Origin of the sequence: Microbacterium stercoris, assembly GCF_017592545.1 — a bacterium.
Classification (GTDB): Bacteria; Actinomycetota; Actinomycetes; order Actinomycetales; family Microbacteriaceae; genus Microbacterium; species Microbacterium stercoris.
In genome coordinates this window covers 1-55,849 of record NZ_JAGFOA010000002.1, presented here as the reverse complement: position 1 = coordinate 55,849, position 55,849 = coordinate 1, and the positions used below count along the sequence as shown (strand labels likewise).

Below are 55,849 nucleotides of genomic sequence, written 5' to 3'. Positions count from 1 at the left end.
GACTCGCTGGCGCTCGCTCGACGAACGACGAGGGGTCAGCGCGAGACCGGATCGCCTCCCGCGAGCAGCTCGGAGATGTCGCGACGCGTGGGCATCATCTCCCAGTCGCCGTCGCCGCGGCAGGCGCAGGCGCCTGCGGCGGCCGCCGTGGCCATCCGCTGCGCGAGCCCCGCACCGGCCAGGTGCTCGGCGAGGTAGCCGCCTACAAACGCGTCGCCCGCGCCGACGGTGTCGGCGACTTCGACGCGATACGGCGGCTGCTCGTAGGTGACGCCGTTGACGAGGGCGAGCGCGCCGCGCTCGCCCAGCTTGATCACGACCTCGCGGGCGCCGTACGCGGCGATGCGGTCGGCGAGCTCCTCGGGGGCGCCGTCGCCGACGGCGAGCGCGGCCTCGTCGTCGCCCGCGAAGACGATGTCGGCGAAGTCGAGAACCTCGCGGAAGGCCGCGCCTGCGGCATCCGTGCTCCACAGCTTGGAGCGGTGGTTGAGGTCGAACGACACCGTGACGCCGGCGGCCTTCGCCGCGCGCGCGGCGGCGAGCACGGTAGCCGCCGACTGGTCGCCGAGGGCCAGCGAGATGCCCGTGAAGTGGAAGATGTCGGCGTCCGAGACGACGTCTTGCGGCACGTCGTCCGGCGCGATCCGGCTGCCGGCGTTGCCTGCGCGGTAATAGACGACACGCGTGCGGCCGATTGCCGGGCGATCCTTCACCATCAGCGCCGTGGGCCGCTCGGGGTCGACCGTGGCGTGCACCCGCACCCCCTCGCCGCGGATCGCGCGCGTGATGCGGCGGCCGAAGGCGTCATCGCCGACCCGGCCGATCCACGTCGACTCGGCGCCCAGCCGGGCGGCGGCGATGGCCACATTGCTCTCCGCGCCGCCGAAGCTGACGCTCGCATCCGAAATCGCGTCGAACCCGCCCGCGCGGGATCCGTAGACGAGAGCCAGGCTCTCGCCGACCGTGACGAGGCCGGTCACTTCTGGACCGTCGCCGCCAGCGCCACGGATGCGCGCACGACCTCGGCGACCGCGTCGGCCCCCTTGTCGAGCAGGGCGCCCGAGGTGAGCCAGCTGCCGCTGACCGCGCCCACGGCGGGGTGCGAGAGGTGCTCCACGAGGGTGGCCTGCGTGACGCCCCCGGACGGCATAAAGCGCATGTCGGTGAACGCCGCGCTGAGGGCGTTGATGAGCGAGAGGCCGCCGAGCACGTTGGCCGGGAACAGCTTGACGAACCGCAGGCCCGCCTGGCGCGCGCGCAGCACCTCGGTCGCGGTGGCCGTTCCCGGAACGATCGGGATGCCGCGCCGCTGCGCGACCTCGACGATGTCGTCGGCGTAGCCGGGGGTGACGAGGAACTGCGCACCCGCGTCGATCGCGCTCACGGCCTGCGCGCCGTCGAGCACGGTGCCGGCGCCGACGATGAGCCCGCCCGCCGCGGCGAGTTCGGCGAGAGCGGTGGCGGCGTAGGCGTTGCGCAGGCCGACCTCGACGATGGGGAGACCCCCCGCGATCAGACCCTCGCGGAGAGCCTCGGTCTGCGCCGGGTTCGCGGGCGCCGCCAGCGGAACGAGACGCTGCCCGTCGAGCACGCTCTGCGAGAGTTCAGTCATGCGGACCTCCATGGTGCCGTGTCGCGAGTTCCGTCCAGCGAAACCCAGTTCTATAATCAAGTCTAGTCAGCGACGACGCCGACACCAGGCACGGGAGAGTTGGACATGACGGACGAGAACGGCGCGCTCAGCGCCAGCGAGAAGACGCTCAACGTGCTGGGGGCCGCCCTCGAGCACACCCGGTTCACCGACATCGTCGCCGCATCGGGCCTCGCCAAGGCCACGGTGCATCGCATCCTCGCCACTCTCGTCGCCCGCGACTTCATCGCGGGCGACGGCGAGCGGGGCTACCGCGCCGGCCCCGGGATGCTCTCGCTCGCGGGGCGCGCGCTCGCCTCGGTCGACATCGCCCAGATCGCCCGCCCGATCGTCGACCGCCTTGTCGCCGAGGTCGACTGCACCGTGCACGTGGGCGTCGCCACGGACAGCGAGATCGTCTACCTGATTCGCCGCGACGCCTCGAAGCCGTACCAGATGAAGTCGCGCGTCGGTCACTCCATGCCGATGCACTGCACCGGAATGGGCAAGGTCGTCCTGGCTTCCTGGCCGGCCGCCCGGGTGGCCGACCTCGCCGAGCGCGTGGGTCTCCCCGCCCGCACGAACGCCACCCTCACCACCCTCGATGCCCTGAATGCCGAGCTCGACCGCGTGCGCATGCGCGGCTTCGCGACCGATCTCGGCGAGAACGAGATCGGCACCGTCTGCGTCTCGGCCGGGATCCGAGATCACACGGGCGCCGTCACCCACGGCCTGTCGATCTCATCGATCGCCCTCGAGCACCCCGGCACCTCGATCGAGCAGTTCGCGGATGCCGCGATCGCCGCCGCCGATGAGATCTCCCGCCTGGTCGGGGCGCCGGCCTGATCTGACATATCGAAGGCCGGGATGGCACACTCGGCTCATGCGCTTCATCGTCCGCGTCATCGTGAACGCGTTCGCCATCTGGGTCGTGACGCTGATCCCGGCCCTGCAGGTGACCGTGACGCCCTTCTCGCCCGGCGGCGACCTGCAGCTTGTGCTCACCCTGCTCGCGGTGAGCGCGATCTTCGCGATCATCAACACGATCGTCGGCACGGTCATCAAGATCGTCGCCTTCCCGATCTACATCCTCACGCTGGGTCTCATCTCGCTGGTGGTGAACGGCTTCCTGCTCTGGCTGACGGGCGTGGTCACCCAGTCGTGGAACTGGGGCCTCGACGTCGGCGACTTCTGGTGGGGTGTGGTGGCGGCGCTGCTGATCAGCCTCATCAACTGGGTGTTCGGCATCATCCTGCGTCCCCAGGAGAAGAAGAGCCGCTGACCGGCGCTCCGTCACGGCTCACCCGGGTGACGTTCCCGGTCGCGACCTCGACGCTCTGCGCCTCGGCGAGATGGTCGAAGACGCCATCGATCGCATCGAGGCGCCGGTCGTCGGACGCGTCGGCCTCCGCGGCGAGCGCGACGTAGTGCTCGAGCCGGTGGGGCTCGAGCGGGGCGAACGGATCCGCACCCGGATCGAACGTGTCGGTGATCACGGCGCTGCCCGGTGCGCCCGCAGCTCCGGGCACGCCCTCCCCCACGAGGCCCGCCACGGGGTCGTCCGTGTAGGCGAGGTTCACATGCAGGACGGAGTCGTCGAGGTGCGCCTGCTGCGGTGAGGCGAACGAGACCACGGTCTCGACGTTCAGGTCGCCCTCGGACGCAAGCCGCTCGACGATCATGCCGCCCTGCGAGTGACCGAAGAGGTGGAGAGCGTCCTGCGGGTCCGCATCGACCTGCTCCAGCGCACGCGCGATCACCCGCTCGACACCGCGGTACGCCTCGCTCTTCTGATCGCCGAGGTATGTGTCGGCGTTGGACTCCATGTCGGAGGCATCCTTTCCCGCCTCCGGCAGGGGAAGCACGCCCCAGTCGCCGTCCTGCGTCATCTCGCGCGTGCCCTGCACGTAGACCGCGTGCTCCGCGTGCCCATCGGGGAACCGATACGTCTCCACGCGGACGAGGTCATCCGGGCCCTGCGGGATGCGCCGGGCCGCGCCCGCCATGCCCACCGGGGCGCCCTCGCCCGAGGACCGCGGCTTCTCGACCGTCACCGAGATCCGCTGGCCGTTCGGATCGTCGCCGAGCTCGCGCCCCCGGGGAACGGTGCCGCGCCCCCGCGCGACGAAGGCGCGATACGCGGCGGTCGCCGCCACCGAAGCCGATGGCAGCGCGGCGGCTGCGGTCGTCGCCGGTGGCGATCCGAGCAGCGGGAGCACCCAGCGCACATCCGGCAGCGCCGCGAGGTTCTCGGCGACGCCGTCGACCGCGTGCGCCCGCCGCTCGGCCAGGAGGCGCCGCGCGTCGGCGAGCGGATCGAGATCCGACCCCTCGTAGCGCGCGGACAGGAGATCGAGCGCGCTCTCCGCGGCCGCGCCGAGGGCGCTGCCGCGCCCGTAGGTGTCGAGCGTCCAGCTGGCCTCGGCCGCCTCGTAGACATCCGCGCAATAGCGCAGGCGCCCAGCGGTGCCGAGCACGCCGTCGTGCAGTTCGGTGATGCGCGCGCCCAGCCCGCGCGTCTGCAGGTGCCAGGATGCCTCGGCCGCCGCCGCGAACGCCTCGGCCGCGGCAGCGGCAAGGTCATCGGCCACCAGGTCGGCGCGGCCCGCCGCGAGGCGCAGCGACTCGGGGTCGACCTGGATCACAAAGCCCTCGGTCACCTCCACGTCAGCCGCCTCCCTCCCCCGTCGCGACGGGCCGCAGCTCGAGTGCTCGCAGGCCGTCGCCGGCCGCGTCGCAGTCGAGGATGAGCCCCTCGGCCACGCGCCGCTGAGTGTCGACCTGTGCGCGGTACTCGCCCGCCGCGGGCGACTCCCACGCGACCTCCACGGCGAGCGCCGCGAGAGCGGGCGCCACCCGTTCGAGGTGTCCGCGGGCCCGCGTGAGGCAGCCGCGCGCGGCGGCGTGCGGGGCATCCGAATCGAAGGTCATGTCTTCACGCTCGCCCACCGCCGGGAGCCGCGACGCCGGATCCGGGGATCCGGGAACGCACCGCCCCGAAACGGGCCTGGGGACGACTCCCCCGCCTCACCACGGCGGGCCCGCGAGCGGCAGAATGGGCGCATGACTGTCCCCGACCAGTCCGCCTCGCCTTTCCGCGTGGTCTTCGTGTGCACCGGCAACATCTGCCGCTCGCCGATGGCCGAGGTGGTCTTCCGTCACCTCGCCGAGCGTGCGGGGCTTGGGCACGCCGTCGTGTCGTCGAGCTCGGGCACGGGCGACTGGCACGTGGGCGAGCGGGCCGATCAGCGCACCCTCGCGGCCCTCGAACGCCGCGGCTACGACGGATCGGCGCACCGCGCCCGTCAGTTCACCCCGGACGCGTTCGAGGAGAACGACCTGATCATCGCCCTCGACCGCACCCACGAGCGGATCCTGCGGCACTGGGCCCAGCACGACAACCACCGCGACCGGATCTCGCTGCTGACGTCCTTCGATCCGTCGGCCCTCGGCCCGGATGTCGCCGACCCCTACTACGGGGACGACCGGGCCTTCGATGACGCCCTCGGTATGATCGAGAGCGCCAGCCGAGCCCTGTTCCGGCAGCTCGAGCCGGCCATCCGCCCGCCGCGTCACGGAGGTCTCGTGTGATCACTCTTCCCGTCCAGCCCCTCAGCCCCCTCGACGGCCGATACCAGCCCACGGTCTCGGGCCTCGGCGAGTACCTCTCGGAGGCGGGCCTGAACCGGGCCCGCGTCGAGGTGGAGATCGAGTGGCTCATCACGCTCACGAACCACTCGCTGTTCGGCACGACACCGCTCTCGCAGGACGAGAAGCAGCAGCTGCGCGCCGTGTACCTCACGTTCGGCCAGAACGAGATCGACTGGCTCGCCGAGAAGGAGGCCGTCACGCGCCACGACGTGAAGGCCGTCGAGTACCTGGTGCGCGACCGTCTCTCGGCGCTCGGCCTCGACCGGATCGCCGAGCTCACGCACTTCGGGTGCACCAGCGAGGACGTGAACTCCGCCTCCTACGCCCTCACCGTCAAGCGCGCCGTCACCGAGGTGTGGCTGCCGAAGTTCCGCGGGGTGATCGCCAAGCTCCGTGAGCTCGCCCACGAGCACGCGGACGCCGCGATGCTGTCGCGCACGCACGGCCAGCCCGCCACGCCCACCACCATGGGCAAGGAGCTCGGCGTGTTCGTGTGGCGCCTCGAGCGCGTGCTCGCGCAGATCGAGGGCATCGAGTACCTCGCGAAGTTCTCGGGCGCCACGGGCACCTGGTCGGCCCATCTCGCCGCCGGCCCGCAGGTGGCGTGGCCGACGGTCACGCGCGACTTCATCGAGTCGATGGGCATCACGTTCAACCCGCTGACGACGCAGATCGAGTCGCACGACTGGCAGGTCGAGCTCTACGACCGCGTGCGTCACGCGGGCGGCATCCTGCACAACCTCGCGACCGACATCTGGACGTACATCTCGCTCGGCTACTTCGCGCAGATCCCCGTCGCCGGCGCGACCGGCTCGTCGACGATGCCGCACAAGATCAACCCGATCCGCTTCGAGAACGCCGAGGCCAACCTCGAGCTGTCGGGCGCGCTGCTGAACTCGCTCTCGACGACCCTCGTCACCTCGCGCCTGCAGCGCGACCTCACCGACTCGACCACGCAGCGCAACATCGGCGTCGCGTTCGGCCACTCGCTGCTCGCGCTCGACAACCTCACGCGCGGCCTCGGCGAGATCTCGCTGTCGCGCGACGTGCTGCTGGCCGACCTCGACGGCAACTGGGAGGTGCTCGGCGAGGCCATCCAGACGGTGGTGCGCGCCGAGGTCACCGCGGGTCGCTCGAGCATCGCCGACCCGTACGCCCTGCTCAAGGAGCTCACGCGTGGCCGCCGGGTGGGCGCCGCCGATTTGGCCGAGTTCGTGCAGGGCCTCGAGATCGGCGAAGAGGCCAAGCAGCGCCTCCTCGAGCTGACGCCGGCCACCTACACGGGTCTCGCCGAGCAGCTCACGCGCTCGAAGGTCTGATCCCGGGCATCCGCCCGCCTCGGAAAGCACGTGCTCTCAGCGAGAGCACGTGCTTTCTGGCGTGATCCGGCGGTTTCTCGGGGAGAACACGTGTTTTCAGCACCGGATCGCGCCCGCGGCGTCAGAGGATCGCGTCGAGGGCCGGATGCAGGTGGCGGGTCGCGATCGCCGTGGCGGCCTGTGCGGCGGCGGCCTCGAGCGCGGCGGGCACGGCCGCCCCGTCGAGAGCGGCGGCGAGGAAGCCCGCCATGAACGCGTCACCGGCGCCGTTGGTGTCGACGACGCGCGCGGGAGCGGCCGGCACGCGGTGACGGGTGCCGTCGGCCTCGAGCGCGATGGCGCCCTCGGCGCCGAGGGTGCACACCGCGAGCCGCGGGCCCCGATCGAGGCACGCGCGCATCAGCGCCCACGGATCGTCCGTGCGATCGGCATTCAGGAAGACCACGTCGGCGGCGCGGACGAAGGGCTCATGGAACGCTGACTTCCCGTCGTAGTCGTGCAGATCGATCCACAGCGGCGTCGCGCCGCGGTCCGGATGCGCGATCACCTGGAGCCCGACGGCCGCGAGGTCGACCACCGCCACCTCCGCCCCAGCGATGGCCCGCGCGGTCTGCGCGACGTCCGCGAGATCCGGATCCGTCGGCGTCGCCACATAGAGCGAGACACGCCCTCCGGCCTGCGTCATGAGGTTCACGTGCTGCTCGGTGCGCTCCGAATGCAGCACGTCGACGGCGACCCCCGCCGACGCGAGCGCGGTGCGGATCCGCTCGCCTTCGGCGTCGGCCGCCAGGGGCGCGCGCAGGCGCACGTCGGCGCCCAGGCCCGTCAGGTGCAGCGCCTTGCCGGCGGAGGTGCCGCCGATCGTGTGCCACGCGTCCTGCGCGAACTGCATGTGCGGAACGGGCTCCGGCAGCCGATCGAGCACGATCAGCTGATTCCAGGAGGCGGGTCCGACGACGACGATGCGTGGGGGCATCCCCTCATCCAACCGGATCCGACGCACTCGGCGATCCGTGCACGTGCGTCCGGCGCTCCGCGAAGCCCATGCCCACGCGCGCACCGCGCACGATGTCGGACACGTTCGCCCGGAAGTTCGGGCACGTCGAGATGTCGTGCGCGCGGCATTCGAGCGCGTGGCGCGCCATCGCCCGCGAGCGCTCGAGCGCCGCGATCTGGTCGTCGATGTCGGCGAGATGGGTCTCGAGGATGCGGTGGCGCCCGGCGGATCCGGAATCCACCAGCGCCCGGATCTGCTCGAGGCTCATACCCGCCGCCTTGCTCGCGACGATCACGGCGACGCGGTAGGCATCGGCCTCGCCGTAGCGGCGGCGGCCGCCGGCGTCGCGCTGCGGGGCGATGAGCCCCTCGCTCTCCCAGTGCCGCAGCACATGGGTCGCCAGGTCGAAACGCTCGGCCAGCTCGCCGATGGACCAGGGAGTTGACTTCATGTCGACATGAAGTCACAGACTCGGAGCGAGCGCAACCGGAGAGCGCCGGAGAGGAGTCGTTATGCACGAGATCGCGATCATCGGAGGAGGCCCGGCCGGCCTGCAGGCGGCACTGACCGCGGGCAGGATGCACCGCCGCACCGTGCTGATCGACAGCGGGCGCTACCGCAACGCGCCGGTGCGGCACATGCAGAACCTCGTCGGCTTCGACGGCGCCGACCCCGCCGACCTGCGCGCCGCCGCACGCGCCGAGCTCGCGGCCTACGGGTCGGTCGAGACGCGGAATGCAGAGGTCGCGCGCATCGAGGGCACGCGCGGGGCCTTCACGCTCGTCCTCGCCGACGGCGACCGGATCGCCGCGAGCCGGCTGATCCTCGCCACGGGCGTCACCGACGGGCTGCCGGACATCCCGGGCCTCGCCGCCCTCTTCGGCACGGCCGCCGCGCACTGCCCCTTCTGCCACGGCCACGAGTTCGCCGGCACCCGCGTGGGCCTGATCGGGATGGGCGCGCACGCACCGCGTATGGCCGCGATGCTGCGCCCCATCGCCGCAGAGCTTGTGGTGCTCGCCCACGGCGAGGAGGTCGACGCCGACACCGCGGATCAGCTCGCGCGCCTGGGCGCGACGATCCGGGAGGACCGGATCGCCTCCTTCGCACCCGCAGGAGACGGCGCGCTGGCGACGTTCGCGGATGGCGCGACGCTCGAGCTCGGCGGGGTGCTGACTGCCACCGCCTGGCGTCAGTCGACGCCGTTCGCCGAGCAGCTGGGGCTCGCACTGCACCCCAGCGGCGCCGTCGAGGTGGATGCGCTCGGACGCACGAGCGTGCCGGGCGTCTCCGCCGCGGGCGATGCGGCCGTGGGCCCGGGACTTCCGGGGCCCATGCACGCGGTGGGGCTGTCGATCGCCGCGGGTCTCACCGCGGCAGCGGCGGTCGTGCAGGACCTCGTGGCGGAGGAACTCGCCGGCTGACGGCCGGCGCCGAGGTCAGTCGTCCTCGGACTCGTTCTGGTTCTTGAGCGCCTCGTCGTCCAGCAGGGCGAGGTCGGCGCGGGTGACCAGCTGGGACGTGACCGCATACTCGACCAGGCGCGCGCGACGATTGGTCGCCAGCTTGCCGGGGCCGCCGCGGAGGCCCTGCACGCCCATGCGATCGAGCTTGTCGCAGACGTTGTCGAGCTTGCGGTTGAACTTGCTCATCGTCCACCCGAGGCGCTGGGCCGCGGCGCTCGACGACGGCAGCTCGCTCATGCTCACTCCCTCGCGGCGCAGCATCGGCTCGGCGAGCGCCACGATGAGCAGCTTCTGGAGGGGCGTGAAGCTCACGGGCATCACGGTGGTCTCGCCGCTCATCGAGGCCTCGACCTGGCTCGAGACGGCGTACTGCGCCTCCTCGGTGTAGAGCGTGAGCTCATAGGTCGTGGGACCGGCCGTGAAGACGATGACGCTCTGGGCGAAGACGACCGGCATGCGCGCACCGGGCGACAGCCACGACTGCACCGCGCCTCCCGCGCTGGAGATCGTGGCGGCCAGGCGCGACCCGACATTCGCGAGCCACCACAGGCCGTCGTGGAACTGGAGCTCGAGGAACTGACGGTGCAGGTACTGGTTGTCGTCGATCTCGAGATCGCCCTCGCGTCCGATCACGAACGGGCGCTCCATGGGCACCTCGTGCCATTCGCCCGCGAACTCGACGCGGAGCGGCGCGATGCGCCCGGGCATCGTGTCGACCTCGATCTCGTCGAACGATCCCGTGGTGGTGTTCAGCTCTGCCACGTTCCAACCCCCTCGCGTGCGCCGATCAGCGCATCCGAAACCGGCGGGCCATCGGCGGCGAGGCCCAGGATCCGGCCACCAGAGAGAACCCTACCGCGAGAGGCGCGCGACATTCCGGCCGCCTTCGCGCGTGTCAGGCGAGCACGTCGACGAAGCGATCCCCGAACCGGATGCGGTCACCCGCGGCCACCCGGGCGGGGGCGCCCGGGGCCAGGGGCAGCAGCTGGCCGCTGCGCTCGATGCCCGTGCCGTTGGTCGATCCCCTGTCGACCAGGATCAGGCCGTGCGCGTCGATGGCGAGGGCGAAGTGCGTCTTCGAGATGGAGCGGGTCGCATCGGCGATCGGCAGCAGGTGCATCACGACCTCATCGTCGGCGGCGACGGGCGCGCGACCCACGAGGGCGGGGCCATGCACGGCGACCACGGCGCCGTCGTCGAAGCGCAGCTGCGCCGCCGGCGCCGGGGCGGGTGCGGGCGGGGCGGGCTGCGCGGCGGGTGCCGGAGCGGGCTGCGCGGCGGCGGGTGCCGGCGGTGCGGGCGCCACCTGCTCGACCACCGGCGCAGGCGCCGGCGCCGGGGCGGGAGGCGCGGCCGGCGCAGGCGCCGGCGCGGGAGTCGCGACGGGCGCGGTGAAGAGCGGCTCCGCCGCTGCCGCCGCGGCCGCACGGGCCAGGCCGACGCTGCGCACGCGTGCACGCGCACGGGCCTCTTCGAACGCGACCGGATCCGTCGGATCCACCGCCCGCAGATCCACCATCCACGTCCGCGTCGCGTGATCGTGCCAGCCGCGGCCGCGCTGCTGCGTGTCCCAGAGCGGGGAGGCGAGCATGACCGCCGATCCGACGACGGGCACCAGCGCCGACGCGCCGAGCAGCAGCGCGCGCAGTAGGGCCCGCCCGAAGCCGATCGGCTTCAGGGTGTCGTGGCGCACGCTGCGCAGCCGCATCATCTGCTTGCCGAGCGTCTGGCCGCGCAGGCCATGCGCGATGAGCTGGATGAGGCCGAACACCAGCACGAGCACAACGCAGAGGAGGGTGACGATCAGCGCCCAGACCTCGCCCGCGACCAGGGAGGGCAGCACGATCGGCACGGGCACGGAGAAGATCACGAGGGGGAGCGCGTCGATGAGCGATGCGATGACGCGCCGGCCGATCGGGGCGGGCTCGATCCCGAGCAGCTCCGCACGCTCGGCGCTGATGGGCGTCGGCTCGGGCGCGGCCTCGCGCGCGTTGATGATCGACCAGCCGCTCACTCGAGCTCCCCTCTCCGCTTCCCACCGAGCCTATCCAGGCCGGCCGGTCATGCCGCGCCCGCCGGGTCGTCCTCCCCATCACCGCCCGCGACGGCGCCTCGATAGGCTCGCGATGTGCTTCAGACGCTGCGCCAGGAACTGAACCTCCGATCCATCCCGACCGGAGCCGTGCGCCTTCCGGGCGACACCGCCAAGCCGATGGACGGGGCCCTGCGTCTGCGCCCGCTCGAGAACGGTGAGTGGTCACTCGAGGTCGTCGACTACGGCGAGACCTTCCCGATCTCCACGGCACCCGACGAAGCGAGCGCGGCGAAGGCGCTGCTGGCCTACATCGACCGCCCCATCCCGCCGATCTCGCTGTTCCCCACCGCCGACATCGCGCGCGCGGTCGCCGCACAGGAGGCGATGGTCGCCGAGCTGGCGGAGCGAGCCGCGGCGGGGGCCCCGCTCATCGGCCTGCCCGAGGGCTTTGTGGTCGACCGGTTCGGAGCGATCGACGGCGTGCGGTTCTATCCCCTGGCGACCCCCGACGAGGAGCGGGCGCTCCCTCCCGTCGCCGAGGCGGCGAAGGGCTCTGCCCGCCACGCGTTCATCACGCGCGACATCGTGCTCGTCACACCGCGCATCGTCGCGCCGTGGTTCGGCCAGAAGGGCGGCGGCGTGCAGCTCACGCTCTCCGCGCCCGAGGTCGCGATCCGCGACCTCCTCGTCTCCGGCGCACTGGAGCGCTTCGCCGAAGACCGTCAGCCCGCCGCGGTGAGCTGACCGATCCGGATCCGCGTCACCAGCCGGGCATGCCGGCGCAGCCGATCGTGAGCTTCGACAGACCCAGGGCGGGGTCGCCGAGCTTCTCACGGGCGGCGTGAGCGTCTCCGCGCTCGAGATGCTCGGTCACCTCGGCGAGCAGCGTCGACGCGGTGGCGTGCCAGGCGAGATAGGCCTCGTTGTCGATCCCGTCGGTGCCGGCGGCGAGGATCTTGCGGATGTCGCTCACCGCGCCCAGCGCTCGATCGATCGGCCCGGACGAATACCCCGCCGCCACGGTCGCCGCGGTGAGTTCGAGCACGGGACGGGCGAGATCGGCGCAGCGTTCGCGAAGGTCGGTCATGGATGGATGCTATCCAGCCGGGCCCTGCAAGCGAGCGGGTCGTGCTCCCCATGCCGAGATGCGCAGCGCCGATGGCTCGTCAATAGGATCGGGTTATGTTCGAGTCGCTCCGGCAGTCCCTCGCCCAGCGTTCCGTGGCTCCCACGGCCGTCGCCCTGCCCGGATATCAGGGCCCGCTCGTGGAGGGCGCGCTCACGCTCCGCAAGGACGAGTCGCTCGGGCGCTGGGTGCTGGAGACCCTCGACTACGGGCGCGCCTACCCCCTCGCCACGGCGGAGGATGAGGCAGGCGCCGAGGCGCTGCTTCTCGCGTATCTCGACCGTCCGCTGCCGCCCGCGACCACCGTCTCGGCCGCGTACATCGAGTCGGTGAACGAGAAGAACGCGGGGCACGTGCAGGATCTGATCGCGCGCACGCAGGAGAACTCGCTGCTCATCGAGCTGCCCGCGGGGGTGGCCGTCGACCGCGTCGGCGCGCTCGACGGCACGATCCTCGCGCCGTACGGCACCACGCTCGGGGCGCGCTCGCTGCCCCCGTACGGTGCGCTGCCCGCCGGCACCGAGTACCACGCGTTCATCACGCGCAAGGACATCCTGGTGCGCGCAGAGACGGCGAAGCCGTGGTTCGGCCAGCCCGGCGGCGGCCTGCGATTCACGATCGCCGAGGACTACGTCGGCGTGCGCGATCTGGTGATCAGCGGCCGCCTGGAGCGCGTCGACATCGAGCGCTGACTCCACGCGCGCGCGTCAGCGCGCCAGCGCCCTGCGCGCCCTGCGCGCCGCGCGACTAGCGCGTCAGCGCGTGAGCGCCCGACGGAAGGCCTTCAGCACGGGCGCCAGCCGGGAGTCGCGCAGGATCACCGACCGATTGCCGCGGCTGACGCGGTAGGCGACGTAGCCCTGGGCGTCCTCCGCGAGTTGCCAGCCGTACTCCTGGTTGCCGATGTCGAGCAGCGTGCCGCCGCGAGCGGGCCACAGCGTCAGGCCGTATCGCTCCGCCAGCGAGGGACCGAGGGCGATCGCCTCCTGACGCTCTCGCGCGCGCTCGTCGATGTCGTCGCTCACGGCAGCGCCTCTGCCTCTTCCTCGATCTTGCGCTCGGCCTTGATGCCCCGCTTGATCACCGACTTGATGATCTTCAGCGCCTCGTCGATGTCGGCGTCACGGCCCTTCGAGGTGAGGTGATCCATCGGCACGGGCCGTCCCTGCTGGTCCAGGATCCGGAACTGCGTGCCGCCGCCGTCGCGACCGAACGCGGGGGCGATCTTCGAGACCTCGATCGACCAGCCCTGCGGCAGCGCCTGCACGTCGAGAACGGTGTACGGGTCGTTGAGGTTGCTCGGCGGCAGCGAACGGCTCTCGAACGAGTCGGTCGGCAGGCCGAAGTAGTCGCCGCCGCCCCCGCCGAAGCGGTCGATCTGCGACCCGTAGTCCCGCGTGAACGCGTCCACATCCGTGTAGTGGATGAAGGAGCCCGGCTCGCCACCCGCGTTGCCGGGATAGACCGAGCGGCCGTCCTCGTTGGTGTAGCGCGCCTCGTACTGCTCGCGCGTCAGCGGGGCATCCGAGACGTGCTGGTCGTGACCGTAGGGCTCGACGTGCTGGCTCGGGTCTGCCGGATCGGTGTCGACCAGGTGCTGGATCTTCGGGTCGATCGCGCCGGGGTGGGCGTACTCGTCGGCGAGGTGCCCGCTGTCCAGGCCTCGATCGTTGCCGTAGTTCGGGTCGATCGGGTTGGCCTCGGCGGGCGACTCCACCCGGTGCCAGCCGTCGCCGAACTGCGCGTCGGTCTCGTGCGGCAGCGGGGGACGCTGCGGCGCCGCCGCCTCGGGGCCGGCCGGGTGCCCGTCCGGGTCGCCCGTCTGGCCGTCCCCCGCTCCGTCGCCCGTGTGGGGCGCGCCGATGCCGTCGTCCAGCTGCCCTCCGACCTGATTGATGGCGTGGGCGTCGGGAACGTCGATGTCGGTGAGCGGCACCGCGGGCGCGTCGGATCCGGGGGCGCCCGGAGCACCCGACGGGAGGCCGTCGCCGATCGTTCCGCCCGCGCCGTCGAGCGCGTGGTCGGGGACGATCAGGCCGCCGTCGGTGCGGCCGAGGCCGTCCGGCAGGTTGGGGATGCCCTGGGTGAGCCCACCCTCCGGCACCGCGAGCCCGCCGTCCGAGGTGCCGAATCCCTCCGGCAGCGGAGAGGAGCCGTCGACGATTCCGCCCTCCGGCACGTACAGACCGCTCTCGGTCTGCGTCATGCCGAGGGGAGCCTCCGGCGTCTCGATCGAGTCGCCGGGCGACACGGGGTCGACAGGATCGGAGCCGTCGCCGAGCGAGCCGGGCAGGTCGGGCGTCTCCGCGTCGCCCGGGGCGCTCACGTCGGGGTTCTCGAACTCGGCGGGCTGGTGGCTGTCGACGTCCACGTGGTCGGGCGGCGCCGTGGGTGCGGTGCCGTCTCCGCCCGCGCCCGTGCCGGGGTCGCCCGCGCCGGTCGAGGTGGGACCGTCGTAGTCGGTGCGGCCGGGACCACCCGAGCCGCCCGGTGTCTGGGTGCCCGATCCGCCCGCGTTCGCGGAGGGAGAGTCGGGGATGTTCGTGGTGCCGCCCGGCGACGCCGGCGTCGGCCCGGATCCGGGTGCACCCGACGGCGTGGGGGTGTTGATCGGGTTGAGCGGGGTGGGCCGCACCGTGTTCATGCCCGACTTGATGCCGGCGCCGAGGCCGGCGAAGGCCACGTTCGTCACACCGCCGATGAGCCCGGCAGCCAGTGCATCGCTGTGCACGCCGTTGACGCTCTTGCCGCCGGGCACAGCCGCCTTCGCGTACTCGCCCAGCGCGCCGCCGCCCGCGCCGCCCGCTCCCGCGGCCGCGATCTTGCGGACGGTGTTGGGGTTCGCGCCCTTGGCGAGATCGGTGATGCCCGTGCCCGCGAACCCGCCGACGAACGCCCCGAGCTCGTCCAGGCCGAACACGTCCTGCTGCTTGTAGCTGTCGGAGTGCAGGCCCGTGTTGTTCATCACGAGCTTGGAGCCGCTGCTCGCCATCACGGCGATGGTGCCGTCCTTGAGCGCGTTCAGCGCCATCCGGGTCTTTCGCATGCCGGACAGCACCTTCGCGACGTCCTTCAGGTTGTCGATGATGCGCGCGAGCGTCTTGACCTTGCTGAGGATGCGCAGCACGAAGACGCCGATGCGGGCCATGATCCCCGCGGCGGCGGGCCCGGCGGCCAGGCCCGCGGTGAAGATCGAGACGACCACGCCGACGCCGATCTCGATGCCGATCTCGATGATCATCTGCGTGATGATGTCGGCGATCGCGTCCTTGGTCTGCTGCAGCCCGTCGGCCGTGCCGCTCACGAAGTCGGCGAGCGCGTTGGCGTTCTCGATGAGCGAGGCCACGGCCTTGTCCGCGTCGCTCGTGATCTCGTCGATGCCCGCGGCCTGCGGGATGCCGCTGTGCGCCGAGAAGCTGTAGGCCCCGGAGAGCGCGTTGGCGAAGCTGCGCCAGGCGCTCGCCGCCTTGCGGAGCTTGTCGACGTCTCCCGACGGGAGGTGCACGCCCGCGGCGTCGAGGCCGTCCTGGATCCAGTTGTCGAACTCGCCGAGGTCCCAGAAGGCCGTGCCGCCGTCGCCGTACGCCTCGGGGATGCTGCCGCCGACGGAGCGGTGGCCGACGGCGTAGGTGTCGGGCTGCTTCGGGCTGTCGGTTCCGGCCGTCTGCGCCGCACCGTAGGCCCGCGCGGTGTTGACCAGGTTGCCGTGGATGTCGTAGAAGCTCTCGCCGGTGTCCTGCGCGCCCTCGACGATTGCGCGCGCCGAGTTCATGTAGCCCTCGGGGCCGTTCGCGAAGGCCTCGCCGAGGTCGGAGTCGCCCGCCATGGCCTCGGTGCCGTGGAGGTCGGAGAACAGCTGGCTCAGCGCGTCGTAGATCTTGTCGCCCTGCTCGCGGAAGACCTCCGCCTCCGACTCGAAGCGGGCCGCGTCGAGCTTCACGGTCGTGCCGCTGCCCTTGCCCCAGCGCGTGGTCTCGGCGTCGATCGCCGAGTCGTAGCCCTTGTACGCCGCATCCGCCTGCTTCTGCAGCCCCTCGGCGAAGCCCGTCATGATGGTCGCGCCGGCAGCCCAGCTCTGGAACTGGTGCTGGAAGCGCGTGAAGGCGGGGCCGGACCAATCGCCCGGCAGCGAGTAGGCGAAGCTCGTCGCACCCGACTGCAGGGCGCCGCAGTACTCGGTGAGCGCCCCCAGGGTCTGCACCAGCGAGTTGAGCTGCTGGGTGTCTGCCTTCTGCTCGACCATCAGCGAGCCCCGCCCTTCACGTCCATGGCCACGAACTCGGCCTCACCGCGCCGCCCTCGGTGGCGATCCCCGTCGTTGCTGTCCCCGTTGTCGGCATCGGCCATCAGGACCTCCGGCTCCTTCTGCGTGAGCGGGCCCTTCTCGCCGCCGTCGGCGCCCTCGACGCCGTTCAGCTCGTCGACGCTGGCCTGGGAGAGGAACGGACCCGAGCTGATGCCGTCGTTGTCGCCGTCGCCGTCGGTGTCCTTGTTGCCGCCGCCCGAGTAGCGTCCGCCGGCACCGCGCACCGCGCCGCCGCCGAAGCGCTCCTGCTCGCGGTCGCCGGCGTAGTCGCGGCCGAAGAACTCCGCCATGTCCTCGGCACGGGCCTCGCCGTACCGCACGACCTTGCTGTAGGCCTTGGCGTACTTGCGGATCGCCAGCACGTTGGGGCGTGCCGCGTTCATGCCCTTGCGGATGCCGAGCTCGGTGCTGTCGTAGCCCGACGCGGCCGCCATCAGCCCCATCTGCAGCGCCGTGAGCGCGAAGCGCACCGACGCGGCGAGCCCGGTGAAGGTGCGCCAGTTCTCGTAGAAGGATTCCTCGTCGTCGCCGCGCCAGGACGAGTGCGCGCCGCTGACCTGCGACTCGACGGCGGACATGTTCCCGTCGAACACCGCGATCGCGGAGCCGAGCTGGCCGGCCACCTCGACCAGCGACTCGGTACGTACGAAGAAGTGCACCATGACGACCCCCTGCTAGGCGCGTTCGATGAAAGAGCGAGAACGACGACTGATCTCACCGGGGCGCCGGCGGCAGACCCTGACGGTCGGCCGACGGCACCCCAGGGACGTCAGCCGTTGAACGTCGCGGCGATCGCGGTCTCGCTGTCCTCGTAGGACAGGGCCGCCTGGTTGAGCAGATCGCTGATGCCCTGCAGCGACTCCTTGAGCTGGAGACCCGCCTGGTCCCACTGCGAGTACAGGTCGTTGAACGCGACCGACGCCGACGTGGTGACCCAGTCGCCCGAGACGAGCCCCTCGACGAGCGACTTCAGGTTGGACAGCTGCGACTCGATCGACTGCGAACCGCTCGAGAGCTGACCGGCGACGCTGGCGAGCGACTCCGATGTGACCTTCAGTTCTGCCATTTCCGTACCTCCGTGTTGGACGGAGCCCTGTGCCCCGCGATGCCGGTGAAAGCGTTGAATCAAGCGCCCCGTGCTGCACGGACCCCCCGATCACGCACCACGCTAACGGGTCAGCGCGCTCGCGTCGCTGGGCATCACTCCCCCGGGCAGATCACCCCCGGGCAGAGCTCCCCGGTGTGCAGAAAGGGCAGTCGGGCGATCACCAGTCGAAGACGACCGCGAGCACGAGCACGATCGCCACGGGAACCGCGAGCATCAGACCGCATCCGAGGGCGTCGCGATCGATCCGGCGCTTCTTCAGCGCGGGCGTCGCGGCCGCGGCGACGGGTGCGCCGGGAGCGGCCTGCGGAACGGGGGCAGCGGGATCGCGCCACCGCTCCCACTGCGCGAGCTTCGCGGTGACCGCGTCGGCGATCCCCGCGGCGAAGCGCCACCGATCCGGATCCAGCGTGGCCAGCGGCTGGGCCGTGTAGACGAAGAGCCAGTCGTCGATGATCTCGACGTACTGCCCTTCGGCGCCGTCGATGAAGCGGGCCATCACGTCCGGGGTGAACAGGTACAGCGCGTCGCGCTCGTAGCCCGCCGGACAATACAGGCTGAACCAGCTGTCCCAGTCGCCCTCGAGCCGCAGGTGCTGCTCCGCCGCAAGGCCCGGCACGAAACCCGGCTTGATGCCCCCTCGCCGCGGCTCGAGCACGATGTGCGGCAGGCGGTTCGCGAGGCGCACGGCGAGATAGCCGAACTCCTGGTCGCGGTTCACCCACCGCGTCTCTTCGGTGGCGACCGTGTTGCCGATCTCGATGTGGCGCGGGCTCGTCGCGGTGAACACGTCGTATGCCCGCATCGGGGTGCCGCCGCGGAAGAGAGATCCGGGGAGGGTCGCCCCGCTGCGTCCCGGCGCGTACCGCAGGCCGTTCGCGGCGGCGAAGCGCGCCTGCACCCCGGGATCGTCGGCGCGGAAGCGCGGCACGCCGAAGATCAGCAGCAGCGCGACGATGGCGAGGTAGCCCAGCAGCACCCACAGCATCACGGGCTGCTCGCTGTGCAGCGCGAAGGCCAGGCCGAAGAAGGCGATCGGCAGATACAGCAGCGCCGTGATGAGCGCCGCCTTCGGCAGCTCGCGCAGGCGCTGCGCGAACGGCGCACGCGCGGCCAGCGAGGCGCGCTGCATGCCCGACTCGTCGAGCGCCCCGTTCAGGGGGGTCAGGTCGAGGGCGGAGAACGGCGAGCTCACGAGGGCAGCACCTCGATGCGCACGTCGCCGGCCCAGAGCACGTCGCCGCGCAGCACCTCGAGGCGCTCGCCCGAGGCCGCCAGCGGGATGCGGCGGTCGCCGCGCTCAATGGCCGAGCCGTTGCTGGATCCGGCGTCCCCGGCGCGCAGGGCGCCGTCGGCCAGCTCGAGGTACAGGTGCACGCGCGAGATCGATCGGCCGACGTCGTCGACCTCGATCGCCTGGGCTCCCAGCCCCATCGCCGTCTGGCCGGGCTTGCGGCCGATCACCGCGGTGCCGGCGAGCACGGCGCTCTGGCCGGTCGAGAAGAGCAGCTGCACGCGGGCCGGCCACCCGGACGGCGCGGGCGCCGCCACCGCGGTGGCGGGAGCGGGTGGGGCCGCGCGCGGGGGCCGCGGCGCCTGCTGCCAGCCTGAGAGCAGGTCATCGGCCTTCTCGGTTCCGGGCAGGATCAGCTGACCGCAGGTGAGGCAGTACATCGAGTTCGGCTCGACGGTGTCGGCGCAGTAGGCGCAGCGGGCGGATGCCATCCTCAGTCCTCCTTCTCGGTCTCGGTCGCGCGCGGTGTCACTGGTTCACATCCGGCACGCGCACCTGCACCCATCCGGCCGGCGTCATGAGCACGCCGCCGCCGGCGGGCACGTTGCCGAGCATGAACTTCGGCACCGGGGTGCCCGCCGCCTGGGTGCCGTGCATGGAGGCCTGCGGCTGCAGCACCAGCGCGCGCCGCGACCGCTTGGCCTCGACGTAGGGGCCGCCGAACAGGGTCGAGACCGACTCGATCTCGGCCGCGACGATGAACCGCGCACGGTGCTTGATGCCGGTGAGGGCGTGTTCGACCGGGGCGTTCTTGAACTGCTCGACATCGTCGACCATCACGGTGACGACCTTGTCGCCATACGGCGCGATGAGCTCGTCGAGCTCCATCGGCGTGAGGGTGCCGTTCTCGATGAAGGGCAGTCCCGCCGCGCGCGCCCGCGCGCTGAAGCCGGATGCGCGGGGAGCGGCGATGAGCAGGGGCTCGCCGCGCTCGAGCAGCTGCGCGAGCACCAGCTCCATGGCCGAGGAGCGACCGGAGCGCCGCCCGCCCAGCACGGTGAAGCCGCCGTCCTCGGGCCACTCCAGCGTGTACCGCGCGAGGCTGTCGCCGCCGACGCCGACGACGAGCCCACGAGAGGCGCTGCTGTCGGCGACGGGCAGCTCGAGCGCGGCGCTGAGCGCGACGTACTTCGGCATGGCGTCCACCCGGAAGGGAACGGGACCGGCCGGCGTCTCGCCGCGCGCCATCGTGTTCTCGATGCCGAGATCCCACGCATCGCGCACCGACTCGACCACCCGGCGCAGCGCGGTGGTCTGCGCCTCGCCGCTCGTCTCGCGGCCGATCACCGCGAGCTGCGCCTCGTCGCCGTCCGCGCCGAACAGCACACGTCCCGGGGGGAGGTTGGTGGGCAGGTCGCGCGAGTAGATGCCGGCCGCGCGATAGTCGCCAGGATCCCGCATCGGCAGGATGTACTGCGTGTCGATGAAGGTGGCGATCTTGTCGCCCGAGATGCCGCGGTCGCCCGCGAGCACCACGCGCACGCCGACCGCCGGGCCCTCGCGCAGCAGCCGCAGGAACTGGTCGCGGAACGCGATCGCCGCGTCGGGGTTGAGCACCGACAGCAGACGCTCCCAGCCGTCGACCGCAACCACGGCGTACGGCAGCGCCTTGCCCGCCGGGGCCAGGCGCCGCTGCTCGGCGATGTTGCCGACCCCCGCGTCCGAGAGCACACCCTGCCGGTGGGAGAGGTCCTCGAGCAGGCGGCCCATCAGCCTCGGCAGGCGCTCGGCGTCCAGCGGCGTCACGACGGCGCCGCAGTGCGGAGCATCGGCCAGGGGAAGCAGCGCGCCGTTGCCGAAGTCGGCCGCGTACAGGTGCACATCCCCCGGGCTGAAGCGCTGCACCACCTGGGCCAGCACCGTGCGCAGGGCCGTGGTGCGGCCCGACAGGGCGCCGCCGAAGAACAGCAGGTGCGAGCCGGAGGCGAGATCCCACGTGAGGGTGCGCTGGGCCTGATCCGCGGGCACGTCCTCGAGGCCGAGCACGATCTCGGTCTCGCCGAGATCCTCTCCCTCGAAGCGATCCAGCGGCAGGGTCGCCGGCAGCGGCATGAGCCACGGGCTCGGGTTCTTCGGGATGCCGAGCTGCTCGGTGGCCGCCGTCACGAGGTTCACCAGCGCCCGCAGATCGGTGTCGTCGTGGTCGTGGTTCTCCGCCGCCTTCGCGGCCTGCGGGAAGCGCGGCGGGAAGCCGAGCGACTCCCATTCGAGCGGCGCCTTCGGCGGCAGCACCTTGACGGTGCGCTGCACGCCCGGCCGGATGCCCGCCACCCGGGCCGTCTGGAAGGGCACGGGAGCGGCGGCGGGGCTGAGCCGGGCGAAGCCGCGACCCGGGGTGGACGGCGCGATGAAGGCGGCCTCGCCGGATCCGATGATGTCGCTCGAGTCGGTGCGGTCGACCACACGCAGGGCGACGCGCAGGCTGATGTTCGACTGCATCTCGGGCGTCACCACGCCCGAGGGGCGCTGCGTCGCGAGCACGAGGTTCACGCCCAGCGAGCGGCCCACGCGTGCGATGCGCACAAGCCCGTCGATGAAGTCGGGCAGCTCGGTGCGCAGCTCGGCGAACTCGTCGATCACGAGCATCAGGCGGGCAAGGCCACGGCGGGCGGCCGTCTCGGGGTCGCGTGCCCACGCCGAGTCGAGGTCCTTCGCGCCCATGTCGCGCAGCACCTGCTCGCGGCGCTTCAGCTCGGCATCGAGCGAGGCCAGCGCGCGCTCGGTCTCGCGGGCGTCGAGGTTCGTCACCATGCCGACCGTGTGCGGAAGGCGCTCGCAGTCGGCGAACGCCGATCCGCCCTTGTAGTCGACGAGCACGAAGTTGAGCGCATCCGGCCGGTTCGCCATCGCGAGTCCGATGACGAGGGCCTGCAGGAACTCCGACTTGCCGGATCCGGTCGTTCCCGCGACGAGCGCGTGGGGGCCGTCGCGGGAGATGTCGAGCGCGAACTCGCCGTCGGCGTTCGCCCCGACGACGACGTAGGTGTTGCGCGGCTGGGCCGACCAGCGCCGCACGAGCGGCGACGCGTCCTCGAGGTCGATGCCGAGCAGATCGACCATGCGCACGCTCTGGGGCAGCATCGCCTCGTCGCCGACGCCGGAGACGTGCTGGATCGAGCACAGGCTGCGAGCGATGCGCTCGCACGCGGCCACCGACATGCCGTCGAGCAGCACCGTCGAGTAGTACTCGGAGGGCGTCTGCAGCGTGGCCATCGACGGATCCGACGAGTCGACCACCACGACCGACTTCGCCTCCTCCGGCAGACGCGAGCGGTCGCTGTCGAGCGCGAGCACGTGCATGCCGTGCGCGGGGCCGTACTCGAGCAGCGGCACCATGCCCGGCAGCATGCGGAAGCGACGGGCGCCGTCGACCACGATCAGCACCTCGGTGGGCGCCTCGTACCCGCGCTGGCCCGCCATGCGCATCCGCAGATCGAGCGCGACGACGATCTCGCGCAGGCGCTCGCGGCGGGTGTCGTCGTCGTTGCCGACCATGGCCGAGACGCCGTCGGCGATCGTGGTGTGGGGCAGCCACTGGGTCCAGCCCCAGTCGGCGTCCTGGGCCTCGTCGCACAGGATGATCACCTCGGCGTCGCGCGGCGACCGCAGGGTGGCGAACGACGTGACCATGGATCGCGCCGCCGCCCGCACCGCGTCCGCCGGCCCGGCGATGCCGGCCACGCCCTCGCGCAGATCGACCGCCACGGGCGCGGGCGAGACGCCCACCCGCTCCTCGCCGCGGTCCTTGCCGCCGCCCTCGAAGCGCACGTCGAGCGCGAGCTCCGTCACGCCGACGCGCAGCTGCGCGGCGTCGACGTCGCGCATCCGCCGCTCCCAGAGGCGCGACAGGGGACGCAGGGCGATGTCGCGGATGACCACCGGATCCGGCAGGCGGTACCAGGCCTCCAGGCGCTGGCGCTTGACCATCTCGGCGATGCGGCCCTTGGCCTTGTGGATCTCGTCGATCCACTGCTGCTCGGTCTTCAGGCCCTTCTTCCTGGCCATCCTGTTCTGCGTGAGGAACGAGCCGACGACCATGATGGGGCTGGCCGCGGCCATGATCAGCATCACGGGCCGCTGGAAGATCATCGCCATCGTCACACCCAGGATGACCGGGATCACCGCCGACAGCCACGGCAGCGGCGACCCCTCCTGCTCGTCGGGCTTGTCGCCCGGCAGGAGGAGCGTCGGAGGTGTGCGCTGCGGCTGGATGCGCGAGGGGCGGTTGTACCCGCGCGCGCCGACGGCGTCGGTGAGGTCGGCATCGGACGCCGGCGCCATGCCGATGCGCACGAGCAGGCTGCCGAGCTGCACGAGGTCGGCGGGCACGATGCGCTCCGCGGCCGTGATGTCCGTGCCGTTGACGCGCACGACGGCGCCGGGTGCCGGAGTGACGGTGGCCAGCAGGGGGTCGCCCGGGCCGCCGAACGCCGTCTGGATCGTCAAGTGGGCGGGGGCCAGCGACGGGTCGGCGATGCGAACGTCGTCGGACTCCCCCGTGCCCAGGGTGATCGTCTGCCCGCGCTCGAGCGGGATCGCGGCGCCCGCGAAGGGTCCGCCGATCACCTCGAGGCGCACCGTGCCGGGCGCGGGCTCGTCGGCCGCGAGCGGCGGCACGATCGCGCCCGACAGCAGGCCGGCCGAGGCGAGCGGGATCGTGGGATCGGCCTCGCGGGTGAGCAGGCCCGGGCTCACGCCGAGCGACTCGGCGACCTCGCCGACCGTGGTGGCCTCGTCGACCTTGAGCAGCCACGACCTCCCGCCGGGCTCGGCGGGCGAATCCCGCAGCGTCAGGCGCATGCTCATGAGCGCTCCTTCTCGTGTGCCTCGTGTGCGGATCCGGTCGCGGCGGTCATCGCGCGCCCGCCCGGTTCATGGTCTCGATCAGCGGGGTGAAGATGCCGGCCAGCCCGCCGCCGTCGGCGGGGGGCGTCTTCGGCACCACGGGCGACGGCACACGAAGGAGCACCATCTGCTGCTCTTTCGTGTCGGCCTTCTTCCCCCGCCGGCCCGACGCGTTCTGCGTCTCCTCGGGATCGGGCTCCGGGGGCTGCGGCGCGGGCGTCGGATCGGTGCGCGGCTCGGAGACGGCCTGGCCTTCCACGGGCAGCCCGGTCTCGGCCCCGTCCGCGACGAGCACGACGGATCCGGTCACGAGGTCGCCGTGCTGGGAGACCCGGAACGCGAACTCGTCGACGGCGGCGGGCGCCGTGGGCGTGTAGGTCGCGTGTCCCTCGCCGTCGCAGACGACGGTGCCGTGGAGGGCCGCACCGCACAGGATCTGGGCGCCCTCGGCCCCGGCGGGAAGGTGCACCAGCTCGTTCAGGTCGAACTCGCCGGTCTTCTCGGGCATCGGCCGCATCACGTGCTGGGCGATCGGCGCATCGGCGTCGAGCTTCGACACGGACACCGTGAGCACCGTGGGCGGAGACCATCCGTCCCACATGTCGCCGTACCGGAGGGTGATCTCGAGGGGCCCCTCGAAGTCGTCGTGCGGGCGAACGACCAGGTGGGTCTCGGTGGGCAGCACGGTGGCCGCGCCCTGCGGGGCGAACGAGGTCACCTCCAGCCCGCTGCCGGCCGTGCAGGCCGTGCAGGTCACCCCGAGGTCGCTGATCGGGATCATCAGGGTGCCGCCCGCGGGCGCGGGGTACGGGTAGCGGGTCTCGGGAAGCTCGGGCACCTCCGGAGGCTCCAGGAAGAGCACGTAGTCGATCGTCGTCGCGGTGCGGCCGTTGCTCGTCTTCACCGGCACGATCACCTCGCCGTACTCGGGGTCGTATCCGGGCGACTTCACCGTGAAGCCCTCGTGGGGGTCGCAGGCCGTGACGAGCTCGCCTCCGGCCGAGCGGATGGCGGCGCAGTCGTCGAACGCGTAGCCGTCGGCCGGCTTGACGACCTTCTCCTCCGCGTAGGGCACGGCGATCGCGTTGGGGCCGGTGTAGGCGCGCGCGGACTGAGCCGCGGCGAACCCCGCCATGCACAGCACCGCGACGGCGACGGCGCTCAGCCAGCGCGCGGCGATCGCCCGTGCCCCCATTGCCAGCCTCCCTCGCAGCCCGTACCCCCGGGACCGACCGAGTCCATGCTAGGCGGAGCGCCGACACGCCCCCGGGTGGAGGCCTGCCCGTGGTCGGGAATGCACCCGCGCCGGGATCCGTGCAGAATCGTCTGGAGGCGCCGGCGACGGCCGCGCCGGGACTCAGGGGGATCGGATGTCGGACTCGCGTCGCGCGCGCCGCAGCACGTCGGGCGGCGTCGCCGTCGCCCAGAGCGCCCCGCCGGCATCCGGGTTCGCCACCCCGCCCGCGCCCGCCGCGGCACCGCGCTCGGGCACCGTGCTCGGCACCGACCCGGGGCTGACACGCCTGCGCTCGCCCTCGCCGAAGCCGCCGCTGGGCCGCGGCGGGTCTCCCCTGCCCACCCTCAGCGCGCGGCAGCAGAAGGCACGCGGATGGTGGACGCATCCGGCCTTCATCGTGTCGGGGATCCTCACCTTCCTCTCCATCGCGGGCATGGCGGTCTGGATGATCGTGTCGGCGCTCACCGCCGCCGAGGTGGTCGTCACGGGCCTGACGGTCACGGTCGCCGACGACGTCGCGCACGTGGACTGGGACGGCCCGAAGGCCGTGTACAGCCTGTACGCCATCAGCGGCGACGGCGCGATCGACGACCTCTCCACGTGGGTGCGCGGCGGCACCGACGCGTGGCTGCCGATGTCCGCCGGGCTCTGGGATCCCGAGACGTGCTTCATCGTGCGCGAGGCGGGCAAGGACGCCGAGATCACCCTGGGGGTCGGCGAGCTCGCGGCGCAGGGGGCGCAGAGCACGTGCATCGCCGACGCGTCGCGGCCATGACTACGTCGCCGGGCGGCGCGCGCCGTCTCGCCGCCGCGGCGGGCGCCCTCGCCCTCGCCCTGACGCTCGCCTCGTGCGCGCCGGATGCCGGGCCCGAGCAGGATCCGCCGAACACGCCCCTCGCGGATCCGGATCGATGGGGCCCGGATTCGACCGGAAACGGCCTCTGGCTGCAGACGGGTGACGGCGTGATCGACGAGATCGTCACGGCGATCCGCAAGGCCGGGCCGGTGCAGTACACCGGAGCGTTCACCGAGATGATCACCCCGGAGGACGCCAACATCGACCCGCACCAGGGACGCACCCTCGCGGTCGACTACCGGGGCGAGCGCGGGGCGTTCGCCGCGGCCCTCACCGCCGGCGACGTGCACCTCGACCTCGTGATGGCCGAGGGCCGGGTGTACGCGCGTGGCAATGCCGCATACGCGGAGCGCACCGGCGTGCCCGCCTTCGCGAAGGGCTACGTCTGCACGACCTCCGCCGATGCCGTGCTGTCGGGCTGGGAGCCGCTGCTGGATCCGGCGCTTCTCGTCGAGACCCTGCTGTCGGGCTCCGAGGAGGTCGCGGTGATGGAGCCGCAGGCGGATGCCCCGACCACGAAGGTCGTCATCGGCGGCAGCGAGGCCCCGATCGGCACGCTCACCGTCGCGGCGACGGGTGCGCCGCTGCCGTCCGACTTCCTCGCCGGCGATGTGTCGGGCGACGGGCGGTTCGCGTTCTCGGGCTGGGGCCAGGCGGTCGAGATCACGGCGCCGACAGAGCTGTCTCAGCCCTGCGACTGATCCGGGCCCTGGATCCGGCGCGACGCCGGATGGGGCTCAGTGGCCGGAGGACTTCTTCGCCGCGCGCTCGGCGTCCTTCTTCACGAGCAGGGGCTCATCGACCGTGCCGCCCTGCGTGTTCGGATCGACGACGAGCAGCAGCATCGAGACGATCAGCAGCACCGCGATGAACGAGGCGCCGGCGACGATGCCGCCCACCGACCAGGCGTGCAGCACGTCCTCGAGCGGGATCGCCTGGAAGGCACCCATCGACATGGCGGTGATCAGGCCGCCGAACAGCGCGGCGCCGAAGGCGACGGCCAGCAGCTGAGCGGGGCGCATGAGATCGCGGCGGGTGGGCTTGTCGGTCACGAGCGGTCCTCCTGCGCGGCGGCGACCGCGTCATCCTCGTCGCCGACGGCGACGTTCTTCTGCTCCGGGGTGAAGCCGGCGATCCCGAGATACACGGCGACGATCGCCGCGTATCCGCCGAAGATGCCGACGCCGATGGTGATGCCGGTGAGCGTGAAAGCCATCACCTCGCCGGACTTGTCCTCGATCGCATAGTCGAGCGCGTATCCCGCGGGCACCAGCAGCAGCGCCAGGCCCAGGATGATCGTGAGCGCGCCGATGAAGATCGCGTCGCGGGAGAGTGCGCCGAGGCGGTCGCGCAGGCGGATGCCCTGCAGCAGCTCGATGAGGCCGGCGACGACGGCGAACACCATCACCAGCACGAAGAAGAGGGTGTTCGAGCGCAGCTGCGGCAGGCTCGCCACCATGCCGATGACGACGTACGGCGCAGCGAGCAGGATCCACGACCCGCGGGCGCCCTTCTCCCCCACGAGCCACGCGGCGAGGATCAGCACAAGGCCGGTCGCGATGCCGAAGCCGCCGAACGCAGCCAGCCCCACCTCGGCCGAGTGATCCGGCGAGAACGTGATCATCAGGGCCGCCACGGCCGCGAACACGGCACGCCCGAGCTGCACGTGACGCGGCGTCACGCGCGCGGGCGAAGACGGGACGGTGGGCATGCCACCAGTCTAGGCGGGGCAGTCTGTGCGCCCGCCCCGATCCCGCCCCCACCCCGCGCCCGTCGAGCGAGCGAGGAAAGACCGAGTCGAGACGCCCAAACCCCGACGGAGGCCCGGGGCGCCTAGCCTCACCCACCCCGCTCGTCGAGCGAGGGAGGAACGACCGAGTCGAGACGCCCAAACCCCCGGCGAAGGCTCAGGGGCGCCTCGCCCACCCCCGCTCGCCCCACCCACCGCTCGTCGAGCGAGGGAGGAACGACCGAGTCGAGACGCCCAAACCCCCGCGAAGGCCCGGGGCGTCTCGACTCGCTGCGCTCGCTCGACGAACGAGGGGCGAAGGCTCAGGGCGTCTCGACTCGCTGCGCTCGCTCGACGAACGACGGGCGAAGGCCCAGGGCGTCTCGACTCGCTGCGCTCGCTCGACGAACGACGGGGGTCAGAGGCCCGCGAGGGTCTGATCGAGGTCGGCGAGGAGGTCGTCGATGTGCTCGATGCCGACCGAGAGGCGCACGACGTCCTCGGGCACGGCGAGCTCGGTGCCGCGCACCGACGCGTGCGTCATGGCGTCGGGGTAGTTGACGAGCGACTCGACGCCCCCGAGCGACTCGGCGAGCGTGAACAGGCGCGTCGACTCGGCGAAGCGGCGCGCCGCGGCGGCATCTCCGAGCGCCAGCGAGACGATGCCACCGAAGGCCGACATCTGCGAGGCGGCGATCTCGTGACCCGGATGCGACGCGAGGCCCGGGTAGTACACGCGGGCGACGCGACCGTGGCCGGCGAGGAAGTCGGCGACGGCCTGGCCGTTCTGCGAGTGGCGCTCCATGCGCACGGCGAGCGTCTTGATGCCGCGGGTCGTGAGCCACGCATCGAGGGGGCCCGACACCCCGCCGGCGGCGAACTGCAGGAACTGCGGCTGCTCCGCCAGCGCCGCGTCGGCGAACACGAGCGCCCCGCCGACGACATCCGAGTGCCCGCCGAGGTACTTCGTCGTCGAGTGCACAACGACGTCGGCGCCGAGCGCGATGGGCTGCTGCAGGGCGGGCGAGGCGAACGTGTTGTCGACGACCACGATGGATCCGGCGGCGTGCGCCTTGGCGGCGAGGGCCCGGATGTCGGTGATGCGCAGCAGCGGGTTCGACGGCGTCTCGACCCACACGATCTTGGGTGTGCCCGCGGCGAGCGCGGCATCGACCGCCGCGAGGTCGGAGATGTCGACCACGCGCAGCTTCACGCCCCACGGCCCGAGCACACGCGCGAGCAGACGGTAGGTGCCGCCGTACACGTCGTTGCCGAGCAGCACCTCGTCGCCCGGCTGCAGCAGCGCGCGCAGCAGGGCGTCCTCGGCGGCCAGGCCCGAGGCGAACGACAGCGCGCGTGCCCCGCCCTCGATCGCGGCGAGCTGGGTCTCGAGCGCGGTGCGTGTGGGGTTGCCGGCGCGGCCGTACTCATAGCCGCCGCGGAGGCCGCCGATGCCGTCCTGCGCGTACGTCGTCGAGAAGTGCACCGGCGGGATCACCGCGCCCGTTGCCCCATCCGGCTCCTGCCCGGCGTGCACGGCGGCGGTGGCGAACTTGTGGTCGGTCATGCGTTGCTCTCCTCGGTTGCGTACAGCTCGTCCTGAAGTCCTGCGGGAACCAGGGCGTCCGTGGCCTCCACCTCGAAGCCGCGGGCGCGCATCCACTCGTCATCGAACACCTTGCCGAGGTAGCCGCGCCCGTGGTCGGGCAGCAGCACCACCACCACGGCGGATTCCGGCAGGTCGCGCGCCGCGCGCAGGGCGGCGACCACAGCCATGCCGCTGGAGCCGCCGACGAGCAGGCCCTCCTCGCGGGCGAGGCGGCGGGTCATGGCGAACGACTCGGCGTCGCTGACGCGATGGATCTCGTCGACCACGCTCGGGTCGTAGGCGCCCGGCCAGAAGTCCTCGCCGACGCCCTCGACGAGGTATCCGTGTACCTGGTCGGGCTGGGACGGATCCGCCGAGTAGATGGATCCGACCGGATCGGCCCCGACGATGCGCACCCGCCCGTCGCTCGCCTGCTTGAGGAACCGGCCGGTGCCCGTGATGGTGCCGCCGGTGCCGACGCCCGCGACGAAGTGCGTGACCCGGCGATCGGTGTCACGCCAGATCTCCGGCCCGGTCGAGCCGAAGTGGCTGCGCGGGGCGTTCTGGTTCGAGTACTGATCGGGCTTGTACGCGCCGGGGATCTCGCGCACGAGCCGGTCGGACACCGAGTAGTACGAGCGCGGGTCGTTGGGCTCGACGGCCGTCGGGGTGACGACGACCTCGGCGCCGTACGCGCGCAGCACGGCGATCTTGTCGGCCGAGACCTTGTCGGGCACCACGAACACGCTGCGGTATCCGCGCTGCTGGGCGACGAGCGCAAGGCCCACGCCCGTGTTGCCGCTGGTCGGCTCGACGATCACGCCGCCGGGGCGCAGCTTCCCTTCGCGCTCGGCGGCGTCGATGATGTTCGCCGCGATGCGGTCCTTCGAGGATCCGCCGGGGTTGAAGTACTCGACCTTCGCCAGCACGGTGGCGGCGATGCCCTCGGTGACGTGGTTGAGGCGGACGAGAGGGGTGGAGCCCACGAGGGCGTCGATGGAGGAGGCGTAGCGCACGATGGTGTCCTGGAGTTCGATGCGCGCGGACGGATCCGGAGAGGATCGGAACGGGCCGCGTGCGGTTGTCGGTGGTCGGTCGAGGCGCGCTCGAGGAGCGCTCGCAGCTCAGAGACGACAGCGACAGGTGTGCACCCACACACGCTAGCTCGTCATATGAGGACACGCAAGGGCTTCCCTACCGATTTGGTGGGGATTGATTCCCCTACCTTTAGCACGTGACTGCGCACGAGATCCGCCCTCCCCGCACCGAGTGGGACGGCTTCGGCTTCGAGACCCGCCAGGTGCACGTGGGCGATACCGAGGAGCACGGCTACAGCGCCCGCGTCTCGCCGATCTATCTGACGGCGGGCTACCGCTTCGAGTCGATGCAGAACGGGTGGGACCGCTTCACGGGCGAGAACCCCGGTCAGATCTACTCGCGCAACCTCAACCCGACCCACCTCGTCGCCGAGCAGCGCATCGCCTCGCTCGAGGGCGGCACCGGCGCCATCCTGGTCGGATCGGGCCAGGCCGCGATCGTCACGACCCTCCTGGGCCTCGCGGGTGCCGGCGATCACATCGTCTCCACGGCGACGATCTACGGGGGCACGCAGTCGATCTTCGCCCGCACGTTCCCCCGCCTCGGCGTCGAGACCACCTACGTGTGGGACTGGACCGACGAGGACGAGTGGGAGCGGGCGATCACCCCCGAGACGAAGCTGCTCTTCACCGAGACCATCCCGAATCCGCGTAACGACATCGTCGACATCGCGGCCGTCGCCCGCATCGCCGCGCGCCACGGCCTGCCGCTGATCGTCGACAACACGGTCGCCTCCCCCTACCTCACGCGTCCCTTCGAGGACGGCGCGCACATCGTCCTCCACTCGTCGACGAAGTTCCTCTCGGGCCACGGCGCGGGACTGTCGGGCGCCATCGTGGACGGCGGCAACTTCGACTGGGCGAACAGCTCGCGCTCGTACCCGGGCATCACCGAGCCGGCCGTTCCGGGCGGCACGTCGATCCTCGAGAAGCACGGCCCGCGAGCGCTCGAGGTGTACCTGCGCTCGACGATCGTCAACGACATGGGGCCGGCGCTGTCGCCCCTGAACTCCTTCCTGCTGCAGCAGGGCATCGAGACGCTGTCGCTGCGTATGGATCGCCACGTCGAGACCACCCACCGGCTCGCCCACTGGCTGGCCGAGCAGCCCGAGGTCGCCCGCGTCGACTACGCCGGGCTCGAGGGCCATCCGCAGCACGAGCTCGCCCAGCGTGTGTACAGGGGCCGGCCCGGATCGGTGTTCGCGATCTCGCTCGCGGGCGGTCGCGATGCGGCGGAGGTCTTCTACGACTCGCTGCGCATCTTCAGCCGCATGACCCACATCGGCGACACGCGCTCGATGATCCTGCACCCGGCCACCACCACGCACGTCGGCTTCTCGCAGGAGCACCGCGACCGCCTCGGCGTCGACGACGGCCTCCTGCGTCTCTCCGTCGGCCTCGAGACGGCCGACGACCTCATCGCAGATCTGCGCCAGGCCTTCGACGCCGTCCGCGACGCGGGGCTCTGACCCGCCCCGCTAGCCCCCGCGGAAGCTCAGGGCGTCTCGACTCGCTGCGCTCGCTCGACGAACGAGGAAGAAGTCCCCCCCCGGCCCCTACCCCCGCTCGTCGAGCGAGGGAGGAACGACCGAGCCGAGACGCCCAAGCCCCCGCGGAAGCTCAGGGCGTCTCGACTCGCTGCGCTCGCTCGACGAACGAAAAAAATACCCCCGCTCGTCGAGCGAGGGAGGAACGACCGAGTCGAGACGCCCCGAACCTCCGCGCAGGCGAGCCCGAGCGCAAAGCGAACCGCGCCCGGGTGTTCACCACAAGCACCCGAGCGCGGTTCTGTGTTCTCGCCTCGCCGCCACAAAGGAGTGAATCGAGCAGCGGCCAGGCGAGAAGTCTCAGCCGGTGATCTCGAACGTTACGCGCAGCAGGTCCTGCTCGCGTGACGACGGGCCGATCCGCAGCTCGAACTGCCCCGGCTCCACGATGCGATCACCGCGCGCGTCCACGATCGTGCACGCCGAGGCCGGCAGCTCGAGGTCGACGACGCGCTCCTCGCCCGGGGCGAGGGACACCTGCACCCAGTGCTTGAGCTCCTTGTCGGCCCAGCTCACCGAGGTGACGCTGTCGCTGACGTAGACCTGCACGGTCTCGAGCGCGGGGCGTGATCCGGTGTTGCGGATCGCCACGGATGCGCGGATCACATCGCGCGCGGTCACCACGGGGGTCTCGATGCGTGCGTCGACGTACTCGACGGTCGTGTACGACAGCCCCTCGCCAAAAGCCCAGGCGGGCGCCTGCGTGAGGTCGGCGTAGCGGTCGCCGTGCTGGCCGCGGATCTGGTTGTAATAGGTCGGCTGCTGGCCCACGTGACGCGCGAACGAGATGGGCAGGCGGCCCGTGGGCTCGACCTGCCCGCGCAGCAGCTCGGCGATCGCGCGGCCGCCCTGCATGCCCGGGTTCGCGACCCACAGGATGGCCGAGGCGCCCAGCGCCGACGGCGGCAGCACCAGCGGCTTCGACGCCAGCAGCACCACCACCAGCGGCGTACCGGTCGCGGCGAGCGCGTCGAGCATCGCCTTCTGACCGCCGATGAGCTCGAGCGTGGCCGTGGAGCGCGCCTCGCCGACCAGCTCGATGCGGTCGCCGACCACGGCCACGACCACGTCGGCCGCCTCGGCCGCCGCGACGGCCTCGGCGATCATCGCGGCGTCGGGCTCGCACGGCACGGCCACGAGCGGTCGGGGCTGGCCGTCCGGGAAGAACGCGCCGTGCGGATCCGGCACGAGGGTCAGGATGTCCGCGCCCCGCGCGTGGGCCACGTCGAGATCGGGCTGCGCGCGCAGGCCGTCGAGCACCGTGGTGATCATGTCGCGCGGCTGACCGTCGGGCAGCCATCCGGCCTGGCCGGAGTTGCCGGCCCAGTCGCCGAGCTGGGTCTGGGCGTCATCCGCCAGCGGACCGACGACGGCCACCTTCGCGACCGAGGGGGCGAGCGGCAGCACGCCGTCGTTCTGCAGCAGCACGAGCGAGCGTCGGGCGACCTCGAGGTTGAGCGCGGTGTGCGCGTCGGATCCGAGCACGTCCGCCATCCGCGCGGCGTCGGGGTGGCGGGGCTGCTCGAACAGCCCCAGCTCGAACTTGAGCGTCAGGATGCGCGCGACCGCGTCATCCAGCTCCTCCTCCCTCAGCAGCCCGGCGGCGATGGCCTCGAGCGCGCCCTCGAAGAACGTCGGCGTCTGCATGACCATGTCGTTGCCTGCGCGCACGGCGGCGGCGGCCGCGTGCGCGATGTCGGGCTGCACCTTCTGCTCCCACACCATGCGCCCGACGTTGTCCCAGTCGGTGATGAGGGTGCCGGTGTAGCCCCACTCCCCCCGCAGCACATCGTTGAGCAGCCAGTCATTGAGGGTGATCGGGATGCCGTCGGTGGTCTGGTAGCCCAGCATGAACGTGCGGCAGCCCTCTCGCGCCACCCGCTCGAACGGCGGCAGGAACCACGAGCGCAGCTTGCGGTGCGAGATGTCGGCCTCGCTCGCGTCGCGTCCGCCCTGGGTCTCCGAGTAGCCCGCGAAGTGCTTCGCGGTCGCGAGGATCGCGGTCTGATCCGTCAGTCCGTCGCCCTGGTAGCCGCGCACCATCGCGGAGGCGAGCTCGCCGATCACGTGCGGATCCTCGCCGAACGTCTCATCGACCCGGCCCCAGCGCAGATCGCGCGCGATGCAGAGCACGGGCGAGAACGTCCAGTGCACGCCGGTCGCCGCCACCTCCACTGCGGTGGCGCGCGCCACCTGCTCGACGAGCGCGGCATCCCACGTGGCGGCCATGCCCAGCTGCGTCGGGAAGATCGTCGCGCCCTCGCAGAACGAGTGCCCGTGGATGCAGTCCTCGCCCACCACGAGCGGGATCCGCAGGCGGGTCTGGGCGGTCAGCGCGTGCGCGCGGGCGAGCCGCTCCGGCGAGGTGTGCAGGATGGATCCGACCTGACGGCGCAGGACGTGGTCGTCGAGGTCGTCGCGGGCGTCGAGCTGGAGCATCTGCCCCACCTTCTCCTCCACGGTCATCCGACCGAGCAGGTCCGCGACGCGATCCTGGACGGGGGCCGCCGGATCCAGATACAGAGCGGTGTCCTCCGCGACCGTCACTTCTTCTCCTCTGCCTTCTCGGCGGGCGCCTGCGCGCCGGACGGGGCGCTGCGCACGACCGTCACGGCGTCTGTGACGCTCAGGCCGCGCTTCTTCATGGCGCGGGCGCGCTCGCCCGCCGAGCGCAGGCGCGGGTTGACGTACTCGTCGATGCCGAAGTTCACCAGCGACAGGGCGACACCCAGGATCGCGATGCACAGGCCCGCGGGCACGTACCACCACCAGTAGCTGGGGAACGCGCCGTTCGACTGCGCCCAGAACAGGATGGTGCCCCAGTTCAGGTTCGAGATCGGGATGACGCCGATGAACGCGAGGGTGGTGAGGCCGAGCACGGCGGCCGTGACCGTGCCGACGAAGCTCGACGCGATGATCGCGAGGAGGTTCGGCAGCATCTCGACGAAGATGAGGCGCGGCAGCGACTCGCCGTTCGCCCGGGCGGCCTGCACGAAGTCGCGGTTGCGCAGCGACATGGTCTGCGCGCGCAGCACGCGCGCGCCCCACGCCCATCCGGTGATCGCCAGCGTCAGCGCGATGACCCACAGGGGCGGATCCTCGAACTGCGAGGCCACGATGATGATCAGCGGCAGACCCGGGATCACCAGGAACACGTTGGTGAGGGCCGACAGCGACTCGCTCCGCCAGCCGCGCGTGTAGCCGGCGATCACGCCGACGACGACGGCGATGAAGGTGCCCATGATGCCGGCCAGGAAGCCGACGATGAGCACACCCCGGGTGCCGAAGACGATCTGGCTGAAGATGTCCTCGCCCATGTGGGTGGTGCCGAGCAGGTGCGTCAGCGAGGGACCCTGGCGCAGCGCCTGGTAGTCCTTCTCGAGCGGCCCGAAAGGCGCGATCAGGTCGCCGAAGATCGCGACCAGCACGAAGACGCCGATGATGATCAGGCCCGCGAGCGACTTCGGGTTGCGGAACATCGCGAACGACGACGCCAGCTGGCCCCAGAAGGTCTTGTGCGCGGGCGGCTCTGCGCCCGTCACGGAGCGGAGCGTCGCCGTCTCGGGCACGCCCACGCCGGCGGCCGGGATCTCGGCTGCGGTGGTGTTGGTCATCTCAGGCCTCCGACTGACGGGTGCGCGGGTCGAGGATCGCGTGGGCGACATCCGCGAGGATGTTCGCGCACAGCACGGCGAGGGTGATGATCAGGAACACGCCCTGCATCAGCGGGTAGTCCTTCGCGTTCGTCGCGTCGAGCAGCATCTTGCCGACGCCCGGATACGAGAACACGAGCTCCATGACGATCGTGCCGCTCACGATGAAGCCGATCGACAGGGCGAAGCTCGACAGCTGCGGCAGCACCGCGTTGCGGGCGGCGTATCGCCACAGCACGCGCCCCGAGGGCATGCCCTTCGCCTGCGCGACGGTGATGTAGTCCTCATCGAGCACGGTGAGCATCATGTTGCGCATGCCCAGGATCCATCCGCCGAGCGAGGCGATGAGGATCGTGATGAGCGGCAGCGCGCCGTGCGCGATGACCTGGCCGATGAAGTCGAGCGAGAACTCGGGAGCGGATCCCTTGTCGTACGCATGCGAGGCGGGGAACCATCCGAGCGTCGACGAGAACACGGCGATCGCGATGAGCCCGAGCCAGAAGTACGGCACGGTCGAGAAGAAGGTCGTGATCGGCACGATGACGTCGGCGCGGCTGCCACGGTGCCATCCGATGACGGCGCCCGTGATGGTGCCGAGGAGGAACGACAGCACGGTCGCCAGGCCCACGAGGCCGACCGTCCAGGGCAGCGCCGTGGCGATGACGTCGCCGACCGGAGCGAGGCCGTTCGAGAAGGATGCGCCGAGGTCGCCGCGCAGCAGCGATCCCCAGTAGTCGAGGTACTGCTGCCAGACCGTCTTGTCCTTGTCGAGCCCGAAGAGGGCGCGGATCGCGCCTTCCGCCTCGGGCGAGAGCTGCCCGCGGTACTTGGCCATGTAGGCCGACACCGGGTCGCCCTTCATCAGGCGCGGCACGATGAAGTTGATCGTGATCGCGGCCCAGAGCGTGAAGAGGTAGAAGACGGCGCGGTTGATGATGAAGCGGAACGGGATGTTCATGCTGCTCCTCCGTTCGCGATGCCCGTGCCGAGGGTGCCGGCATCGGGGATGCCCGGGGCCGAGGCGAAGTGCTTCTCGGGGTCGGGCGAGGCCGAGCGCAGCGCCTGCGTGTACTCGTGCTGGGGGTGGAGGATGACGTCGTCTGCCGTGCCCTGCTCCACGACCCTGCCGTGGTGGAGCACCATGATCTCGTCCGAGAAGTGGCGCGCCGTGGCGAGGTCGTGGGTGATGTACAGCACACCCAGCCCCTCGTCGCGCTGCAGCTCGGCGAGCAGGTTGAGCACGCCGACGCGGATCGAGACGTCGAGCATCGACACGGGCTCGTCGGCGACGAGCAGCTGGGGGCGCGAGGCGAGCGCGCGGGCGATGGCCACGCGCTGGCGCTGTCCGCCCGACAGCTCGTGCGGGCGGCGGTCGATCACGGCATCCGGATCGAGGCGCACCCGCTCCAGCAGGCGGCGCACCTCGGCGTCGGTCTGGTCCTTCGGCACCACGTTGTCGAGGCGGAGGGGCCGCTCGAGGTGATACCGGATCGAGTGGTACGGGTTCAGCGAGGCGAACGGATCCTGGAACACCATGCGCAGCTGCTGGCGATACGCACGCAGGCCCTTGCCGCGCGTGGGGATCGGCCTGCCGTCGAGCAGCACCTCACCCGAGGTGGGCGTCTCGAGCTGCGTGAGAATCTTCGCGATCGTCGACTTGCCGGATCCGGACTGCCCGACCAGCGCGATCGTCTGGCGCTCGCGCAGCGTGAAGCTGACGTCGTCGAGGGCCAGGATGGGCTGCGCCCCGCGCACGCGGTAGCGCTTGGAGACGTTGCGGAACTCGAGCGTGGTCATCGCACCAGCACCCCCTTCGCGCCGGTGAGGCGCGGGAACGAGCTGAGCAGCTTGCGGGTGTACTCGTGCTGCGGGCGCTCCCAGATGTCGCGGGAGGCCGCGAGCTCGACGATCTCGCCCTCGCGCATGATCGCGATGCGGTCGCTGATCTCCAGCAGCAGGGGCAGGTCGTGCGTGATGAAGATGACCGAGAAGCCGAATTCGTGGCGCAGCTCGGAGATCTGCTTCAGGATGTCGCGCTGCACGAGAACGTCGAGCGCGGTGGTCGGCTCGTCCATGACCATCAGCTGCGGGCGCAGGGCGAGGGCCATGGCGATCATGACGCGCTGGCGCATGCCGCCGGAGAGCTCGTGCGGGTACGAGCGGAAGCGCTCCTTGCCGACCCGGACGATCTCGAGCAGCTGCTCGCACTCGCGGCGGCGCTCGGCCTTCGACATCTGCGGGCGGTGCACGGCGAACACGTCGTCGAGCTGGGCGCCGATGGTCGCCACCGGGTTGAGCGCGTTCATCGCGCCCTGGAAGACCATCGAGATCTTGTCCCAGCGGAAGCGCTGCATCTCGCCGGCATCGAGCGCGTTGACGTCGATGTCGCCGGCCTTCGCGTCATGGAAGACGACGTCGCCGCCCGTGATGACGGCCGGGGCGCGCAGCAGGCGCTGCACGCCGTAGGCGAGCGTGGTCTTGCCGCATCCGCTCTCCCCGGCCAGGCCGAGGATCTCGCCGCGCTGCAGCTGGAGGGACACGTTCTTCACCGCCTTCACGGGCGGGGTCACGTCGTACTCGACCGAGAAGTCGCGCACGGTGAGCAGGGGGTCTGTCATCGGTTCGCTTTCGCACAGCACGGATCGGATCCGCGCACGTCGACGCGCGCGACCCGGAGGGGGAAGGGTGCCGCGCACGGGAGCGCGGCGGGTCTTCGCCCGGCCCGCCGGACGGATCCGACGGGCCGGGTGAAGGAGGGGGACTTACTCGGCGGGCTCGAGGTTCATCAGAACCTGGACCGCGGCGACCTGCAGCGGGTCGCCCGGCGCGTACGGGTCGTCGTCGCTCGGCCATCCCACGTAGTTGCGGGTGTTGAACTCGGCCAGGATCGGGTGCGTGCCGACCGGGATCACCGGGACGTCCTCGACGAAGATCTTCTGCACGCCCTCGATGGCGGCCGTGCGCTCCTCGTCGCTCGCCGAGTTGGCGTAGGTGCTCAGCAGCTCGGTCGCCTCGGGGTTGTCGTAGCGGCCGAAGTTGTAGTCGACCTCGTCGCCGGCGAGCAGCCAGCGGCCGTCCATGGTGTCAGAGTACAGGTCGTACGGCGTTGTGCCCGAGTCGGTCCAGTGCATGATTGCGTCGAAGTCGCCCGTGCGCTTCGCGTTCCACCACGTGTCGACATCCGGGGTGTCGACCTTGGCGTCGGCGCCGAGCGTCTTCTTGACCTGGTCGGCGATCAGGCTGATGCCGGTGACGTAGTCGTTCCAGCCCTGGGGCACCTGGAGCGTGAACTCGACGGGCTCGCCGTCGGGGTCGATGAGGGCCTCGCCCTCCCAGGTGTAGCCGGCGTCCTCGAGCACCTTCTTGGCGCCGTCGACGTCGATCGAGAACTCCTTGCCCTTGTACTCCGGGGCGATGTACTTCTCGCCGACCGGCGTGGGCAGACCCGTGATGCTGGTCAGCTGCGATCCGGCGTTCTCGCGCGCGATGGTGGTGTGCGCCTCGCGGTCGATGACCATGTTGACGGCCTTGCGGAAGGCCACGTCATCGAACGGCTTCTCCTGCGTGTTGAGGAACAGCACGTCGGGGGCCATGACGTTGGCCGGCCAGAAGATGTTGTGCTCGTCCTTCGAGAGGTACTGGCCCTCGATGTCCGAGATGAACGCCTGCGCCCAGTCGGCCTCGCCGCTGGCGAGAGCCGTGGTGAGGGCGGTGTTGTCGTTGTACGAGACGTAGTACAGCGTCGGCACGGCCGGCTCGCCGCCCCAGTAGTCGTCCCGGGCGGTCATCGTGACCGACTGCGAGCTGAACTTCTCGAGCACGTAGGGGCCCGTGCCCACCGGGTCGGGGTTGGTGAAGGTGGTCGGGTCCTCGACGTCCTTCCAGATGTGCTCGGGCACCATCTGGATGTTCAGCACCTGCGCCTGCTTGACGAACTTCGACTCGGCGAAGGTGAGCACGACGTCGTCGCCGTCCTTCTTGATGTCGGTCAGCTGGATGTTGCCGGTGTCGAAGGCCGGGGTGCTCTTGATGAGGTTGAACGTGAAGAGGATGTCGTCGGCGGTGAAGTCCTCGCCGTCGTTCCACTTCACGCCCGCTCGCGGCGTGACGGTGAGCTGGGTGTAGTCGTCGTTCCACGTGACCTTCTCGGCGAGCCACGGGGTGGTCTCGTTGTCGCCCGTGGGGTTGACGATCGCGAGCGGCTCGAAGACGACGTTCTTGTAGCCGAGCTTGTTGGCCGAGGAGTCTCCCGACCAGGGGTTGTTCGACTCGGTGGTGATCGCGCCGTCGGGCTTCGCGATCGTGAGCGCCGCGCCCGCCTCGGGCTTGCTGTCGCTCGGCTTGTCCGAGTCCGCGCCTGCGCCGCTACCGGCGCAGCCGGTGAGCGCCAGCGCGGTGACCAGGCCGAGGCCTGCGACGAAGTACAGGGGCTTGCGTGCCATCGCTTCTCCTTTGAAGGGACGAGAACTGCGTGATTGCAGGGGGGTGCTTCCGGTTCGTTCCGGGAGCGGTTCCATGAACTTACTTACTCGTGGGTAAGTTGTAAAGCGCGAATCCTCGAATAGGGTCGCGTCGAGAGGAGATCGTGATCATGGCGACCAAGCGCAAGAACGGGCCGCGGCCCGAGACGCTGCGCCGTCGCGCCGAGATCCTGCAGGCGGCCATGGAGGTGTTCGGCGCCAAGGGCTTCGCCAACGGCACGCTGCACGAGATCGCCGAGCAGGTCGACATGACCCATGCCGGCGTGCTGCACCACTTCGGCTCGAAGACGCAGCTGCTCGTCGAGGTGCTCAGCTACCGCGACCAGAGCGATGTGCAGGATCTCGCCGACAAGCACATCCCAGGAGGGATGGAGCTGTTCCGTCACCTCGTGCGCACTGCGTTCGCGAACGCCCGTCGCGCCGGGCTCGTGCAGGCCTACGCGGTGCTCTCAGGCGAGTCGGTGACCGACGACCACCCCGCGCGCTCCTACTTCCAGGATCGCTACCGCACCCTGCGCCACGAGGTGACGACCGCCTTCGCGCTCGCCTGCGAGGAGAAGGGCGTCACCCAGCCGGAGACGATCGCGGATGCCGCCGCCGCCATCCTCGCGGTGATGGACGGCCTCCAGATCCAGTGGCTGCTCGATCCGGATGCGGTCGACCTCGCCCGCTCGAGCGAGTTCGCCATCGAGGCGATCGTGTGCGCCGTGCTCGACCCGCACGATCCGGTGCTCTGACGCCCGACCGGCCTCGCGTGTGACGTCGCGTTTCGGCGCGTGACGCCCGGTTTCACTGTTTGTCGTCACACGGCCCGCACCCATCGGAGCGGGCGTAGCGTCGATGGCATGAGCGAGAACTTCGTGCAGCACCATGACATCGACCCCTACGACGCGGCCTATTCGCGCCACGTGGGCGAGATCGTCTCGGTGCAGCCCGAGCTCGACGCCGACGCGTTCAAGTCGCTCTTCCGCGGCCACCCGGGCGGCGTCGCCGTCATCACGGCGCAGGGCGAGAACGGCCCCGTCGCCCTCACCGCGACCTCCGTGGCCTCTGTCAGCGTCGATCCGGCGATCCTGATCTTCTCGATCTCGTCGATCTCGTCGTCGGCGCCCACCATCCTGGATGCCGACACGATCGTTGTGCACCTGCTCGACGCGGAGGATCTGGATCTGGCGAAGCTCGCCTCGACGAGCGGCATCGACCGCTTCGCCGACACCTCGATCTGGACGCGCCTCGCCACGGGCGAGCCGCTGTTCCCCGGGGTGCGCGCCTGGGCCCGCTGCGCGGTCGTCAGCCGCCTCGAGGCTGGAGGGTCGACCGTCATCGCCGCGCACGCGCTGCAGGGCCAGACCAACCGCGAGCCCGGCCTCGAGCCCGGCCCGCTCGTCTACCACAACCGCGCCTGGCACCGCCTCAGCGAGGCCTCCCTCATCGAGTGACGCCCGGCGGCGGGCGGCGGGCACTGGTGGTCGCGAATCGCCGCGGTACGCGCGCGTCTGACGGCGATTGCTGACCAGGAGCCGCCCCGGGGCGGAGCTCAGGCGTCGAGGAACGCGCGCAGCTCGCGCTCGAACGCGTCGAAGCGGTCGGCGAGCAGGTCGCCAGGGGTCGCCTCGGCATCGGGCATCGCGGCGAGCCGCTCGAGCTGCTCGCCCGTCACGCCGGTCGCATCCGGGTCGACGAGCAGGATGCGCTCGGGCGCCCGCTGCTGGAGCGTCTTCAGCGCCGCGTGGATCTTGCCGTAGCTGTTGTCGGCCGCGACGACGGGACGCCCCGCGAGCAGCCCGAAGATCGCCCCGTGCAGGCGGTCGGTCACCACGACCCGCGCCGCGTGCAGCGTGTCGATCAGGGCGTACAGGTGGTGCGCGGCATCGCCCAGGCTCGTGAGCGCGGCGGGCCGGATGATCGTGTCGGCTTCGAGAGCCTCGCGACCCGCGGCGAGCGCGCGCAGCCGGGCCATGGCCGATCCGGGTGCCTTCTCGGCGTCGTCGCGCTCGAGGAACGCGATCGCCTCGCTGTCGGGACGGAAGGCGAACGGGTAGGGGTGCTGGAGCACGATGTCCTCGGTGCGCACGAGGTGCACACCGTCGGCAGCGAGGTGCTCGCGCGCGATGTCGGCCGACCGCTCGTCGCGGGTGGCGAGCAGCAGGCGCGGGTGCGCGCGGTAGATGGCCGCGCTGCGCGCGAGGGCCTCCGGATCGGCGAAGCGGATCGACTGCGGGAACGACACGATGGCGTTGTGCGGGAAGGCCCGCACCACCGCCAGCCGGGCGGCCTCCTCGTGGGGCCAGAGATCGCCGAGGTTGCCGCCGCCGGGCAGCACGACCACGTCGTGGGGCCGGATCGAGGCGACGATGAGCCCCCACTGCGCCGCGAGGGTCTGGCGGTCGATCACGATCACGCGATACGGGAAGCGTGCGGCCAGGAACGACCGGGTCGCGAGGGTGATGGCGTGGTCGCCGAGGTTCGCCCAGCCGTGGGCGGCGAGGATCACCGCGACCGGGATCGCCGGATCCCGCGTGGTCAGCTCGTGCACCGGATCCGTCGCGCTCATGGCTCGAGCCTACGAGCCCCCGCGGCGCTCCCACCCCGGCAGGTGCCCCGATCCGCCCTCGAACGGCGGCGGTGAGCGCGCGATCGGGGCACGGTCAGGAGCGGGGCGGGGCCGTGGTCTCGCGCACGATCAGCTCGCAGGGCACGACCACGCGTTCGCGCGCGGGCGCCTCGCCCCCGGCGAGGCGGGCCAGCACCAGGCGCACGAGCTCGTGGCCGATGCGCTGGAACGGCTGGCGCACGGTCGTCAGCGGCGGCGACGAGTACTCGGCGAGGCCGATGTCGTCGAACCCGACCACCGACACGTCCTGCGGCACCCGCAGGCCGCGCTCGTGGAGGGCCCGGATCAGGCCGAACGCGGTCTCGTCGTTGGCGCAGAAGACCGCGGTCGCCTCGCCCTGCTCGGCGATCCGGCGGCCGAGCTCGTAGCCGGAGCGGGCCGACCAGTCGCCGGTCCAGGCGGTGGGCGGCGCGACGCCCGCCGCGAGCAGGGTCTGGCGCCAGGCGTCGGCACGGGCGAGCGCGGGCTCGGAGTCATCGGGGCCGGAGATGTGGTGGATCGCGCGGTGCCCGAGATCGAGAAGGTGCCGCACCGCGTCGGTCGTGCCCTCGATCTGATCGGCCACCACGGCGGTGTACTGCCCGACCAGACGCGAGTCGGAGACGACGACCGGCATGCCGCGCGGCAGGGTGAGCGAGTCGGGGGTCTCGTGCTCGGCACGGATCACGATGAGCCCGTCGACGGCCTGCTGGGTGAGCCGGCTGGCCGCGGCCTCCCAACCGCTCGGATCCTCGGTCGCCGTCACATCGACCACCGTGACGGTGTACCCCTCGGCGCGTGCGGCGTCGATCACGCCCGACATGGTCTGCGCCTCGCCCGTGCGCTCGAAGCGGTGGGCGAGCAGCCCGATCGTGCGGAATGCGCCGCTGCGCAGCGCGCGGGCGGCGTGGTTGGGCATGTAGCCGAGCCGGTCCATCGCCTCCACGACGCGGGCGCGGGTGTCGGCGCTCACGCGGGCCCCGCCGTTGGAGACGCGCGAGACGGTCTGGGCCGAGACGCCCGCCAGGCGGGCGACGTCGGCGATCGACGCGGCGCGACGACTCGGCGGAAGGGGCATGAGCGGATGCTATCGCCTCGCGCCCGCGGCCCGCCCCGCGGATGTTCACGTTGCCATCCTCGGCGTCTCGTGACATGACTGTGACGGGAAACTCTTTGACAAGCGCCGGAACGTGCGGCATGTTTACGTCAACACACAGTGCACGCAGACGGCAGAGCAGCCGTCCGTGTCGCAACGAGGCGAAGGAGTTCTGTGATGACGATCCGTGGCAAGCGGTGGATGGCGGTGGCCGTGGTGGCGCCGATCGCGCTCGCGCTTTCGGCCTGCGGCGGCGGCGGTGGCGGCGGCGGCGAGGCCGGTCAGGGCGGCGAGGGCGACGGCAAGCTGACCGTCTGGGCATGGGATCCGGCCTTCAACATCTACGCGATGGAAGAGGCCGCGAAGATCTACCAGGCCGACCACCCCGACTTCGAGATCGACGTCGTCGAGACCTCGTGGGACGACCTGCAGACCAAGCTGACGACCATCGCCCAGGCGCAGCAGACCGACGAGCTGCCCGACATCTTCCTGATGCAGAACAACGCGTTCCAGAAGAACGTCATCAACTACCCGGATCTGTTCAGCGACCTCGGCGACTCCGACGTCGACTTCTCGGAGTTCCCCGAGGCGGTCGTGGAGTACTCCACCGTCGACGACCTGAACTACGGCGTGCCGTTCGACAACGGCACCGCGGTCACGGCTCTGCGCACCGACGTGCTCGAGCAGGCCGGCTACACGATCGACGACTTCACCGGGATCACGTGGGACGACTTCCTCACCAAGGGCAAGGACGTGCTGGCCAAGACCGGCAAGCCGCTGCTCTCGGGCCAGGCGGGCTCGGCCGACCTCATCATGATGATGCTGCAGAGCGCCGGCGCGAGCCTGTTCGACGACGAGGGCAACCCCACGATCGTCGACAACGAGGCGCTCGAGAAGAGCATCGAGGTCTACAAGGAGCTCGTGACGTCGGGCGTCTTCGTCGAGGTCAACTCCTGGGACGAGTACATCGCGTCCTTCGTGAACGAGGACGTCGCCGGCACGATCAACGGCGTGTGGATCCTCGGCTCGATCCAGACCGCGGCGGACCAGTCGGGCAAGTGGGACATCACCGACCTGCCGAAGCTCGACGGCGTGGACGGCGCGACCAACTTCTCCGCCAACGGCGGATCGTCGTGGGCGATCACCGCGAACGCCGACTACGACCTGGCCGCCGACTTCCTGAACGAGACGTTCGCCGGATCCACCGAGCTGTACGACACGATCCTGCCGAAGTCGGGCGCCCTGGCGAACTGGAGCCCCGCGGGCGAGAGCGACGTGTACGCCGAGCCGCACGAGTTCTTCAGCGGTCAGCCCGTCTTCCAGGAGGTGCTGGAGTTCGGCAAGGAGGTGCCCGCCAACAACACGGGCGTCTACTACTACGAGGGACGCGACTCGGTCAGCGCGGCCCTGACGAAGATCATCAACGGCACGGACACGGCCGCCGCCCTCGACGAGGCGCAGAAGGCCGTCGAGTTCTCGATGCAGTGACCGCGCAGGGGCGCCGGCCAGCGCGCCGGCGCCCCTCGCGTCCGCTCCCCTGCTCCCTCCCATCCGCACCGAAGGTGGACCGACCGTGACCCTCACCGCCGCCATCGTGGCGCCGCCGCGCGGCACGAAGAACAAGAAGACCGAGCCCTGGCGCTCGCGCAGCGCGAGCGCCAAGCGCCGCAGCCTCACCGGCTGGACGTTCCTGCTGCCGGCCGCGCTGCTGATCATCTGGCTGAACTTCTGGCCGATGCTGCAGGCGCTCATCCTGTCGCTGCAGACGGGCCGCGGCACGCGCCTGCAGTTCGCCGATCCGCTCTGGTCGAACTACGCGCGACTGTTCGAGGACGACATCTTCCGGCTCACGCTGATGACGACCGGGATCTACCTCGTCGTCCAGGTGCCGATCATGCTGATCCTCGCCCTCGTGCTGGCGAACCTGCTCAACTCCCCCACCCTGCGCGCCAAGGGCTTCTGGCGCACAGCGATCTTCCTCCCCTGCGCCATCGGCCTCGTGTCGTACTCGCTCGTGTTCCGCACGCTGTTCGCCAACGACGGTCCGGTCAACGACCTCCTGCAGGGCCTCGGGCTCATCGCCGATCCGATCAACTGGCTGGGCCAGCCCGAGACCGCGCGTCTGGTGATCATCATCGGCCTGCTGTGGCGCTGGACCGGCTACAACATGGTGTTCCTGCTCGCGGCGCTGCAGAACGTCGACCGGTCGACCATCGAGGCCGCGCGCATCGACGGCGCGAACGCGTGGCAGACCTTCTGGCGCGTGACGGTGCCGCAGCTGAAGCCGATGATCCTGCTCTGCGCGATCATGTCGACCAACGGCACGCTGCAGTTGTTCGACGAGTCGTGGGCGCTCACGCAGGGCGGCCCGGCCTACTCGTCCATGTCGATGGCGCACTACCTGTTCGAGCTGTCGTTCCACAAGAACCCGAACTTCGGCTACGCCGCCGCGGTGTCGTACGCGATCCTGCTGCTGGTCGCCATCCTCGCCGCCATCCAGATGAAGATCGGGGACAAGCGTGACTAGTCTCACTCCCGCGAAGGTGATGCGGGGCCTGCCCGGCTATCTCTTCCTCAGCGTCGCGGCGATCCTGTCGCTGTTCCCCCTGTACTTCATGGTCGTCTCGGCGACCAACACCAGCAAGGATGTGCTCGATTCGCGTCTGCTGCCGGGCGGCAACCTGTTCGCGAACCTCGCGGTGCTGCTCGACCTGCAGGACCTCGGCGGCGCGATGTGGAACTCCACGCTCATCGCCGTGACCACCACCGTCGCCGCCCTGCTCATCTGCTCGATCGCGGGCTACGGCTTCGAGGTCTATCACTCGCGCAGCAAGGACCGCCTGATGGGCATCCTGCTGCTGGCGATGATGATCCCGTTCGCGGCGACGATGATCCCGCTGTTCCAGCTGTTCGCGAGCCTCGACCTGCTGTCCACGGTGATCGCGGTCGTGCTGCCGACCGTGGCGACGCCGTTCCTGATCCTGCTGTTCCGCCAGGCGTCGCGCTCGTTCCCGGGCGAGATCATCGAGGCCGGGCGCCTCGACGGGCTGAGCGAGGTCGCCATCTTCGCGCGCCTCTACGTGCCCACGATGCGTCCGACGTACGCCGCGGCCGCCGTCATCACGTTCATGGCCTCGTGGAACAACTTCCTCTGGCCCAAGGTCGTGCTCGTGAACAACGAGGCGCAGACCATGCCCATGCTCATCGCCAACCTCACCGCGGGGTACGTGACCGACTACGGCGTGCTGATGCTCGCCGTGCTCATCGCCTCGCTGCCCACCGTCATCGTCTTCTTCGTGCTGCAGCGCAGCTTCGCCGAGGGCATCACCGGAGCCATCAAGTGACTTTCGACATCACCCGCATCGCCGACCCCCTGTTCGTCTCCGAGAACCGCCTCGCGGCGCACTCCGACCACCGCTGGCACCAGCGCACGGAGGGCGACAGCGAGCAGCTGCTCAGCGGCACGTGGCGCTTCCACTACGCCGAGCATCCGTCGACGGCGCCCGACGGGTTCGCCGACACCGCCTACGACGTGTCGGCGTGGGACGAGATCGCCGTGCCGGGGCACATCCAGCTGCAGGGCTACGGCCGACCGCAGTACACCAACGTGCAGTACCCCTGGGACGGCCTCGAGGACATCGTGCCCGGCCAGGCGCCCGCGTTCTCGAACCCCGTCGGGACCTACGTGCGCACCTACACGCTCGACCGCCCGCTCGAAGAGGGCGAGCGCCTGAGCGTCGCGTTCCTCGGCGCCGAGTCGGCCGTCGCGGTGTGGCACAACGGGGTCTACGTCGGCTACGCGACCGACTCGTTCACCCCCTCCGAGTTCGACCTGACCGGCACGGTCGTGGAGGGCGAGAACCGCCTCGCGGCGCAGGTGTTCAAGGTCACGGCGGGCACCTGGCTCGAGGACCAGGACTTCTACCGCTTCTCGGGCCTGTTCCGCGATGTCGTGCTGCGCCGCCGCCCGCGTGTGCACGTCGAGGACGTGCAGATCACCACCGACGTCGCCGCCGACCTCGGCACCGCGACGATCCGCGCGCAGGTCGCACTGGACGGATCCGGATCGGTGAGCGCAACGCTGTCGGGGCACGGATCCGTCCCGCTCCCGCTGACGGAGGCGGGCGACGGCACGCTGTCGGTCGAGATCGAGGCGCCGAGGCTGTGGAGCGCCGAGGATCCGCACCTGCACGAGCTCGCGGTCGAGGTGCGCGACGAGGCGGGCGAGGTGACCGAGCGCTTCACGGTGCCCGTGGGCGTTCGGCGCTTCGGGATCGAGGACGGCCTGCTCAAGATCAACGGCGAGCGCGTGGTGCTGCTCGGTGTGAACCGCCACGAGTTCGGCGTGAACGGGCGTGTCGTCACCCGCGAGGAGACCGAGGCCGACCTGCGCCTGCTCAAGGCCGCCGGCGTCAACGCCCTGCGCACGAGCCACTACCCGAACAACTCGTACTTCTACGAGCTGGCCGACCGGTACGGCTTCTACGTCATCGACGAGATGAACCTCGAGACGCACGCCATGTGGGACGCGGTCGTGCGCGGCCGCATCGGCCTCGAGGAGGCCCTGCCGGGCGATCGCCCCGACTGGCTGCCCGCTCTGCTCGATCGCGCGGCGAGCATGGTGGCCCGTGACCGCAACCACGCCAGCGTGGTGATGTGGTCGTGCGGCAACGAGTCGTTCGGCGGCAGCGACATCCTGGCCGTGGCCGACTGGTTCCGCTCGGTCGACACCCGCCCGGTGCACTACGAGGGCGTGCACTGGGATCCGCGGCATCCGGAGACCACCGACGTCGTCAGCCGCATGTACGCGCCGGTCACCGAGATCGAGGAGTTCCTCGCCACCCACCGCGACAAGCCGTACCTCCTCTGCGAGTACGCGCACGCGATGGGCAACTCGTTCGGCGCGGTCGAGAAGTACATCGACCTGGCCTACCGCGAGCCGCTCTTCCAGGGCGCTTTCGTGTGGGACTTCGCCGACCAGGGCATCCTGATGACCACGCCCGAGGGCGAGTCGTACGTGGGCTACGGCGGAGATGCCGGCGAGCGGCCCCACGACGGCGAGTTCTGCGGCAACGGCCTGGTCTTCCTCGACCGCACGCCCTCGCCCAAGCTGCTCGAGATGGCTCAGCTCTATCAGCCGCTGCACATCACGGTGGATCGCGACGGCGTCGCGGTGCACAACCGCCACCTGTTCACGTCGACCGGAGGCTACGCCGCGACCGTGACGCTCGCCCGCGAGGGCGTGGTGCTCGCCTCGGCGCCGTTCACGCTCGAGGTGGCGCCGGGGTCCTCGGCCTCCGCGCCGCTGCCCGTGGAGATCCCGGATGAGCCGGGCGAGTACACGGTCGATGTCGCGTTCGCACTCGTCGCGGCCACCGACTGGGCTCCCGCCGGACACGTCGTCGCGTCGGCACAGGGCGTCTTCGTGGTCGAGGGCACGGAGCCCGCGGCCACGGCGCCCGGGGCGCAGGCGCCTCAGCTCATCGACGGCATCCACAACGTCGGCGTGCGCGGCGAGGGCTTCACCGTGCTGTTCTCGAAGCTGCACGGCGGGCTGGTCTCGTACCGCGCCGGCCACGGCGACGCCGCGCGCGAGCTGCTGCACTCGATCCCGAAGCCGAGCTTCTGGCACGCCCCCACCTCGAACGAGCGGGGCTGGGGCATGCCCGCGCGCGACGGGCAGTGGCTGCTCGCGAGCCGCTACGCCTCGCTCGCCACGACGGATCCGGAGTCGGGGGCGCAGAACCCCGCCACGACGGTGGTGGGCGACGCGGTGGAGGTGGCATTCCGCTACACCCTGCCCACCACGCCCGCCAGCGAGAGCACCGTCGTCTACCGCGTCTCGGGCGACGGGCGCATCGACGTGCGGCTCACGGCGCGACCGGGTGAAGGGCTGCCCGACATGCCGGAGTTCGGCCTCCTCATCGAGACCGACGCGGCCTTCGGGCACCTGCGCTGGTATGGCGAGGGCCCGCACGAGAGCTACGTCGACCGCCGCGCGTCGGCCCGCCTAGGCGTCTGGGAGTCGGAGGTGGCAGAGCTCCTCACGCCCTACCTGCGCCCGCAGGAGTCGGGCAGCCGCACCGGGGTGCGCTGGGCCGAGGTGACGGATGAGGCCGGCGTCGGTCTGCGTGTGGAGTGCGCTGCCGGCATGGAGTTCTCGGCGCTGCCCTGGACCCCGTTCGAGATCGAGAACGCGGCGCATCCGGTCGACCTCCCCCCGATCCGCAAGACCGTGCTGCGTCCGGCGCTGATGCGCCGCGGCGTCGGCGGCGACGACTCGTGGGGGGCGCGCACCCATCCGGAGCACCTGCTGCCCACCGGCGAACTGGAGTTCGCCTTCACGCTGCGGACGGTGACGCCGGCCTGACACGGGGATCCTTCGATCGGGACTTGCGCGTGGGAGCGCTCCCACTCATAGTTTGTGATCGGAGCCGATGATGACCAGACCTGCACAGCACACCCGCCCCACGATCGACGATGTCGCCCGCCTCGCGGGCGTCTCGCGGGCGACGACCTCGCGCGCCCTCAACGGGCAGCCCGGCGCGTCCGCCGCCGCCCGCGAGCGGGTGGCGCACGCCGTCGCGCAGCTCGGCTACCGCGCGGATGCCGCCGCACGCGAGCTCGCCTCGGGGCGCCGCCGCACGATCGACCTCGTGGTCTACACCTGCGAGGACGACATCGCCTGGCTCGGCGCCGACCCCTATTACGGGCGGATCATGGCGGGGCTGCTGCCCGCGCTCGACCGCGAGGGGCTGCCGCTGCACATCCGCCGCGTGGATCCGGCGGACGCACCGGCGCAGATCGACGCCATCGCGCGCCAGGTGACGGCGGGTGCCGTGCTCGTGAGCGTGCCCGCCGAGCTCGCCACGCGGTTCGTGCGCCGCACTCGCGGGCCCGTGGTGACGCTGACTCCCGCCGGGGTCGTCGCCCCCACCGTCTCGGCCGACAACCGCGGCGGGGCGCGGGCGGCGATCGCGCACCTGCACGCGCTCGGCCGCCGACGCATCGCGGCCGTGCACGGTCCCGAGTCGAACGCCTGCGCCGCCGCCAGGCGCCTCGGCCACCACGACGCGGCGGCCGAGTTGGGCATCGAGATCGTCGAGGCCGAGGGCTTCTTCGACCGCGAGGGCGGCTACCGCGCCACGACCGCGCTCCTCGAGGCGCATCCCGACCTCGACGCGCTCTTCGTGGCGCAGGATCTGATGGGCGCGGGAGCCCTCCAGGCACTCACGGATCGCGGACGCCGGGTTCCCCAGGACGTGGCGCTCATCGGCTTCGACGACTCCATCGCCGCATCGGTTGCGAACCCGCCGCTCACGACCATCCGGCAACCCGTCGAGGAGATGGCCGCGACCGCGATCGACGCCCTGCTCTCGGGCAGCGCGCTGCCGGGCTGGACCGCCTCCTTCACCTGCGATCTGGTGCAGCGCGCGAGCGCCTGACGTGTGGGGTGGGGGCGAGGTTGGCGTGGGTTGCTGCCCTCCTTGCTCTCGCTCTCGCTCTCGCTGAAAACACGTGTTCTGAGCGAGAACATGCCGGATCTGCGCGGATAAGGCGTGGCCTCGCTGAGAGGACGTGTTTTCAGCGGCAGGGGGTGGGGAGGCGGGCGCTGATCACCGCGGTCGGGCGGGCGCCCGGATCCTGCCGTCGCCGCGTGTGCGTGACCTCGAAGCCCGCGCGCTGGAGCGCGGCGGCGAGCTGCGCGGGAGGCCAGAACCACGCGCTCGTCACCGCGTGCGGAAAGGGCTCGAGCTCGGGGCCCTCGAAGAACCCCAGCACCAGCCCGCCGCCGGGGCGCAGCACACGTCGGATCTCCGACAGCGCCGTCGGCACCTCGCCGGGCGACAGGTGGATGAACGAGAACCACGCGAGCACTCCCGCGAGGCTCGCGTCGGGCACGTCGAGGCGGCGCGCGTCGCCGAGACGGAAGTCGATCTCCGGATGCCGCGAGCGCGCGATCCGGATGAACTCGGGCGTGAGGTCGATGCCGCTCACCTCGACGCCCCGGCCGTGCAGGAACGCGCTCCAGTGACCGGGGCCGCAGCCGAGGTCGAGCACCGGTCCGTCGAGCGCGGCGGCCCACGCGGCGACGAGCGCGCGGTCATCCGGATGCGCCGCCGCGATGTCGCCGAAGAGCTCGGTGTACTCGCCGGAGCGCCTGCCATAGGCCTCGGCGACCGTCACTTCGCGAGCATGGCCTTGGCGTAGGCGACGATCGCGTTGGCGTGACCGTGGCCGAGGCCGTGCTCGCCCTTCAGCCACTCGACCACCTTCATGTGCGGCTCGGCATCGAGGCGGTCGGCGGCCAGGTCGAGCCAGTGCTGCATCGGCTTGCCGTAGGTCTTCTCGATGTTCGGGAAGTACGACGCCGGACCCTTGGGCTTCTCGCCCTCGGCGATCACGGGCGCGGGGACTCGGTGCTCTGCCATGCCCGTCACGCTAGCGCGCCCCCGGGCGTCGGTTCGAGGTCCGCTCCGCATCGGGCGCGGGGGATCCGGCAGACTCGCGGCATGGAGATCGAACGCGCTGACGACACCGATGTGCCCGAGCTGGCGCGGATGCTCCGGCTGATGCACCACCGCGTCTCGACCCCCGACGCCGCCGACCCCGCCCCCGACGAGCTCGAGCCTTTCGCGGCTGACCTCCGCGAGTGGTGGCACGGCCCTGGCGCTGGGCACGCGGCGTTCGTCGCGCGGGTGGACGGCGCGGTGGTCGGGGCCGCGTGGGTCGCGCTCCTCCCCCGCGTGCCGCGTCCCGGCACTCTCACCCGGGTGTCCGGTGACATCCAGTCGGTCTTCGTCCACCCCGCGCACCGCGGTCGCCGCATCGCCTCGGGCCTCGTGCGGGCCGCGCTCGACCACGCGCAGCGCCACGGTGCCGCGCGCGCCACCGTGCACGCCACCTCCCGCGCCATCCCGGTCTACGAACGGCTCGGTTTCGCGACGTCTCCGGCGCTGACGCAGCGCGAGGGCTGACCGGATCCGGATCCTTCCGAGCGCCCGTCCGCGACGGAACGCACCGGATCAGCGCAGGGTGTCGAGCACCTTCTCGATGCGGCGGTGGCGTGTGGCCTCCTGCTTCGCGTCGGCGACCGAGCGGGCGGCCTCCTTGCGGAGCGTGAAGGACAGCGCGTCGAAGGCTGCCCTCAGGCCCGCGCCGTCGAGGGCCTCAGCCAGCTCCGCGGGCACGTCGACTGTGCAGGCGGCAACGGCGCCGTAGGTCTTCTCATCGATGCCCGAGACTCTAGCCAGCACCATGCACGGGCGTCGGCGTCGGCGCCGCGGCACCGAGCCACGACCACATCGCCACTTGCAGTCCATGCGCCGGCACGGTCAGCGCCGAGTCCAGCTCTGCAACTCCATCTATCCCGTTACCGAAGGTCGGTGCCGCCCCCGAGCGCGACAGCTCGCGGGCTAACGTACGGAGGATGGTGCAGCGGGCGCATAAGGTCGCCTTAATCCCACGGGCCGGCTGGCGACGTGCCGGGCGGGCCCAATTGGTACTAATTCCATCAACAATTGGTGGCTTCAAGCCGACGAGTTAAGGCGTTCAGGTGGGGCGCTGCGAATGCGGCGCCCGACCACTCGTCCCCATCGGCCCGGAGGACCGACCGTGAAAATGAAGACCTACTTCGGAGTGAGTGCTCTCGCGACCTTCGCGCGCGTGCTACCTCAGGCGGTACTGACGCCCATCCTTCTCGCCAAGGACCTTCAGTACGACAGCATCATCTGGACCCAGATCGTCTACATGGTCACCCTCACGCTCGCAGAGTTCCCCTCGGGCACTCTGGCGGACAGATTCTCCAGGAAGAAGCTCTACGTCCTGTCCATCCTGGTGTTCGGCTGTGCCTATGGGGTCGTCTGGTTTGGCGAGGGCCTCATCATCATGTGCGTCGCGTGGGCGATCTACGCGCTGGGAACCGCCCTCAACAGCTCGACCATGGATATCCACTTCGCGACCATCCTTCGTGATGATGAACGGTCCTTCAAGCGTTTCTTCGCACTCGACCACAACGTGGTCCTTGCTGCGACGATTGTCAGCGCAGTCGCTACGACGACTCTCTACCCTCTCTTTGGTGCCGGGCTGTACGCACTCTCGATCGGCTGTTTCATGATCGCGGCAGTATACGGGGCTCTGGCGCTCCCGAAGACCCCGATCGTGCGGGATACCGATGATGACGATCCGCCGAAGGTGATTGAATCACTGCGCCGTGATCCATGGCTCATCTTCGTCATACTCCTATTCGCGCTCACCCAGCTCGCGTTCACCCCGTTCTTCCAGATGTGGCAGATGGTGTTCCTCGATGCCGACCTCGATGCCGGCTGGTTCGGTCCCATCTTTATCGCCTTCCAGCTCATCAACATCGGGGCGAACGCGATCTGGGCGCGCCTCGCACATCGTCAGCGGTTCAGCTTCGCACTACTGGCGGCGATCTTGGCTATCGGGGTCGGGGTTCTCGTCTCGGATGGGATCTGGACAGTCCTTCTTGTCGTGATCATTCCCTTCCCGCTCTTCCTCTACGCCAACAGCCTGGCTTTCTCCCTACAATCCCGTGCGCCGGCAGCACTCATGTCTTCCATGAACGCCCTCATGGGCACTGCGAGCACTGTTGGAGCACTGGCAACGCTCGTCCTCTGCCTCGTCGGTCTCCAGATCACCACGCCGGGTGTGTTTCTCAGCAGCAGCCTTATTGTCTTTGCGGTCGTCTCCGCCGGGCTACTGGCTATAGCGATCGCGCAACGATTGACCGCCGCATCTGATTCCAACGCCCTGCACCCTGTCTCGGAAGCCGCGAACTAGCACTCATGCCTCAGCCAAGTAGCCCTTCGATAACCGGGCCCCGACCAGCGCCACGGCATGGCTCAGCTTCTCGACATCCTCGAAACGTGCGCGAGTACCGCAACCCGGCCCTGAGCATCGCCGGCATCGTCGTCGACAAGCACGAGGAGCAGACCGTGAGCGGACGCGAACGCGTCGCCGAGCTGCGGGAAGCGGTTTACTGCCGAGGCATCCAGGTTCTTGCGCTGCCCGCACCTAAGCGCGTCGTCATTTCCTACGCCGTCGAGACCACCCGCGCTCTTGGGGCCTTCTACGCCGCCCACCTGGCCGCCATAGAAGGAGTATCCGCATGAGCCGCCCCGCGCCTCGCCGATCCAGCCTCGCCGGATCCAGCCCCGTCACGCCGCCGCAGGCGAAGCAGGCGTCGACGCAGCCGGTCGACGACGAGCCGGTTGATGCAGCTCCTGTGGTCGAGCCGGTCGCAGCGCCGACCTCGCGGCCGCGCAGCTCGTCGACGTCGACCACGAAGGCCGGCACTAAGAAGGCGTACCCGCCCAAGGTGTCGTTCTACCAGGACCGGGAGGACACCGACCGCGTGCGCGGCGCGATCCTGCACACGATGGCCACCGAGGGCTATCGCGGCCTGTCGCAGTTCATCCACCTGGCCGTCATGGAGAAGGTGGAACAGCTCGAAAAGAAGTACAACGGCGGCAAGCCGTTCCCGGCCGTCTCGGCCCGGGAGCTGCCCCAGGGCCGTCCAATGGGGGAGTGATGGATATCCACGTAAGCCGTTACGACTCGCCGCAGGCGCGGGCGCTCGTCCAGGAGTACGCCGCGGAGCACATACAGGGCTACGGCAACCCGGGTTTGTCGCGGTCGAGGACGCTCGTCGCACCGTCGAGCTACCTCCAGGCGCGCAGCGACGGGGAGCCCGAACGTCTCGCCGCCACCGTCCCCGGCCTCGTCACTACGGGGCGGCCGGGGATGGCACTGACGGCGCTCCACAGAGCGTCCGCGAACCACGCGAGTCCGACGAAAACGACCTCGCAGACGCCATCGAGAGGCAGGCCGCGGCGCTGCTGGCCACGCTCCCCCGCAAGAGAGCATCGACGCATCGCGATTCTCGTCGACGACAGTCAAGCTCACCGCGCGAGAGCTCGAGATCGCCCAGTCGTGACGTCTCCGGCGCTGATGCAGCTCGAGGGCTGACCGGATCCGGATCCTTCCGAGCGCCCGTCCGCGACGGAACGCACCGGATCAGCGCAGGTTGTCGAGCACCTTCTCGATGCGGCGGTGGCGTGTGGCCTCCTGCTTCGCGTCGGCGACCGAGCGGGCGGCCTCCTTGCGGAGCGTGAAGGACAGCGCGTCGAAGGCTGCCCTCAGGCCCGCGCCGTCGAGGGCCTCAGCCAGCTCCGC

Annotated in this window: 54 protein-coding genes; 21 read left to right on the top strand and 33 right to left on the bottom strand. The window is 70.9% G+C overall.

Annotated elements, in window-relative coordinates:
- Positions 1-35 precede the first annotated feature (35 nt).
- Entirely contained in the window at positions 36-980 is a 945-nt protein-coding gene (locus J5V96_RS04455; protein ID WP_208500849.1) for a sugar kinase, read from the bottom strand.
- Complete coding sequence (locus J5V96_RS04450; protein ID WP_208500847.1) at positions 977-1,612, bottom strand: bifunctional 4-hydroxy-2-oxoglutarate aldolase/2-dehydro-3-deoxy-phosphogluconate aldolase; 636 nt, start codon at positions 1,610-1,612, stop codon at positions 977-979. The genes J5V96_RS04455 and J5V96_RS04450 overlap by 4 nt, the downstream gene beginning before the upstream one ends.
- A 105-nt stretch (positions 1,613-1,717) precedes the next feature.
- On the opposite strand from J5V96_RS04450, the gene J5V96_RS04445 reads away from it, so the two are divergent.
- Both J5V96_RS04445 and J5V96_RS04440 read left to right on the top strand, forming a co-directional pair.
- A complete protein-coding gene (locus J5V96_RS04445; protein WP_208500839.1) occupies positions 1,718-2,476 on the top strand; it encodes an IclR family transcriptional regulator in 759 nt (252 codons plus the stop codon).
- A 37-nt stretch (positions 2,477-2,513) separates the two neighbouring features.
- Complete coding sequence (locus tag J5V96_RS04440; RefSeq protein WP_208500836.1) at positions 2,514-2,912, top strand: phage holin family protein; 399 nt, start codon at positions 2,514-2,516, stop codon at positions 2,910-2,912.
- Here the strand turns inward: J5V96_RS04440 and J5V96_RS04435 are convergent.
- Both J5V96_RS04435 and J5V96_RS04430 read right to left on the bottom strand, forming a co-directional pair.
- Positions 2,878-4,296, bottom strand: coding sequence for an alpha/beta hydrolase family protein (locus J5V96_RS04435; RefSeq protein WP_208500834.1), 1,419 nt, complete (start codon positions 4,294-4,296; stop codon positions 2,878-2,880). The genes J5V96_RS04440 and J5V96_RS04435 overlap by 35 nt on opposite strands.
- A gap of 1 nt (position 4,297) precedes the next feature.
- Entirely contained in the window at positions 4,298-4,561 is a 264-nt protein-coding gene (locus J5V96_RS04430) for a hypothetical protein (RefSeq protein WP_208500832.1), read from the bottom strand.
- 132 nt (positions 4,562-4,693) lie between these two features.
- Between J5V96_RS04430 and J5V96_RS04425 the strand changes: the two genes are divergently transcribed.
- Together J5V96_RS04425 and purB are read left to right on the top strand one after the other, a co-directional pair.
- Positions 4,694-5,221 carry a low molecular weight protein-tyrosine-phosphatase gene (locus J5V96_RS04425; RefSeq protein WP_208500830.1) on the top strand — a complete coding sequence of 176 codons (528 nt, stop codon included), beginning with the start codon at positions 4,694-4,696 and terminating at the stop codon, positions 5,219-5,221.
- Positions 5,218-6,600: an adenylosuccinate lyase gene (purB, locus tag J5V96_RS04420; RefSeq protein WP_208500828.1), complete on the top strand. Its 1,383-nt coding sequence runs from the start codon at positions 5,218-5,220 to the stop codon at positions 6,598-6,600. The genes J5V96_RS04425 and purB overlap by 4 nt, the downstream gene beginning before the upstream one ends.
- Before the next feature lie 121 nt (positions 6,601-6,721).
- Here the strand turns inward: purB and J5V96_RS04415 are convergent, their stop codons facing one another.
- The gene (locus tag J5V96_RS04415) at positions 6,722-7,576 is read right to left on the bottom strand and encodes a carbohydrate kinase family protein (protein ID WP_208500826.1); all 855 of its coding nucleotides are present in this window, start codon (positions 7,574-7,576) and stop codon (positions 6,722-6,724) included.
- A gap of 4 nt (positions 7,577-7,580) precedes the next feature.
- Positions 7,581-8,048 carry a helix-turn-helix domain-containing protein gene (locus tag J5V96_RS04410; RefSeq protein ID WP_208500823.1) on the bottom strand — a complete coding sequence of 156 codons (468 nt, stop codon included), beginning with the start codon at positions 8,046-8,048 and terminating at the stop codon, positions 7,581-7,583.
- Positions 8,049-8,109: 61 nt separating this feature from the next.
- Here J5V96_RS04410 and J5V96_RS04405 point away from each other — a divergent pair, with 61 nt between their 5' ends.
- Positions 8,110-9,021: an NAD(P)/FAD-dependent oxidoreductase gene (locus J5V96_RS04405; RefSeq protein ID WP_208500821.1), complete on the top strand. Its 912-nt coding sequence runs from the start codon at positions 8,110-8,112 to the stop codon at positions 9,019-9,021.
- Between the two features lie 15 nt (positions 9,022-9,036).
- Here J5V96_RS04405 and J5V96_RS04400 read toward each other — a convergent pair whose 3' ends face one another.
- Both J5V96_RS04400 and J5V96_RS04395 read right to left on the bottom strand, forming a co-directional pair.
- Positions 9,037-9,759 (bottom strand): FHA domain-containing protein, encoded by a 723-nt coding sequence (locus tag J5V96_RS04400; RefSeq protein WP_208502336.1) that lies wholly within the window; start codon positions 9,757-9,759, stop codon positions 9,037-9,039.
- A 199-nt stretch (positions 9,760-9,958) separates the two neighbouring features.
- Complete coding sequence (locus tag J5V96_RS04395; RefSeq protein ID WP_208500819.1) at positions 9,959-11,077, bottom strand: RDD family protein; 1,119 nt, start codon at positions 11,075-11,077, stop codon at positions 9,959-9,961.
- Positions 11,078-11,191: 114 nt separating this feature from the next.
- On the opposite strand from J5V96_RS04395, the gene J5V96_RS17350 reads away from it, so the two are divergent.
- Positions 11,192-11,842: a TNT domain-containing protein gene (locus J5V96_RS17350; RefSeq protein WP_208500817.1), complete on the top strand. Its 651-nt coding sequence runs from the start codon at positions 11,192-11,194 to the stop codon at positions 11,840-11,842.
- 16 nt (positions 11,843-11,858) lie between these two features.
- Here J5V96_RS17350 and J5V96_RS04385 read toward each other — a convergent pair whose 3' ends face one another.
- Entirely contained in the window at positions 11,859-12,185 is a 327-nt protein-coding gene (locus J5V96_RS04385) for a hypothetical protein (RefSeq protein WP_208500814.1), read from the bottom strand.
- A gap of 95 nt (positions 12,186-12,280) precedes the next feature.
- Here J5V96_RS04385 and J5V96_RS04380 point away from each other — a divergent pair, with 95 nt between their 5' ends.
- Positions 12,281-12,916, top strand: coding sequence for a TNT domain-containing protein (locus tag J5V96_RS04380; RefSeq protein ID WP_208500812.1), 636 nt, complete (start codon positions 12,281-12,283; stop codon positions 12,914-12,916).
- Positions 12,917-12,979: 63 nt separating this feature from the next.
- On the opposite strand, the gene J5V96_RS04375 is transcribed toward J5V96_RS04380, so the two are convergent.
- From J5V96_RS04375 to J5V96_RS04340, 8 genes are all read right to left on the bottom strand, one after another.
- A complete protein-coding gene (locus J5V96_RS04375) occupies positions 12,980-13,249 on the bottom strand; it encodes a hypothetical protein (RefSeq protein WP_208500809.1) in 270 nt (89 codons plus the stop codon).
- On the bottom strand, positions 13,246-16,467 hold the full coding sequence (locus J5V96_RS04370; RefSeq protein WP_208500807.1) for a glycohydrolase toxin TNT-related protein: 3,222 nt from the start codon (positions 16,465-16,467) through the stop codon (positions 13,246-13,248). The genes J5V96_RS04375 and J5V96_RS04370 overlap by 4 nt, the downstream gene beginning before the upstream one ends.
- Positions 16,467-17,192, bottom strand: coding sequence for a WXG100 family type VII secretion target (locus tag J5V96_RS04365; protein ID WP_208500799.1), 726 nt, complete (start codon positions 17,190-17,192; stop codon positions 16,467-16,469). Before J5V96_RS04365 ends, J5V96_RS04370 begins: the two co-directional genes overlap by 1 nt.
- Positions 17,193-17,299: 107 nt before the next feature.
- On the bottom strand, positions 17,300-17,596 hold the full coding sequence (locus tag J5V96_RS04360) for a WXG100 family type VII secretion target (protein WP_208500797.1): 297 nt from the start codon (positions 17,594-17,596) through the stop codon (positions 17,300-17,302).
- A 199-nt stretch (positions 17,597-17,795) separates the two neighbouring features.
- Entirely contained in the window at positions 17,796-18,830 is a 1,035-nt protein-coding gene (locus J5V96_RS04355) for a hypothetical protein (protein ID WP_208500795.1), read from the bottom strand.
- Positions 18,827-19,360, bottom strand: a complete 534-nt coding sequence (locus J5V96_RS04350) for an FHA domain-containing protein (protein ID WP_208500787.1) — start codon at positions 19,358-19,360, stop codon at positions 18,827-18,829. The genes J5V96_RS04355 and J5V96_RS04350 overlap by 4 nt, the downstream gene beginning before the upstream one ends.
- Before the next feature lie 37 nt (positions 19,361-19,397).
- A complete protein-coding gene (locus tag J5V96_RS04345; protein WP_208500785.1) occupies positions 19,398-23,735 on the bottom strand; it encodes a type VII secretion EssC family protein in 4,338 nt (1,445 codons plus the stop codon).
- Positions 23,736-23,781: 46 nt separating this feature from the next.
- A complete protein-coding gene (locus tag J5V96_RS04340; protein WP_208500783.1) occupies positions 23,782-24,969 on the bottom strand; it encodes a hypothetical protein in 1,188 nt (395 codons plus the stop codon).
- A gap of 175 nt (positions 24,970-25,144) precedes the next feature.
- On the opposite strand from J5V96_RS04340, the gene J5V96_RS04335 reads away from it, so the two are divergent.
- Positions 25,145-25,786, top strand: coding sequence for a hypothetical protein (locus tag J5V96_RS04335; protein ID WP_208500781.1), 642 nt, complete (start codon positions 25,145-25,147; stop codon positions 25,784-25,786).
- The gene (locus J5V96_RS04330; RefSeq protein WP_208500779.1) at positions 25,783-26,568 is read left to right on the top strand and encodes a hypothetical protein; all 786 of its coding nucleotides are present in this window, start codon (positions 25,783-25,785) and stop codon (positions 26,566-26,568) included. The genes J5V96_RS04335 and J5V96_RS04330 overlap by 4 nt, the downstream gene beginning before the upstream one ends.
- A gap of 36 nt (positions 26,569-26,604) precedes the next feature.
- Here the strand turns inward: J5V96_RS04330 and J5V96_RS04325 are convergent, their stop codons facing one another.
- The 4 genes from J5V96_RS04325 to J5V96_RS04310 all read right to left on the bottom strand — a co-directional run bounded on the left by J5V96_RS04325 (position 26,605) and on the right by J5V96_RS04310 (position 30,200).
- The gene (locus J5V96_RS04325) at positions 26,605-26,919 is read right to left on the bottom strand and encodes an amino acid transporter (protein WP_307793520.1); all 315 of its coding nucleotides are present in this window, start codon (positions 26,917-26,919) and stop codon (positions 26,605-26,607) included.
- Complete coding sequence (locus J5V96_RS04320; protein WP_208500777.1) at positions 26,916-27,578, bottom strand: acyl-CoA synthetase; 663 nt, start codon at positions 27,576-27,578, stop codon at positions 26,916-26,918. Before J5V96_RS04320 ends, J5V96_RS04325 begins: the two co-directional genes overlap by 4 nt.
- 436 nt (positions 27,579-28,014) lie before the next feature.
- Positions 28,015-29,163: a cystathionine gamma-synthase gene (locus tag J5V96_RS04315; RefSeq protein WP_208500775.1), complete on the bottom strand. Its 1,149-nt coding sequence runs from the start codon at positions 29,161-29,163 to the stop codon at positions 28,015-28,017.
- On the bottom strand, positions 29,160-30,200 hold the full coding sequence (locus J5V96_RS04310) for a pyridoxal-phosphate dependent enzyme (RefSeq protein WP_208500769.1): 1,041 nt from the start codon (positions 30,198-30,200) through the stop codon (positions 29,160-29,162). The genes J5V96_RS04315 and J5V96_RS04310 overlap by 4 nt, the downstream gene beginning before the upstream one ends.
- Positions 30,201-30,418: 218 nt before the next feature.
- Between J5V96_RS04310 and J5V96_RS04305 the strand changes: the two genes are divergently transcribed.
- The gene (locus tag J5V96_RS04305) at positions 30,419-31,750 is read left to right on the top strand and encodes an O-acetylhomoserine aminocarboxypropyltransferase/cysteine synthase family protein (protein WP_307793519.1); all 1,332 of its coding nucleotides are present in this window, start codon (positions 30,419-30,421) and stop codon (positions 31,748-31,750) included.
- A 378-nt stretch (positions 31,751-32,128) separates the two neighbouring features.
- On the opposite strand, the gene J5V96_RS04300 is transcribed toward J5V96_RS04305, so the two are convergent.
- From J5V96_RS04300 to J5V96_RS04275, 6 genes are all read right to left on the bottom strand, one after another.
- Positions 32,129-34,375 (bottom strand): exo-beta-d-1,3/1,6-glucosidase, encoded by a 2,247-nt coding sequence (locus J5V96_RS04300; protein WP_307793518.1) that lies wholly within the window; start codon positions 34,373-34,375, stop codon positions 32,129-32,131.
- Entirely contained in the window at positions 34,372-35,442 is a 1,071-nt protein-coding gene (locus J5V96_RS04295; protein ID WP_208500762.1) for an ABC transporter permease, read from the bottom strand. The genes J5V96_RS04300 and J5V96_RS04295 overlap by 4 nt, the downstream gene beginning before the upstream one ends.
- A gap of 1 nt (position 35,443) precedes the next feature.
- Positions 35,444-36,439, bottom strand: a complete 996-nt coding sequence (locus J5V96_RS04290; RefSeq protein ID WP_208500760.1) for an ABC transporter permease — start codon at positions 36,437-36,439, stop codon at positions 35,444-35,446.
- On the bottom strand, positions 36,436-37,278 hold the full coding sequence (locus tag J5V96_RS04285; protein ID WP_208500758.1) for an ABC transporter ATP-binding protein: 843 nt from the start codon (positions 37,276-37,278) through the stop codon (positions 36,436-36,438). Before J5V96_RS04285 ends, J5V96_RS04290 begins: the two co-directional genes overlap by 4 nt.
- Positions 37,275-38,099, bottom strand: coding sequence for an ABC transporter ATP-binding protein (locus J5V96_RS04280; RefSeq protein ID WP_208500755.1), 825 nt, complete (start codon positions 38,097-38,099; stop codon positions 37,275-37,277). The genes J5V96_RS04285 and J5V96_RS04280 overlap by 4 nt, the downstream gene beginning before the upstream one ends.
- A gap of 144 nt (positions 38,100-38,243) precedes the next feature.
- A complete protein-coding gene (locus tag J5V96_RS04275) occupies positions 38,244-39,923 on the bottom strand; it encodes an ABC transporter substrate-binding protein (RefSeq protein WP_208500753.1) in 1,680 nt (559 codons plus the stop codon).
- Between the two features lie 149 nt (positions 39,924-40,072).
- Here J5V96_RS04275 and J5V96_RS04270 point away from each other — a divergent pair, with 149 nt between their 5' ends.
- Together J5V96_RS04270 and J5V96_RS04265 are read left to right on the top strand one after the other, a co-directional pair.
- Positions 40,073-40,699: a TetR/AcrR family transcriptional regulator gene (locus J5V96_RS04270; protein WP_208500750.1), complete on the top strand. Its 627-nt coding sequence runs from the start codon at positions 40,073-40,075 to the stop codon at positions 40,697-40,699.
- 108 nt (positions 40,700-40,807) lie between these two features.
- Positions 40,808-41,401 carry a flavin reductase family protein gene (locus J5V96_RS04265; protein WP_208500748.1) on the top strand — a complete coding sequence of 198 codons (594 nt, stop codon included), beginning with the start codon at positions 40,808-40,810 and terminating at the stop codon, positions 41,399-41,401.
- Positions 41,402-41,499: 98 nt separating this feature from the next.
- Here J5V96_RS04265 and J5V96_RS04260 read toward each other — a convergent pair whose 3' ends face one another.
- The gene (locus J5V96_RS04260) at positions 41,500-42,516 is read right to left on the bottom strand and encodes a polysaccharide pyruvyl transferase family protein (RefSeq protein WP_208500745.1); all 1,017 of its coding nucleotides are present in this window, start codon (positions 42,514-42,516) and stop codon (positions 41,500-41,502) included.
- Between the two features lie 94 nt (positions 42,517-42,610).
- A complete protein-coding gene (locus J5V96_RS04255; protein WP_208500737.1) occupies positions 42,611-43,633 on the bottom strand; it encodes a LacI family DNA-binding transcriptional regulator in 1,023 nt (340 codons plus the stop codon).
- 195 nt (positions 43,634-43,828) lie between these two features.
- Between J5V96_RS04255 and J5V96_RS04250 the strand changes: the two genes are divergently transcribed.
- The 5 genes from J5V96_RS04250 (at position 43,829) to J5V96_RS04230 (ending at position 51,096) form a co-directional block, all read left to right on the top strand.
- Positions 43,829-45,139, top strand: coding sequence for an ABC transporter substrate-binding protein (locus J5V96_RS04250; RefSeq protein WP_208500735.1), 1,311 nt, complete (start codon positions 43,829-43,831; stop codon positions 45,137-45,139).
- A gap of 85 nt (positions 45,140-45,224) precedes the next feature.
- Positions 45,225-46,178 (top strand): carbohydrate ABC transporter permease, encoded by a 954-nt coding sequence (locus tag J5V96_RS04245; protein ID WP_307793517.1) that lies wholly within the window; start codon positions 45,225-45,227, stop codon positions 46,176-46,178.
- Positions 46,171-46,995, top strand: coding sequence for a carbohydrate ABC transporter permease (locus tag J5V96_RS04240; RefSeq protein WP_307793516.1), 825 nt, complete (start codon positions 46,171-46,173; stop codon positions 46,993-46,995). The genes J5V96_RS04245 and J5V96_RS04240 overlap by 8 nt, the downstream gene beginning before the upstream one ends.
- Positions 46,992-50,021: a beta-galactosidase, LacZ type gene (lacZ, locus tag J5V96_RS04235; RefSeq protein ID WP_208500733.1), complete on the top strand. Its 3,030-nt coding sequence runs from the start codon at positions 46,992-46,994 to the stop codon at positions 50,019-50,021. Before J5V96_RS04240 ends, lacZ begins: the two co-directional genes overlap by 4 nt.
- Before the next feature lie 70 nt (positions 50,022-50,091).
- On the top strand, positions 50,092-51,096 hold the full coding sequence (locus J5V96_RS04230) for a LacI family DNA-binding transcriptional regulator (protein WP_208500730.1): 1,005 nt from the start codon (positions 50,092-50,094) through the stop codon (positions 51,094-51,096).
- Between the two features lie 139 nt (positions 51,097-51,235).
- Here the strand turns inward: J5V96_RS04230 and J5V96_RS04225 are convergent, their stop codons facing one another.
- Positions 51,236-51,838, bottom strand: coding sequence for a class I SAM-dependent methyltransferase (locus J5V96_RS04225; RefSeq protein WP_208500728.1), 603 nt, complete (start codon positions 51,836-51,838; stop codon positions 51,236-51,238).
- Positions 51,835-52,083, bottom strand: a complete 249-nt coding sequence (locus tag J5V96_RS04220; RefSeq protein ID WP_208500726.1) for a DUF4287 domain-containing protein — start codon at positions 52,081-52,083, stop codon at positions 51,835-51,837. The genes J5V96_RS04225 and J5V96_RS04220 overlap by 4 nt, the downstream gene beginning before the upstream one ends.
- 81 nt (positions 52,084-52,164) lie before the next feature.
- On the opposite strand from J5V96_RS04220, the gene J5V96_RS04215 reads away from it, so the two are divergent.
- Positions 52,165-52,629 (top strand): GNAT family N-acetyltransferase, encoded by a 465-nt coding sequence (locus J5V96_RS04215; protein ID WP_208500724.1) that lies wholly within the window; start codon positions 52,165-52,167, stop codon positions 52,627-52,629.
- 48 nt (positions 52,630-52,677) lie between these two features.
- Here the strand turns inward: J5V96_RS04215 and J5V96_RS04210 are convergent, their stop codons facing one another.
- Positions 52,678-52,911 (bottom strand): YdeI/OmpD-associated family protein, encoded by a 234-nt coding sequence (locus tag J5V96_RS04210; protein ID WP_236014516.1) that lies wholly within the window; start codon positions 52,909-52,911, stop codon positions 52,678-52,680.
- 361 nt (positions 52,912-53,272) lie between these two features.
- On the opposite strand from J5V96_RS04210, the gene J5V96_RS04205 reads away from it, so the two are divergent.
- The 3 genes from J5V96_RS04205 (at position 53,273) to J5V96_RS04195 (ending at position 55,205) form a co-directional block, all read left to right on the top strand.
- Positions 53,273-54,454, top strand: a complete 1,182-nt coding sequence (locus J5V96_RS04205; protein WP_236014545.1) for an MFS transporter — start codon at positions 53,273-53,275, stop codon at positions 54,452-54,454.
- Between the two features lie 86 nt (positions 54,455-54,540).
- Complete coding sequence (locus J5V96_RS04200; RefSeq protein ID WP_208500718.1) at positions 54,541-54,786, top strand: hypothetical protein; 246 nt, start codon at positions 54,541-54,543, stop codon at positions 54,784-54,786.
- Positions 54,783-55,205: a ParB family protein gene (locus J5V96_RS04195; RefSeq protein ID WP_208500716.1), complete on the top strand. Its 423-nt coding sequence runs from the start codon at positions 54,783-54,785 to the stop codon at positions 55,203-55,205. Before J5V96_RS04200 ends, J5V96_RS04195 begins: the two co-directional genes overlap by 4 nt.
- A gap of 485 nt (positions 55,206-55,690) precedes the next feature.
- On the opposite strand, the gene J5V96_RS04190 is transcribed toward J5V96_RS04195, so the two are convergent.
- The gene (locus J5V96_RS04190; protein ID WP_268927526.1) at positions 55,691-55,843 is read right to left on the bottom strand and encodes a YdeI/OmpD-associated family protein; all 153 of its coding nucleotides are present in this window, start codon (positions 55,841-55,843) and stop codon (positions 55,691-55,693) included.
- Between the last annotated feature and the right edge of the window lie 6 nt (positions 55,844-55,849).

Excerpts from the sequence above, each read along its gene's own strand:
- J5V96_RS04450 (WP_208500847.1), bottom strand. The coding sequence starts at position 1,612 with ATGACTGAACTCTCGCAGAGCGTGCTCGACGGGCAGCGTCTCGTTCCG.
- J5V96_RS04445 (WP_208500839.1), top strand. The coding sequence starts at position 1,718 with ATGACGGACGAGAACGGCGCGCTCAGCGCCAGCGAGAAGACGCTCAAC.
- J5V96_RS04440 (WP_208500836.1), top strand. The coding sequence starts at position 2,514 with ATGCGCTTCATCGTCCGCGTCATCGTGAACGCGTTCGCCATCTGGGTC.
- J5V96_RS04430 (WP_208500832.1), bottom strand. The coding sequence starts at position 4,561 with ATGACCTTCGATTCGGATGCCCCGCACGCCGCCGCGCGCGGCTGCCTC.
- J5V96_RS04425 (WP_208500830.1), top strand. The coding sequence starts at position 4,694 with ATGACTGTCCCCGACCAGTCCGCCTCGCCTTTCCGCGTGGTCTTCGTG.
- J5V96_RS04415 (WP_208500826.1), bottom strand. The coding sequence starts at position 7,576 with ATGCCCCCACGCATCGTCGTCGTCGGACCCGCCTCCTGGAATCAGCTG.
- J5V96_RS04410 (WP_208500823.1), bottom strand. The coding sequence starts at position 8,048 with ATGAAGTCAACTCCCTGGTCCATCGGCGAGCTGGCCGAGCGTTTCGAC.
- J5V96_RS04405 (WP_208500821.1), top strand. The coding sequence starts at position 8,110 with ATGCACGAGATCGCGATCATCGGAGGAGGCCCGGCCGGCCTGCAGGCG.
- J5V96_RS04385 (WP_208500814.1), bottom strand. The coding sequence starts at position 12,185 with ATGACCGACCTTCGCGAACGCTGCGCCGATCTCGCCCGTCCCGTGCTC.
- J5V96_RS04380 (WP_208500812.1), top strand. The coding sequence starts at position 12,281 with ATGTTCGAGTCGCTCCGGCAGTCCCTCGCCCAGCGTTCCGTGGCTCCC.
- J5V96_RS04370 (WP_208500807.1), bottom strand. The coding sequence starts at position 16,467 with ATGGTCGAGCAGAAGGCAGACACCCAGCAGCTCAACTCGCTGGTGCAG.
- J5V96_RS04365 (WP_208500799.1), bottom strand. The coding sequence starts at position 17,192 with ATGGTGCACTTCTTCGTACGTACCGAGTCGCTGGTCGAGGTGGCCGGC.
- J5V96_RS04360 (WP_208500797.1), bottom strand. The coding sequence starts at position 17,596 with ATGGCAGAACTGAAGGTCACATCGGAGTCGCTCGCCAGCGTCGCCGGT.
- J5V96_RS04350 (WP_208500787.1), bottom strand. The coding sequence starts at position 19,360 with ATGGCATCCGCCCGCTGCGCCTACTGCGCCGACACCGTCGAGCCGAAC.
- J5V96_RS04345 (WP_208500785.1), bottom strand. The coding sequence starts at position 23,735 with ATGAGCATGCGCCTGACGCTGCGGGATTCGCCCGCCGAGCCCGGCGGG.
- J5V96_RS04340 (WP_208500783.1), bottom strand. The coding sequence starts at position 24,969 with ATGGGGGCACGGGCGATCGCCGCGCGCTGGCTGAGCGCCGTCGCCGTC.
- J5V96_RS04335 (WP_208500781.1), top strand. The coding sequence starts at position 25,145 with ATGTCGGACTCGCGTCGCGCGCGCCGCAGCACGTCGGGCGGCGTCGCC.
- J5V96_RS04330 (WP_208500779.1), top strand. The coding sequence starts at position 25,783 with ATGACTACGTCGCCGGGCGGCGCGCGCCGTCTCGCCGCCGCGGCGGGC.
- J5V96_RS04320 (WP_208500777.1), bottom strand. The coding sequence starts at position 27,578 with ATGCCCACCGTCCCGTCTTCGCCCGCGCGCGTGACGCCGCGTCACGTG.
- J5V96_RS04315 (WP_208500775.1), bottom strand. The coding sequence starts at position 29,163 with ATGACCGACCACAAGTTCGCCACCGCCGCCGTGCACGCCGGGCAGGAG.
- J5V96_RS04295 (WP_208500762.1), bottom strand. The coding sequence starts at position 35,442 with ATGACCAACACCACCGCAGCCGAGATCCCGGCCGCCGGCGTGGGCGTG.
- J5V96_RS04290 (WP_208500760.1), bottom strand. The coding sequence starts at position 36,439 with ATGAACATCCCGTTCCGCTTCATCATCAACCGCGCCGTCTTCTACCTC.
- J5V96_RS04285 (WP_208500758.1), bottom strand. The coding sequence starts at position 37,278 with ATGACCACGCTCGAGTTCCGCAACGTCTCCAAGCGCTACCGCGTGCGC.
- J5V96_RS04280 (WP_208500755.1), bottom strand. The coding sequence starts at position 38,099 with ATGACAGACCCCCTGCTCACCGTGCGCGACTTCTCGGTCGAGTACGAC.
- J5V96_RS04275 (WP_208500753.1), bottom strand. The coding sequence starts at position 39,923 with ATGGCACGCAAGCCCCTGTACTTCGTCGCAGGCCTCGGCCTGGTCACC.
- J5V96_RS04270 (WP_208500750.1), top strand. The coding sequence starts at position 40,073 with ATGGCGACCAAGCGCAAGAACGGGCCGCGGCCCGAGACGCTGCGCCGT.
- J5V96_RS04265 (WP_208500748.1), top strand. The coding sequence starts at position 40,808 with ATGAGCGAGAACTTCGTGCAGCACCATGACATCGACCCCTACGACGCG.
- J5V96_RS04260 (WP_208500745.1), bottom strand. The coding sequence starts at position 42,516 with ATGAGCGCGACGGATCCGGTGCACGAGCTGACCACGCGGGATCCGGCG.
- J5V96_RS04255 (WP_208500737.1), bottom strand. The coding sequence starts at position 43,633 with ATGCCCCTTCCGCCGAGTCGTCGCGCCGCGTCGATCGCCGACGTCGCC.
- J5V96_RS04250 (WP_208500735.1), top strand. The coding sequence starts at position 43,829 with ATGACGATCCGTGGCAAGCGGTGGATGGCGGTGGCCGTGGTGGCGCCG.
- J5V96_RS04230 (WP_208500730.1), top strand. The coding sequence starts at position 50,092 with ATGACCAGACCTGCACAGCACACCCGCCCCACGATCGACGATGTCGCC.
- J5V96_RS04220 (WP_208500726.1), bottom strand. The coding sequence starts at position 52,083 with ATGGCAGAGCACCGAGTCCCCGCGCCCGTGATCGCCGAGGGCGAGAAG.
- J5V96_RS04215 (WP_208500724.1), top strand. The coding sequence starts at position 52,165 with ATGGAGATCGAACGCGCTGACGACACCGATGTGCCCGAGCTGGCGCGG.
- J5V96_RS04210 (WP_236014516.1), bottom strand. The coding sequence starts at position 52,911 with ATGGTGCTGGCTAGAGTCTCGGGCATCGATGAGAAGACCTACGGCGCC.
- J5V96_RS04205 (WP_236014545.1), top strand. The coding sequence starts at position 53,273 with ATGAAGACCTACTTCGGAGTGAGTGCTCTCGCGACCTTCGCGCGCGTG.
- J5V96_RS04195 (WP_208500716.1), top strand. The coding sequence starts at position 54,783 with ATGAGCCGCCCCGCGCCTCGCCGATCCAGCCTCGCCGGATCCAGCCCC.